This is a genomic window from Acidobacteriota bacterium, assembly GCA_016208495.1.
Taxonomy (GTDB): domain Bacteria; phylum Acidobacteriota; class Blastocatellia; order Chloracidobacteriales; family Chloracidobacteriaceae; genus JACQXX01.
In genome coordinates this window covers 1-54432 of the sequence record JACQXX010000036.1, presented here as the reverse complement: position 1 = coordinate 54432, position 54432 = coordinate 1, and the positions used below count along the sequence as shown (strand labels likewise).

Sequence of the window (54432 nt, the reverse complement as noted above, 5' to 3'; positions counted from 1 at the left end):
GTCCTGCGTTCCGTTTCCGTTCACATCATTAAAGACATGTCCGGTCACGGTTCCCACTGGCTGGTAACCGACATTCGCCGCTGTGGTGGTGGCTCCACCCGTCACCGACACTGTTTGTGGATCCACATTCGTCGTTTCCAGTGTGTTGGCTGGGTCGGCCACATCCACCGTCGTGCTTCCCGCTGGAATATTATTGGCCGTGTAGTTGCCGTTCTCGTCGGTTTGAACCGTCACCGGCGCTCCGTTCACCGAATCAATCACCACATCCACACCCGCCAGGTTTGGTTCGCCGCTGTCCTGCGTTCCATTTCCGTTCGTGTCCGTAAACACGTGACCGCTCACTGTTCCGACCGGCTGGTAACCCACTGTGCTGGCTGTGGTTGTGTTCCCCGCCGTCACGCTCACCGTTTGCGGGTCAACATTTGTCGTTTCAACCGTTCCGGCTGGGTCGGCCACATCCACCCCGACGTTTCCGGCTGGAATGTTCGCCGCTGAGTAGTTCCCGCCGGCATTCGTCGTCACCGTCACTAGCGCTCCGTTCGCTGGCGTCAACGTCACGTTCACACCCGCCAGATCCGGTTCGCCGCTATCCTGCACTCCGTTTCCGTTCGTGTCCGTAAACACGTGACCATTCACTGTTCCCACAAACTGATAACCCACGGCACTTGCCGTTGTGGTTGCGCCGTTGAACACGTGTCCAGACACCGTTCCGACTGGCTGGTAACCCACGGCACTGGCCGTGGTCGTGTTGCCTGCGGTCACTGTTACCGTTTGTGGGTCCACATTCGTCGTTTCATTGTTATTCGCCGGGTCGGCCACATCCACTCCAACGTTTCCGGCTGGAATGTTCGACGCCGTGTAGTTCCCGTTCGCATCCGTCGTCACCGTCACCGGCGCTCCGTTCGCTGGCGTCAACGTGACATTCACTCCCGCCAGATCCGGTTCGCCGCTGTCCTGCGTTCCGTTTCCGTTCGTGTCCGTAAACACGTGCCCGGTCACGCTTCCCACAAACTGGTAGCCCACATTCGCTGCCGTGGTTGTGTTGCCACCCGTCACGCTCACCGTTTGTGGATCAACGTTCGTCGTTTCGTTTGAATTGGCTGGATCGGCCACATCCACCGTCGTGCTTCCGGCGGGGATATTCGTCGCCGTGTAGTTGCCGTTGGCATCGGTTTGAACGGTCACTGGCGCTCCGTTCTCGGAATCAATCACCACATCCACATTCGCCAGGTTTGGTTCGCCACTGTCCTGCGTTCCGTTTCCGTTCACGTCGTTGAACACGTGCCCGGAAACTGTTCCGACCGGCTGGTAGCCAACGTTCGCCGCCGTCGTGGTTGCGCCACCCGTGACGGTTACCGTTTGTGGATCAACATTCGTCGTTTCCACCGTGCTGGCCGGGTCAGCCACATCCACCGTCGTGCTTCCCGCTGGAATGTTTGACGCCGTGTAGTTGCCGTTCGCGTCGGTTTGAACCGTCACCGGTGCTCCGTTCTCCGAATCAATCACCACATCCACGCCGACCAGATCTGGTTCGCCGCTGTCCTGCACACCATTTCCGTTCGTGTCCGTAAACACGTGCCCGCTCACGGTTCCCACTGGCTGGTATCCCACATTCGCCGCTGTCGTGGTGTTGCCTGCCGTCACACTCACCGTTTGCGGATCAACGTTGGTCGTTTCAATCGTTCCGGCTGGATCGGCCACGTCCACTGTCGTGCTGCCCGCTGGAATATTATTGGCCGTGTAGTTCCCATTCGCATCCGTCGTCACGGTCACTGGGGCCCCGTTCACCGAATCAATCACCACATCCACGCCAGCCAGGTTTGGTTCGCCGCTATCCTGCGTTCCATTTCCGTTCGTGTCGGTAAAGACATGTCCGGTCACGGTTCCCTGTCCCTGGTAACCCACTGGATTGGTTGCGGTTGTATTGCCTGCCGTCACTGAAACCGTCTGTGGATCCGTGTTCGTCGTTTCCACGGTTCCGGCTGGGTCATCCACATCCACGCTTACACTTCCGGCTGGAATGTTCGGCGCCGTGTAATTGCCATTCGCATCCGTCGCCACCGTCACCGGCGTTCCGTTCGCTGGTGTCAGTGTCACATTCACACCGCTCAGGTCTGGTTCACCTGAATCCTGCGTTCCGTTTCCGTTCACATCTTCAAACACGTGCCCGCTCACGGATCCCACGAACTGGAAACCGACTGGCGCGGTGGTGGCTGTTCCACCGGCTGCCACACTCACCGTTTGTGGATCCGTGTTGGTCGTTTCATTCGTGTTCGCCGGGTCGGTTACATTCACATCCACGTTTCCGGCTGGAACGTTGGTTGCGGTGTAATTCCCGTTCGCGTCGGTCGTCACGGTGATTGGCGCTCCACCTCCCGCTGGCGTCAACGTCACATTGACTCCATTCAGGTCTGGTTCGCCACTGTCCTGGTCTCCATCTCCATTCAGGTCATTAAATACATGACCCGTCACTGTTCCCTGGCCCTGGAAGCCCACGTCGGTTGCATCCGCCGTTCCTCCCTGGGTCACCGTCACCGTTTGCGGATCATTTGCCGTTGTCAGGGTAAATCCACTTGGATCCGTCACATTCACCGTCGTGCTTCCGGCGGCAATGTTTGGCGCGGAGAAATCACCGTTCGCATCGGTTTGCACCGTGACTGGTGCTCCGTTCTCAGAGTCAATCACCACATCCACATTCGCCAGGTTTGGTTCGCCGCTGTCCTGCACTCCGTTTCCGTTCACGTCATTAAAGACATGTCCGGTCACGGTTCCCACTGGCTGGTAGCCCACATTGGCCGCCGTTGTAGTGGCACCAGTTGTCACGTTGACGGTTTGTGGGTCAACGTTCGTGGTTTCGTTGGTATTGGCTGGATCGGCCACATCAACCGACGTGCTGCCCACCGGGATGTTGTTGGCGGTGTAGTTGCCGTTCGCATCCGTCGTGACCGTGACAGGTGCTCCATTGACTGAATCCACCGTCACATTGACGCCACTCAGGTTTGGTTCGCCGCTGTCCTGCGTTCCGTTTCCGTTGGTGTCGGTAAACACGTGACCGGTGACGCTTCCAAAGAACTGATACCCAACATTGGCTGCCGTGGTGGTATTGCCACCAACCACGCTGACTGTTTGCGGATCAACGTTGGTTGTTTCGGTTGAATTGGCCGGGTCGGCGACGTCCACCGACGTGCTTCCGGCTGGAATGTTGTTGGCGGTGTAGTTGCCATTCGCATCGGTCGTCACTGTCACTGGTGGTCCGTTGACTGAATCCACCACCACATTGAGACCACTCAAGTTTGGTTCGCCGCTGTCCTGCGTTCCATTCCCGTTCACATCATTAAATACATGGCCAGTGACTGTTCCGACTGGCTGGTACCCAACCGTTGCCGCCGTTGTGGTTGCTCCCTGGGTTACCGTTACGGTCTGTGGATCAACATTTGTGGTTTCAATCGTGTTCGCCGGGTCAGCCACATCAATGCTCACGCTCCCGGCTGCAATGTTGTTTGCTGTGTAATTCCCGTTCGCATCAGTAGTCACAGTAACTGGTGGGCCGTTGTCTGAATCAATCACCACGTCAACACCACTCAGGTTTGGCTCACCGCTGTCCTGGATTCCATTTCCGTTCGTGTCGGTAAAAACATGTCCGCTCACGGTTCCAACTGGCTGGAAGCCCACAGTGGCGGCGGTGGTGGTTGCCCCCACGCTCACCGTTACGGTTTGTGGGTCAACGTTTGTGGTTTCAGTGGTGTTGGCTGGGTCAGCCACATCCACGGTTGTACTGCCGGTTGGGATGTTACTGGCCGTGTAGTTCCCGTTCGCATCGGTCGTCACGGTCACCGGTGGGCCATTGACTGAGTCAACCGTCACACTGACACCGCCCAGGTTTGGTTCGCCGCTGTCCTGAGTACCGTTCCCGTTCGTGTCGGTAAACACATGCCCGGTCACCGTTCCAACTTGTTGGAAACCCACATTCGCGGCTGCCGTGTTCGCTCCAACTGTGACAGTTACGGTTTGTGGATCAACATTTGTTGTTTCGACTGTATTCGCGGGGTCAGCCACATTGATTGTGACGCTGCCCGCTGGGATATTCGAGGCTGAGTAGTTTCCACTTGCATTGGTTGTCACTGTCACCGGTGAGCCGTTGGCCGGGGTGATTGTAACTGAAACTCCATTCAGGTCCGGTTCACCGGAGTCCTGGATACCGTTGCCATTGGTGTCGGTAAATACATGGCCGGAAACTGATCCAATTGGTTGGAAGCCCACAGTGGCGGCGGTGGTTGTGGCACCCACATTCACGGTTACGGTTTGTGGATCAACGTTTGTGGTTTCAGTGGTGTTGGCTGGGTCAGCCACATCAACGGACGTACTGCCAGTTGGGATGTTATTGGCTGTGTAGTTCCCATTTGCGTCGGTCGTCACTGTCACTGGGGCTCCGTTGACCGAATCAACTGTTACATTGACACCGCTCAGGTCTGGTTCGCCGCTGTCCTGGATTCCATTTCCGTTCGTGTCGGTAAACACGTGGCCCGTCACCGTCCCAACTTGTTGGAAACCCACGTTGGCGGCGGCTGTATTTGCTCCCGCTGTCACGGTTACCGTTTGTGGATCAACATTTGTGGTTTCAATTGTATTCGCGGGGTCAGCCACGTTAATCGTGACGTTTCCGACTGGAATGTTCGACGCGGAGTAATTCCCACTCGCATTTGTCGTCACTGTCACTGGCGATCCGTTCGCCGGAGTAATCGTGACGGATACTCCATTCAAGTCCGGCTCACCGGAATCCTGGATACCGTTACCGTTGGTGTCGGTAAACACGTGGCCGGAAACACTCCCAAAGCCCTGGAACCCAACAGTTGCTGCCGTTGCAGTTGCTCCCTGGGTGACGGTCACGTTTTGTGGATCAACATTCGTCGTTTCAATCGTGTTGGCCGGGTCGGCCACGTTCACACTCGTGAGGCCGGCTGCCACGTTGGTTGCGGTGTAGTTCCCGTTCGCATCAGTCGTCACCGTGATGGGCGGCCCATTGGCGGAATCAACCGTTACGCTGACACCGCTCAGGTCCGGTTCGCCACTGTCCTGGACTCCGTTTCCGTTGGTATCGGTAAACACGTGCCCAGTCACTGTTCCAACTGGCTGGAAGCCCACAGTGGTGGCGGTGGTTGTGCTATTGCCGGTTACCGTCACGGTTTGCGGGTCAACATTCGTCGTTTCATTGGTGTTGGCGGGATCGGCCACGTCCACAGTTGCACTTCCTGCCGCAACGCCGCTCGCCGTGTAATTTCCACTCGCATCTGTCGTGACGGTGATTGGTGATCCTGTTGCAGGGGTAATCGTTACACTGACTCCCACCAGATCCGGTTCACCACCATTCTGAATACCATCACCATTGGTGTCGGTAAAGACATGCCCGGTTACGGTTCCAGTTGGAAAACAAAATGGGAAACTGGCATCAGCGGGTGCCGTGGCAGTTTCACCAGTCGCACCACGGGTGGCACCGTTGGGGATAAATTCAGTGACAGCGCTTGAGTTTGAAGTTCCATGCAGACCACCGTTCACATTCTGAGTAACGGTGCCTCCAGAAGTAGCAATAAAGCCACCACCACCACCGCCGCCTGGTCCTTCAGCTTCATCCCCGCTGATGGTTTGGGTTCCGCCGACACCACCATTGGCATTAATGGTTATCCCACTCAAGGTCGTGGCTTTCACCACAACACTTCCACCACCACCACCACCACCTGGGGCGTCATTTCCGGTACCGGTTGTATTACCGCCAGTGTTGCCATTCGCCAGAATTGTTCCGGTACCGGAAACCGTAGCCGCTAGCAAAAAGACAATACCACCCCCATTTCCACCGGCACCACCGACTGGGCCGTTGTTGGCATCACCGGCACCGCCGCCGCCGCCCATAAAGATGCGGGAATTGGTGGTTGACGGGTCGTTATCAAGGGGCTTTCCACCCCAGCCTCCAGTATTATCACGACCATCTCCCCCCCAATCTGCATCGCCAGGGCCTTCGACTGTGGCATTCCGATTCGCCGAGGAAAACGAGTATCCCCCACGACCACCACCGCTGGAAGTATGGGTGGAAAATCCAGCACTTTCCAAATTCCAGGCGGTTGCCCAGCTTGCTGTTGAGAGACTTGGATTGCCTAATCCATCATAGGTGACCCCATTATCTCCATTTGAACCACCGCCGCCGCCGGCGTTATGCGAGTTTCCGCCACCGCCACCATTGGCCGGCGCGCCACGACCGTATCTTCCTATAGCATTATAGTCGGTTTGATTGCCGGCAATTCCTTCGCCTTTTTCAGCACCCTGATTTGAATCCGTGTTTCGAAAGATGAGTACCGCTGAACTTGTTGTTTGACCGGCTGTGTTGTTTTCAAGTGCACCACCACGGAAACCCAGGCCCGAAACTTGAATTGACCCGTTTGTGCCGCTGTTATTCAAAGTTGCTGTGTTTTGGACATGCGCCGCCACGATACCGCCAAAACTGCCATTCCAGGCTGGTGCCGTGATATATCCTGGGCTATTGACTGTTAAATTGGTGTATTGAGGAACTTTGATGACCTGGACTCTGCCAGCCGAAGTGTAACTATTGCGCAACCCACCAGTGCAGTTGGCCAGCGAGATTGTGGTTGAGCCCACACTCGACACGCTAAAGAATTCAAATTTCCCAGCATTGTTGTAAGCAGTAATAGTTCCATAAGCAGAACTATCGGTTGTGGTCATTGTCGCGCCCTGCATCTGAATGATCAAAATCAGGTCGCCCGCCGTGAGATGGGTCGTGGGTACCAGGCGATTGGTTGCATTCGTGTTATCAACCGTGATGCTCGTTGCTCCAGCAGCGGCATTGGCGGTGAGAAAAGTATATCGATTAACGATTGTCGCAGCCGTGGTCACAGTCAAGGCACCGTCTTTGCCTGGGGAATAAAGCGGGTTGACTTCGAGTTCCGGGCGCTTTTCGGTTGGAGCAAAAACGGTTGATTCCGAAGGATCCTCGGGTGAGGTCACAACCACGTCTTCTTTTTTCGTCTGCGAAACGAGCGAAACATTTGGGCCAAGCGAGAGCACAACCAGATCCTGTGGCTGGCCGGCGGTAAGCTGGATCGGGGCCACGGCTACCAGCCGGGTACTCACGTCAAATTCAGCCGTAAACGTTCGGTCTTCGCGCGCCATCAAGTCACTGGCGATCAGCAGATAGATTTTTCGTGTTCCGCGATCCATCACCAGCAGGTCATCAAGACCCGTTGCATTTTTTGCAAACCGGCCAGTGGTCAGTCCCGCCAATCCTTTTGGATTTGGAATGCTGCCAAACAGGACGCCTTCCGTTTCGGCACCTGAAAACAATTCGTCCAGCGAAAACACAAAAACGTCGCCGGTGCCAACAAGCACGGCGACTTCTGGTTGTTCAAGCTGGGTAAAGTTCCCGAAGGCAATCCCCTGGACCGGGGATTCAAATGTTCGTTTTATTTTTTCGCGCGCCGAAGCCAGCCCTTTGACCAGCATCAGGGTTTGCCCGGTCGCGACACCGAGATATTGCAACCCCTGCTGAGTGGGCTCAGAGAGCGCCAACTGCGTCGGTTCATCCAGCGGCAGGCGGTGACTGTGCGGCGTCGCCTTCAAACCACCGTTTTGCCCGGCGTAAATCAGCAGGGAGGTTGACTTGTCACCGGCCAGCCCAATCGCCAGATCGGCGGGACCGCCAGTGTCTTTTTTCGCGGAGGTCAGAGATATGATATTTCCTGGCACCGCAATGCTTTCCGCCATCGCGAAGCCACCAAAACCATCGCCACGCAGCCATTGAATTTCACTCTGACCGGTTGTTGCCGCCACAGCATCAGCTTTGCCGTCGCCGTCAAAGTCGCCAACCTGAAGCAGGTAGGGCGCCTGCGGCAATTGGAAAATTGAACCCCGGTCCTGCAACCGCGCCGCGCCGTTTGACAAAGCCGCCGTACCTTTTTGAACCATCAACAGACCGCTCGTACCAGAGGCATATCCACTGATGACATCCTGGGTGCCGTCATTGTCAAGGTCACCAATGGCGATTGACAGTGGGCGGGCTTGCCCGGAAGCCACGGCTTTGACAAAGGCTTCCTGTCCGACATAGTCCAGGCTGGTGGGAGTGGCATCTTGAAAATCAACCCAGGGAGTTCCCCTCCCTTTGGCCGAAACGCTGATCGGAATAATCTGTGAATTTCCAGCCTGGATTCTTCGGTGAGTGGCTGCCAGGGCGGAAATGACGCCGATTGAATCAGCAGCCACGAGGAAAAGACATACGGCCCAAACCATGGTAGTCCGGACGCGGCGATGCAAAGAGCTTTGATTTATCATATTGACTCCGAGTTTTTTCTCTCTAACCTGAGGACAGCTATCTAGTTTTTCTTTTATTTTCAATTATTTACCGCCATGTAATTGGCTTTTTTCTTCAGACACAAAAATCCCCTGTGCAGGAAACCTTCCTGCTGTGCAAGTGATTGAGTTGTGTAGTGACCTTGTTGAGCGAACCGAGGTAACTAAAGGTGTGCGGTATAGGTAGACAGGCTACATTGTGTACAGAGTTCTTGCGAAATTATTGTGATCCGCAAAAACATCGCAATATTCTGTATTTTTATGGGGAAAACGCTGGTAAAGGCTGGAAAACTGGAGGTTGGCAAGAAAGGACAAAAGGGACAAAAGGGACGAAAAGAAATTCACGTCGAAGACCCGGAACCCGGACAAGGTGACAAGGTGACAAGGTGACAAAGTGATAATCTGTAAGGGCGTTGTTGCTTTGAGCCGCGCCCTCCTTCGAAAACCCGGAACCCGGAACGAATGACAAGGTGACACACGGACAGGATGACAGAGTGATTTCTTTCATCCCTCATTCCTCATCCCTCATCCCTTCTGAAAACCCGGAACCCGGAACCCGAATTTCACCCAACACAAATGCCAACGACGGTCAGGTCGTCGCGTTGGACTTCATTTCCTTGATGGGCTTCGAGTTCGGCGACAATCATTTCATACTGGCGGTCGGCGGCGTACCGGGCCAAACGGGTTAAAAATTCCCGGAAGCGTTTGGTGCTAAATTTTTGTCCCTGTTCGCTGGGCTGGTCGGCAAATCCATCGGACGATAAATACAGCATGACCGGCTCGGTGACTCGAAATTCATGATTGGTGAACACCCGTTTATCTTCCTTTTGCATGCCGCCGATTGATTTCCGATCACCTTTGATTTCAATGAGTTCAGGTTGGTCTGGTTGGCGGGGTACAACATAGAGCGGGCGGCGACTTCCGGCAAAGACCACCCGCCCTGGCTCAATTCGGCACAAACAGAGGTCCATCCCATCCTGGGATTCGCTTTCGGCATGTTCCTGGCGGAGCGCTTCCCGGATACCGTTGTGCAGATGCTCCAGAATCAACGCCGGATCCAAAATCCGCTTTTCGTTCACGATCTGATTCAACAGAGTGTTGCCGATCATGGACATTAAGGCGCCAGGAACACCATGCCCGGTACAGTCTGCCACGGCGGCAATCACAACTCCGTCAATTTTATTGACCCAGTAGAAATCACCCGAAACAATATCCTTTGGCCGAAACAGGATGAAATGCTCTGGAAAAAGCTGACTGACGCGCTGGTCGTGCGGAAGAATCGCCTGTTGAATGCGCTCCGCATAGCGGATGCTGTCCATAATATGGTTGTTTTTGTGCTGGATTTCTTCAGCCTGCCGGACAATTTCGGCGGTCCGCTCAGCCACCAGGGCTTCAAGATGACCAACCAGTTGCAGATTTTCAAACACCAGGCCAGCTTCGCGGGCGGTGGCCATCAGAAATTCCAGGTCTTCGCCGTTAAACTGGGCAATGGCTTTGGTGTTATAGAGATAACAAACCCCCCAAACCCGCAGGTTTGAGCTAATCGGGGCACACAAGACTGAGCGCAAATTTTGGATGACAATGCTTTTCTGACTGGCAAACCGTTCGTCACTGGTTGCGTCCCGGCACAAGACCGCCACGTTTTCACGAAACGTCTGCTCGATGATGGTGAAACTGGTATGAATCTGGCCACATTTGCCGGTTTCACGGTCGCGGGCAACCACCTGCTCAAACTCTCCCGTTTCTGAATTGTGAAGCAAAATCGCACCCCGTTCACAGGGAAGGCAGGTAAAAATCGCTTCAAGCCATTTATCCACCAACTCTTGCACGCTTTTGGCAGGTAACAGCGTGTGCGTGATTTCATACAATTTACTGAGCCGCTGGACAATCTGATCAACCTTTGTCCCTTCAGGTCGCTTGAGTTGTTCGCGAAGCAATTCCAGGTTGAGGAATCGGGTTTGCCGGTCATTGATCCGCATCTCAACTGATGGACTGGCTTCCGCAGGCTTATGGGTGGTTTTGGTTTCGAGGGGCAGCGTTCCGCTGAGTGAAATCGCGGCTGGCATCCCTGCGGAGCGAACCTGCTGAATTGGAATGGTGTTGGCCAGTGGATTGATCGGCGCCGCTTCGACGGAGTGGAATCGAATCACGGCAATCGTCGAATCACCCAAAATAATTTCATCCCCGTTGTGGAGTGTATGTTCGACGACCCGTTGTTTATTCACAAAGGTGCCAGACTTGCTCCCCTCGTCACGCAAGACAAATTTTCCATCCGCCTGCCGTTGAATCAGAATGTGCCGCCGAGATACCTGTGGATCCAGGATTTGAAGGTCGCTTCCGTCAGATCGGCCAATCAGAAACGAATCGCCCGTAATCGGCACCTGCCCCTTCGGGTTACCTTTGGTTGAATACATCAAGTATGCAGGTGGGTTACTGGTGGTTGGCATAACAGATTCATTTATGGACAACGGGTCAGGTTTTGGTTCTTGGTTCTTGGTTTTTAGGAGTCGTTAAAAAACAACTTTCCGTTTTTGTTTGCAAGCATCAGTCTTTGGATTGAGCATCCTGAAAGGCTGCCGTTCGGATAGCCGGTGGTGCGAGGCTTTGGGAGCGACCACCGGGAGAGGCACGTTACCTACGTTCTCCCCGCTGCTGCCCGCGCCCTGCAGGGCGCGGGCAGCAGCGGGAAAAGGAGAAGGCTACTGTGTCCGGTGGTAGGCCCAAAGCGGCCAACCGACCGGCTATCCGAACTGCAACGCTTCGCGGTGCAAAACCAAAAACCAAACACTACAAAAACAACGTCATGGCCTCAGCCAGCTCTTTGGCGGTGGGTCGTTCGTTCGGAACTTTCTTGAGGGTCCGCAAGACCAATGTTTCCAGTACTTCAGAAATCTCCGGGACAATTGACCGCAACGGGGGAGGAGGCTGCAGCATGTGCGCCGTGACCAGCGCCCCAAGGTTTCCTTTCCGAATAATGAACGGGACGCGCCCAGTCAGCATTTCAAACCACAACACCCCGAGACTATAAATGTCAGCCCGGCCATCATACGGCAGATTGCTGAGTCGTTCGGGCGGCATATAGAGCGGGGTGCCGACAATCACCCCCTGGGTGATGTCAGAAAGGTCAGCCCGATGCTCTTCTCCCATCAGCTTGGCTAGCCCAAAATCCAGTACTTTGACCACTTCTTCGGTGGGTGTTTTGTGGAGAAAGATATTGTCGGGTTTGATGTCGCGATGAACCAGACCGGCGGAGTGGGCTTCGGCCAGGGCCTGGCAGACCGGAATCAAAATCTCAACTGACCGATGAGGAGAGAGCCGGCCAAATTCTTTCAATTCGTCAGACAGCGTATGCCCCTGGAGCAATTCCATTGCCAGGTAGGCAATCCCGCTGGTTGAAATCCCAAAATCAGACACCGCCACCGCATTCGGATGGGTAATTCGACAGGCGGAAATGCCTTCCCGCCGGAAACGCTCTAAATCATTCGGCGTTATCAGCCCCGAACGCGGCTGCAGGACTTTGACGGCCAGCGGGCGGCTCAGGCCCAGGTGGGTGGCTTCAAACACCGCACCATAGCCCCCCGTGCCGATCTTCTTTTCCAGCCGGTACTTGTTATCCAGCACCGTTCCCGGCAACGCTTCAGTCAGCGCCGAGAAAATGCTTTCCTGGCGTTGCTTGGCTTGCAGCAGCGCCTCGTGGGCCCGAATCAGCGCCTCGTTCTTTTCCTGCAGGGCTCGATTTTTGCTGCCCAGTTCTTCGTTCTGGCGGTCGAGTTCCTTCTGGGTTCGGATCAACTTGCTCTGGGTTGAATCTCCGATTTTGGTGATTTTCATGGCTTGCTTGAGTAAGCCGCGATACTTTTTCACCAAAAATTTGTATTCATCAACCAGACCTTTCGGGTCGAGCGACTCCTGTTTCAGCACCGTTTCCGCCTGTTGAACGACATCCAGTTCATCGGCGAAAACTTCGTTGATATTGCTGCTCCGTTCGGATTCACGCCCAACTTCCTTTTCCATGCCAATCCTCATCTTTAGTAATTATGAATTATGAAATGGCTAAGTATCTGTAATTGAGGGAGATAACTCTTTCAAAACTCACAATTCATTTCTCATAATTGACCTGAGCCCGCCCACGACTGATTGTTAATAGGAGATAAATTGAAAGGGGAGGGTCATGTCCTCACAAAACTCTTGACCACTTTCCAGCATATCGTCATCGTCTTCGCGGTAATACCAGTTCAACTCGATGGTATGGCCTTCTCCGTGTGCATCTTCCAGAATCTCAAGGATGTTGAGGATGCACTTTGACGAACTGGTGTTGAAATATTCGAGCTTAAAATTAAAGGTCGCCGCCCCTGGTTCCGAACTGAAATACTCCTGCAGCCATTTAAAAACCGGCTGGTAAAATTGCATCGAGTTTTCAGGATACGACTCACCCGCAATTTCCATCACGCCGGTCGTTGCATCAAATGACACCTGGGGTGTGACTTTGGTTTTATCTACGATTAGGTTTTCCATCACTCGCCTACTCACCTTTCTCGATACTAATGTTCAAAATAAAAAAAACATATTCTTCGTCAATCGGGCTGATTGTGAAATCAAGCGGACGTTTCGATTTTCGCGCCATATCAATCAACCCCAGGCCAGCGCCTTTACTCCCTTCGTGAGGTGTTGATTTTCGGCGTTCGGCATGATGTCGTTTTAATTCTTCTTCGGTGGCCGAATTAATGAATTCACACTGGGCTTTGAGGTCTTCAGCCCGGTCCTTGAGAGTTTTATTGCCACTGCTCACGATATAAAATTTCGAAGTTTCGGTGATCACGATGATCCCAACCCCAACTTCTTCCCCGGTTTCATCAATGCGTTCCTTTTCCGCCGAGTAATGGAGGATATTCTGGGTTAACTCGATAAAGACCGAGAACACCTTCTTGACATTTCGATCCAGCACCAGCTTGCTTTTGAGAACTCCGCCGAGTTCAACAAGTACCCCTTGTGAAACAGCCCCCTTGAAAGCAAGAAAGACTTTTTGATCACAGAGTTTGTGGTAGAGCGAAAAGAGGTCCTGTGTCACGGAATTCCTCCTGGCGGCCAGTCAGGCCATGAATTGAAAGGACGTCATCTGTGGTTAACCTGCGCACCCTGTGTTGGATCACCTGACCGCAAGCCGGGGCTTTTTTCAACGATCACATTCTGAGACGGCACCCGCCTGGCCCCTCATAAGCGCCAGGATACGGAGAGATGAACCTGATCTGGACTAACGAGACCGGAAGACCGGGGCATCAAACCAGTTCTTGTGGGCCTGAACAACCTGCGATAAGGAGGCGGGAATCAGGTCATCCGTTTATGTCCCCTTGTCTCCCTGTCTCTTTGTCTCCTTGTCTCACAAGCGGTCAGAACTCCTTCCCCAAAACACCAAATTCAGGTGCGGCACAATCCAGTACTCGAAAAAACTCAAAGAATTGTGCCTGACCTGAGCCGGGAACCGTTCAGGAAAAGGGATTGAACTGGCAAACGGGTTGAATTAAATCGAACGAAGCTTTTAGTGCCGCAACCATTGAATGCTCACCTGGGTCAGCCCTGAGAGGGATGGATTGCACGGGGCCAATCCAGAATCCGCAAGCGATTCCCTGACGGGAATTCCCAGCGTTCACGTTTCGATGGGCCTCTGAAGAGTCGCCCTTCACGTGCTGCAACGGTTAGAGTGAACCGCCGTGACCCGAAAGTCATTGCTTGACTTTATACACATATTGCTTTGGGGAAGCAACTCTCCAATTTCAAACCGGGCGGTGTTTAACCGGCCAATCAACCTCCAGGCAAGTGAAGGACGGTGTTGGGTCTGGCTTTGATAAAATATCAATCGGCTTAACAGGTTACCCCATTTGTCCTCTGCGAGCGATTGAATGAGGGTTGACTAGCGTTCAGGTTCGCCGGACCAAAAAATGACCCATCACCAGGGTGGAGTTTTCAGCTTTGTCGGACGAGGAGGTTTTCAACTGGCGGGATTTATGGTAAACGATATCCTTTTTGATAACTCTTCATCTTGAAGGAGATAGATTCACTATGAGCAGCAAGCCGGAACTTTCGACCAAAGAAACCTTGAGTTTCCAAACGGAAGTCAAGCAGGTTCTCAATCTCATTACCCACTTTCTTTACAGCAACAAAGAAATCTTTTTGCGCGAATTGCTTTCCAATGCGTCAGATGCCGCCGACAAAATCCGCTTTTTGGCCTTGTCTGACAGCACGCTCCTGGAAGGCGATGGCGAATTCAAAATCCGGGTTTCCTTTGACAAGACCAACCGAACGGTCACCATTTCCGACAATGGAATTGGGATGTCCCGAGCCGAAGTCATTGAAAATATTGGTACTATCGCCCAATCTGGAACCCGCCGTTTTCTGGAATCGCTGACCGGCGACCAGGCCAAGGACGCCAACCTGATTGGCCAGTTTGGGGTTGGGTTCTATTCGGCCTTTATTGTGGCCGACAAAGTGACCCTGCGCACCCGGCGGGCCGGGACCCCTGCCGATCAAGGCGTATGCTGGGAATCTTCAGGTGAAGGCGACTACACGCTTGAAGCCATCGAAAAACCAACTCGCGGCACCGAGGTCACACTTCACCTGCGGGAAGGCGAAGATGAATTTCTCAACGACTATCGGCTGCATTCCATCATTCGCAAATACTCTGACCACATTTCCTTCCCCGTCGTGATGAAACCAACCGGCGACAAAGACGCCGAGGAAGAAACCATCAATCAGGCGTCGGCCCTGTGGTTGCGCGCCAGGTCAGAGATTTCCGAAGACGACTACAACGAATTTTACAAACACGTCGCCCACGACTTCAGCAATCCGCTGACCTACCTTCACATCCATGTTGAAGGCCGTCAGGAGTACACGTTGTTGCTCTATATTCCCAATCGGGCACCGTTTGACCTCTGGGACCGGGATCCAAAACACGGAGTGAAACTCTATGTTCGCCGCGTGTTTATTATGGATGATGCTGAAAAAATGATGCCGCGCTACCTGCGGTTTGTGCGTGGCGTGATTGATTCCAATGACCTGCCGCTCAACGTTTCCCGCGAATTGCTCCAGCAAAACAAAGTTCTCGAAGCCATCCGCGCCAATGCCGTCAAAAAAGTCCTGGGACTGATTGAAGACCTGGCCAAAACCAACGACGAAAAATTCACCACGTTTTGGAAGGAATTTGGTCGAGTGCTGAAGGAAGGCGTTGGCGAAGATTTTGGCAATCAGGAACGGATTGCCAAATTGTTGCGCTTCTCAACCACCCATACCGACTCAGAAGAACAAACCGTGACGCTGCCTGAATATGTTTCGCGGATGAAACCCAATCAGGACAAAATTTACTATGTCACGGCTGAAAGCTTTGCTGCCGCCAAAAACAGCCCACACCTCGAAGTCTTCCGCAAAAACGGCATTGAAGTGCTGCTTCTGACCGACCGGGTTGACGAATGGCTGGTATCTTCCTTAACTCAGTTTGACAACAAGCAATTGCAGTCAGTCGCCAAAGGTGAACTCGATCTGGGTAAATTGGAAGCCCCCGAAGAAAAGGCAAAGATCGAAAAAGCCTCCGGTGACTATAAAGATGTGATCCAGAAGATCAAAGACACGCTGGGCGAAAAAATCAAAGATGTCCGGCTAACCGGGCGGTTGACGTCATCTCCGGCCTGCCTGGTCTCAGACGACCACGACATCAGCAGCAATCTGGAACGATTGTTGAAAGCTTCGGGTCAAAAAGTAATGGGCTTTAAACCGATTATGGAAATCAATCCGGATCTCTCCATCGTGCAAAAGCTCAAGAGTGAAATTTCCAGCGACCGATTTGCCGACTGGTCACACATTCTGTTTGATCAGGCACTCCTGGCCGAAGGCGGTCAACTCGACGACCCGGCTTCGTTTGTCCACCGGCTTAATCAGTTGTTTCTGGAGATGAATAAATAACTTTGAAGCGAGTAGCGAGTAGCGAGTAGCGAGTAGCGAGTAGCGAGTAGCGAGTAGTTTTCAACCCTGAATCCAGGGATTCACTCCTTTCAAGCAATGGAAGTGAAAAACAATCACTGAAATTGTGTCCGGGTTTTACTACTCGCTACTCGCTACTCGCTACTCGCTACTCACGCATCTCATTCCTTCGGTATCAATTTGATCTCAAACAGCTTGGGCCAGAATTTCCCCGTCACAAACAGCCGCTTTTTCCTGGTATCGTAAGCAATTCCGTTGAGCACATCCGAGCTTGCCCGTTCCTGCGGGGTCAACAAATTCTTCAAATCAATCATTCCTAAGATCTTACCGGTTTCCGGGTCAATTCTCACGATTTGATCGGTCAGCCAGATATTGGCAAAGATTTCCCCTTCGATATATTCGAGTTCGTTCAGATTTCGAAGCGGCGCCCCTGGAGTGTTGTTGGCAAAAACATGAATGGTTCGTTTGACTTCAAATGTTTCCGGGTCAAGAAACCGGATGGCATTGGTCCCATCGCTCAAAATCAGACTGGTTCCATCAAAGGTCAATCCCCACCCTTCCCCGGTATAGGAAAATTCCTTGATCAACTTCATCGTCTTCCGCTCATAGACAAACCCTTTTTCTGAAAGCCAGGTCAGTTGGAAAATCTGATTTCCGATCACGGTCATGCCTTCGGCAAAATACTGGGGTTCGACGTCTATTTTTTTTCGAATCGTTCCAGTTTTGAGTTCGACAAACCGCAGGCTGGAGCGTCCGTTGAGTCCGGTGCTCTCATACATTTTGTTGCGGAAGAAAAATAGGCCCTGGGTAAAGGCTTGTGTGTCATGGGGATATGTATTGACAACTTCATATCCGTAGGTTGGTATCGTCGAGGATTGAATGGCTTTGGCAACAACCGTTCTTTGGGTGGAAACCGGCAGAGCCAGGACACTGAGCATTAAACAGCAGACAAAAACAGCGGTACGCATAAGTATTTCCCAACTTGAAAAACTGGCTGAATAAAAATCAGGGTTCAGAATGAATTGTAAGCGCGCTGGTTTCAGCGGACCAATCAAGAAAAAGTGTTTTGGATCGAAGTTTCGGATGGTGCAACAGGTATCGAGCCAGCGGGGCCACCACGGTTGCTTCCAGGGTTCGCTGGAGAGGGCGTGCTCCGTAGCGTACATCGTACCCGTCACGAGCACACTGTGCCACCAATCCGGCAGACCATGCAAGCTGGAGCCTGGCTTTGGTAAATCCTTCTCGACGCCCAATTTCGCCCAATTCCTTGCGTGTTATATCGAGCACCATCGGCGGAGTCAGGGCATTGAACCGCACCACCGCGTCCAGGCGGTTAAAAAATTCCGGTCGGAAAAATGACATGGCGACTTTTTCATAGGGTGGTGCCGTTGGTGCTCCATAGCCAATGGCCGGTGAGAGATCCGCGCCCAGATTTGAGGTCATGACAATGACGGCATTGCGAAAACTGGTCGTTCGGCCAAATCGGTCGGTCAATCGGCCTTCGTCAAAGACACCCAACAAGGCGTCAAACACCTCTTCGTCGGCTTTTTCGATTTCATCAAACAGGACAACTGAAAATGGTTGACGGCGAATGCGTTCAATGAGTTGGCCAGGTTTGCCATTGGGTGCGGTAAACAATCGGTCGAGGGCGCCATACCCGCTATATTCACTCATATCAAGCCGAATCATTCGCTGTTCGGCGGCCTGACCGCTGCCAAACAGGAAGCGTGAAATCGCTTTGGCCAGTTCGGTTTTGCCAACTCCGGTTGGTCCACAAAATAACAACACGGCAATCGGGCGGTTCGGGTCATTGAGCCCGGCTTTGAAAGTGGTAATCACCTGGGCCGCCAGTCGGCAAGCATCCGGCTGGCCAATCACCTGGGTTTGCAGGGCTTCATGCACAACCGAAAGCTCCAGCAGAATCTCATCCCGCAAAAAGCTTTCCGGCAATCCGGTTTGGCGGACATATTGAGTAATCACGTGGTCGGGTGTCACTTGTTGGACTTTGGCCCGACTTTGACGATCAAAGACATCATGCAAAAAACGAGTTGCCAGCCCTGGAAATCCATCCGTGGGCTGAAACCGGGCAAATAACCGATGGGTTGCTTCAGCCACACCAGCCTCAGCCGACAATTCAAAGGTCTTTTCCAACGATTTCTGGTACAGCTCCAGAACCGACAGGGCTTTTTCGCGAGTGAAGGAATCAATGCGAACAATCTGGAAAAGCTCCACCAGTCCGGGAAGCAACCGCCGACAGGCATCCAGTTCGGCTGGGGTTGCCTCCACCACCATTCGCAATTCATTGCGTTGCAAAAATGGCATCAAAAATGTGGCAAGGCTGTCGAGTGGGCCAGAGCCTCCCATTTCCACCAGTTCAAGCAAATTCCCAACACAGAGCACGCCACCAATGGAGTTTATTTCATCAATGACGGTTTCACAGCGTTCCTGCCACTGCCCCAGGTACATCATGCCGGCAATCAATCGTGAACCACTGGTCAACCAGTACCGACGCGAAGGCCGCGAGCCATCGGTTTCGGCTTCCGCTTTTTTGAGATGGTGTTCGGCCTGCCGAACGGCCTCGACCAGCACCGTGGATTTCCCACTGCCTGTCTCCCCAAGCAAAATCAGATTGGGTGTTTCTTCCGTCAGTTTTTTGACCAGCAGGTGAATTTCGGTTTCACGTTCAAAGGCGCGGCCAAACTGACGGCGCAATTTTGGGTCTCCGAGTGGTTCGGCCACCATCTCCAACGTTTGGGTTGGACTTCCGGCCTTTGGTTGAGCAAACTTCACCTTGCCGACATTCACTGATAACTCAAGCAACTGCACTGATTTCGGATCCAACAGCGATACGATTTGCCGGGTTGAGGCCCCTTTAAAGGATTCCTGAACATAGGCCAGCACCAGGTTTTTCAACTCACCTGGCTGATAGTAATAAAACTGGATCCCAAGCATCGGCAACGCCGCCACCAGCAACCCGCTCCGTTGCTCGCCATAAACACAGGTCGCCCGAATCGCCACCGTCTCAGATGCCGGGAAGCGCCGGTTGTTGAATTGACGTTCGGGCCTGACTTCAACCCGGAACGTAATGAGCTGGGCCGATTCAAAATTCGGATAAATACTGTGATGCCATTCGGATGCCTGCCACTGGATGAGTTCTTTTAATTCAACCAGTACTGATTCTATAGTAAGTCCAGTTGCCGCAATCATTTGCGATCCGATTTCCTGATCAACAAACCGGCCAGTGTACATGCCTTGATAATCTTGCCAGATTAAAACCGGGTATTTGTAGTAAGTCATACCAATTAGGGTTCAGGGTTCAGGGTTGCGGGGAAAAACAATTTTTTCAATAGTTTAGCCATACTGGACGGTGCTGGTCTTGTGGAAAGGTGGTGATATTTTGGGCGAAATTTAGGCAATTCGCATTTCTAACCACTAACCACTAACCACTAATCACTAACCACTTTTTTTCATTCTTCATTCTTCATTCTTCATTCACTCACAGCCGGAATCACGACGGCAAAACAGGTGCCGACGCCAAGCCGGCTTCGGACGGCAATGTTTCCACCGTGGGCAGCCACGATTCGTTTCACAATCGCCAATCCTAATCCCACGCCAAGTTTGGCTTTATTGGATTTTGCCTGGCGATATGGATCAAACAAAAATGGAATTTCCTCGGCTGGGATACCTTCGCCGGTATCAGTAATTTCGACGGTCAGGAACTTTGATCCAGCTTCAATACCGGTACCGATGGTGGTGCGCGCTTCAATGATAATGTGACCGCCTTGGGGCGTAAATTTCACGGCATTGGAAAGCAGATTTGAAAAGACCCGTCCCAATTTCCCGGCGTCCATCAAAATCGTCGGCAAGCCGTCTACAATATTGGGCACAACGGTCAAGCCAGCCGCTCGTCCCGAAACTTCGGCTTCCACAATACATTCCCGAAGCAGCGCCTGAGGATTTTGAGGTATGAGCACCAGTTTCATGTCCTGAGCTTCGCTTTTGTAGACTTCAAGCACTTCGTTGATCAGATTCAGGATTTTTTGAACGCTGCCCTCCGAGGCTCGAATGAGTTCGCCATACCCGGTTTCTTCCAGCGATTCATCCATGCTCAGGAATTCGAGCGTGCCTTTGACCACACTGAGCGGCGATTTCAAATCGTGAACCAGCATGGCGGTAAAGTTTTGCTTGATTTGATCCAGCTCGCGCAATTTCAGATTGGCGGCTTCAAGCTGGCTGTTTTGCTGGTCCAACTGGTTTTGAATTTTGATCAATTTGCTCTGGGTTGAATCCCCAATCCGGGTGATTTTGACTGTTTGCGAAAGCAGACTTTTGTACTTTTTCGCCAGTGTTTTGAAGGCTTTGCGCAAATCATCACGCGACAGTTCTTCATTTTTCAATGCCGATTCGGCTTCATCCAGAACCTGGTATTCAGTCTCAAAAATCTCGCGTTCGTTGAGTCTTCCTTCGAGGTCGCGTGCCATGGCCAAAAGTTCTCCCGGATCAAACAGGCATGCGCACAGACGGTGCGCACGCGAAATAAAAATGAACCACAGTGAGGTTGGAGAGCGGTGAAACGGTTGAATCAATCAAAAGGCGTGGGTATTGTAGGGCGCTCAAGAAAAATTGCCAGTCCATGCCGACAAATTCCCTGAGGAAATACATGTATGAAACACTGTTTGCTCTTTTTAGGGCTGGTGGTTGCCCTGTCGTTGAATGTCGTGGCTGTGCCGCGCCAATCGGAAAAACCATCATCGGTTCAGGAACTGGTCGCGGCTGAAAAAGCTTTTGCCAAATATTCAGTTGAAAATGGGATGCGCGAAGCTTTCATTGAATTTTTTACCGATGAAGGAATTAACTTTGTCCCTCAACCGGTGTTAACCCGTAAATTTCTCAAGAAAAGACCTCCGACCCCCAAACCGCTTCCATTTATTCTGGATTGGACGCCGATGACGGGTGACATCGCACGTTCGGGAGATTTGGGCTATAACACCGGGCCATTTATGGTCACCGTTCCCAGCCAGAAAGATCAAAAACCGTCATTCGGCTATTTTTTCTCAATCTGGAAAAAACAGGCGGATGGCACCTGGAAAGTTGTGGTTGATGCCGGAGTTCAGTCTGCGGAGGCTGGAAAACGCCCGTTGTCTGAGGTTGTTTATCAGCAAACGCCGATCAAAACCGTTGAACTCCCGGTCAAATCCATCAATCCTGAGAAGGAAAAAGAAGGACTCCTCGCAACGGACACAGCCTTGACGCAAACCACCCAAACCAAAGGTCGGGCAGAAAGCTATAAAGCCGTGCTGCTTCCAAAATCGCGGCTTCACCTCAATGACCTGGCACCGCTGGTAAGCAATGATCAAATTCTCGCGTACCTGAAGGGCCATCCGGGGTCAATGACCGGGACGATTACGCATTCCGACATGTCAAAAGCGGCTGATTTTGGTTACACCGTCGGCAGTTATGAATTCAAACCGCAAGCCGGAGATAAAACCGAAAAAGGGTACTATGTTCGGATCTGGCGGCGCGCAACCAGGAAAGACTGGAAGCTGGCGTTTGAAACCTTCCTGCCGCTTCCGCCTGAAAAGTGAAAATTGTCCGCTTTGAGTGATGCAACCGCAGTGTAAAAAATCGAGTTGGCGTGACGACGTCCGCCCAGTGGACAATAAGAAAAGAGCCGGTGGTTTTCCCTTTTTGGGACACCACCGGCTTTTGGTTTCAATATATTTGCGTCTGATTTTCTAAGGTCACTCAATCACCACGACCGGGAATCTACTTTAAATTAAAGTTCAAACCGGACTCGTGGCCGAACCGACTATGCCTTCCTTGGTTCTGGTGACCCTTTCTTGGGTTTGTCTTTTTTCGGTTTCTTTGTCTCTTTCCGTTGGCTGTTGTTACCTTTGGCCATGGGATCCTCCAGGAGTTATTCATTTCGACGTTAACAGGCACGCACCTCGTGGAGCGCGTGGATTCAACCGGGTTCATTGATGAACCAGAAAGTTCATCCCAAGAGTAGCGCACCCTTGGCGCTTCGGCGAGAAAGAACTCCCCAAGTATTTCAAAATGGTGCGATCTGAGTCCATTGATTGAAGAATTGAGCCGTTCCGGCTGGTTTAAAAGAGTGGAACCTTCTTTTTAGGCAAATCCGCTCTGAATTCACGATAAACAAACATATCAATGGTTGAGTTATTGCGAAAAACCAGGCTGGTTAATTATCGGAATGCGGTAAACCCCACGGATTCCATCACCTTCTGCGAAGATTCAACCGGCTGTTTTTCTGACTCCTCGCTCCTCGCCACTCACTCTCATAAGCGCCAGGATAATAAAAACCGTGTCCTTTCCGTTGGTATTGAACGCCGTTTTGGTAGGGCCTGTATCCCGTCCTGGCCATAACCGTGGGCTTTGCACCACGGCTATTACACAACGACCCTGCGGGCCTGAAATCCTTATCCTGGCGCTTATGCCACTTGCTCCTCACTCAGTCTGACTCCTCGCTCCTCGCTCCTCGCTCTTCATTGGCCAGCCTTCACCGCAAACACTTCTGATTTCATTCCAATCAGGGTCAGGTCTTCAACACAGACCACATTCTCCAGATCATAGTTGAGAATGTGCCAGAGCTTTTTTCCAGATTTCAGGTCATAGGCCGCCAACCTGATATTGAGGGTCACCGGAGAATTAAATCGTGTCCCAGCCTGAGTTGATTCCAGATAGGCCACGCCACGATGCGTGTAAAGCCAGAACGTTCGGTTGAGGTCATCTGTCTTTTGCTCCCAGAGCTTTTCCCCAGTGGTGGCATTGTATGCCAGAAACCATTCGCTGGATTCACCAGGTCGGGCAAGGAGCGTGTTTTCGGCGACGTCATCCATCGTAACGTGCTGGACGCTGCCGGTAAAAATCGGCTTTGGCCAGAGGTCCTTCCCGGTGGCAACATCATAGGCCATCAAGTCGCCTTCCCAATCCTGAACCAGCACCACGCCCGGCTTCCCTTTCGCCAGATCATAAAATTTGGCGGATTTCTTTTTGGCCCAGAGCGTTTTTCCGGTTTCAATATCAAATGCTTGCAAATACAGGTCCCGGTATTTGGCGCTAAAGTCCTTGTACTTGTTCTTGATCCAGGTGAAGCTGATGACAATCAATGTGTTTCCAATCGTGCAGTACTTTTCAGGTATTTCACCCGCATAGTCAAAGGTGCGCGTTTCAATTTTTTGTCTGGCAAAATCAATCACCGGAACATTCTTGGTTGAATTCACCATCAACATTTGTCCATTCTCGCCGACGATATGGGCATCAAGCCGTTCCTGCGGATGGTTTTTTTCCCATTCGCCACGATTAAATTCCGTGCGATAGAGTTCCTTTCCCGTTTTGGCATCCAGCCCGACACACACCGAAATCCGCTCGGCAAACTCTTGATTTGGAAGGTGTTTCTCTTTTTCAGCGAGCTGACCAACGATCATGCCGTTGCGCAGAAGTGGGAAATAGGTCTCCCACTGGTCAAAATGCCAGAGTTCTTTTCCTGTTTCGGCCTCAACACATTGCGTTTTATATTTTGACCCGGCACTGACTCCGCCGCCGTCATATGACGTGATAAAGATCAATCCCTCCCAGAAATCGGGTGACAGTGCGGCTTTGTCGAGGGTTTTGATCTTCCACTGTTCCTTTCCCGTTCGGGCATCGAGCGCGGTTGCCGTTCCCAGGCTGTTAAAAACAAGTACCAGCGGTCCCTTTCCAATCAAATAAGGCCCGGAACCATTGCTGATGGGGTATCGCCAAACTTTTTGAAGTGATTCAGGAAACTCTGATGGCGGTGGTTCAAACGATTTGCAGCCGCTACAGCTCCAGACCAGTGAAAAAAAGAGCAGGATGAAGGTTTTTTTATACAGGTTCATGGATGTTCTCCAAATGATGAGGCGCTCTAGGAATAGCAATTGAGCGCAAAGAAGTGCTATAAACCGGTCCAGTCAATAAATTCCAGTCAGTGATGAAGGATGAATTTTGCAACACATAACCATCTGAGATTCAATTGGATGGCCTCTTCATAATTCATAATTCATAATTCATAATTCACCCAAACCCCAGACTACCATACACGGATTCTCCACAAGCAGAAAAAGCCATCGCCTTATGCACCAACCACGAATTATTTGTATTGCCAGCCAGAAAGGTGGCGTTGGCAAAACCACGATTGCCTCAAATCTGGGCGCCGTACTGGCAACGACCCACCGGGTATTGCTCATTGATGCTGATCCACAGGGAAACCTGACCCAGGGGCTCAGCCTCACGCCTGACACGCTTGAAACGACGCTCTATCACGTACTGGTCAAAAACTGGCCAATGGAAAAGGCCATGTTGACTCCACTTGAAGTCCTGCCAAATCTCAAGCTCATTGGTGCCAACCTGGATCTGGCCGCGGCTGAGATTGAGTTGCTGGGAAAAGTCGGTGCCGATACTCGACTCCGCAAAGCCCTGCAAACTCTGGCCACCCCAGTTGATTTCATTATTATTGACACGCCACCATCACTCGCCACCTTGACCCTCAATGCCCTGGTGGCAGCCCACGAAGTCTTGATCCCGGTTGATCCAGGGGTTTATGGCCTCTATGGTCTGTCCAAACTGGTTGAATTGATTGATGATGTGCGGAGCTATAACTCCGAACTGGGTCGGGTGCGGGCGGTTCGCTGCCGGGTAGATCACACCAATTTGTCGGAAAGTGTGCGGCTCAATCTTGAAAATGCTTTTGGGGAAGACCTTTTCAAATCAACTATTCGCAAATCAGTGCGCATTGGCGAATCACAGGCGGCGAGCTTGCCCGTGATTTTGTACCGCCCAAATGATGCCGTAGCCGAAGATTTCAAAGTGTTTGCAGACGAGGTACGCCATGCCGGTTAAATCTCCACTCAATCCTGAACTGCTTAAAACCGTGATTGCCAACAACCGGGCTGCCCATCGCCCCCCGATGCGCGTGGTGACAATCCCAGTTGAAGACGTCAAAATTGGTGACCGCTTTCGCAAAGACATGGGCGACCTGACCGATCTCAAACAAAGCATTGAGGATATTGGCCTGCTCAATCCGATCACTGTTTTACCTGACCACACACTGGTTGCTGGTGAACGACGACTGGCAGCCTTTAAAGCGCTCAACCGGGAAACCATTCCGGCACGCATTATTGAAACGCTCGAAGACGCCCGAGCCATTCTGCGAGCTGAACGCGATGAAAATGTGGCCCGAAAAAGCTTTACCCCGCTTGAAATGGCGGCCATTACTGAAGCCTTGCTCCCCGAAGCCGAGCGTGCTGCCCGTGAACGCAAAGCCGCCGCTTTGAAAAAAGGCGCTGAAAATCCCCGTTCCGGAAATTTTCCGGAACGGGAAAAAGGCGAAGCAATTGATGAAATTGCTTCGATGGTGGGCGTCTCTGGAAAAACCCTGCGTAAGATCAGGCAGGTGGTCACCAGCGGATCGCCTGAACTGATTCGGGCAATGGATCAGGGTGAAATTTCGGTCAATTCCGCGGCCAAACAGGTAGCAGTGCACCCAGCACCCGAACCAAAAGAAGCCACGACCTCGAAACAATCTTTTGCCGGAGAACTGGCCTTTAACCTGACAGCATCCCTCAAAGATGGAACCGCTGTTCAAGTTGTGATATTGACCCAATCGAAACAACCGATTTCATCGAAACAATTGAAAGAAGCACTGAAACTGGCGAAAACATCACTGGTGGAAAACGAATAGGGTTCGGGGTTCAGGGTTCAGGGTTCGGGGTTCGGGGTTCGGGGTTCGGGGTTCGGGGTTCGGGGTTCGGGGTTCGGGGTTCGGGGTTCGGGGTTCGGGGTTTTCGAAAGGATAAGGGATCTAAAGAAATCACTTTGTCACTTTGTCATTTTGTCATTCTGTTACCTGTCATCCTGTTCCCTTATCCTGACGCTCATGTCTTCATCCTTCACTTTGAAATTGGATAGCGCTCTAATCTTCCGGCCTGATCGTCTGGAGCCAGCAGCAGATCGGTTGCCACCTGCGCGAGTACTTCTTTAAATTCCACGCGTCGTACCCATGGTTCCGGAATGCTATCAATCCCTAAAAATGCCCCAAGCAGGTTCCCGGTTACGGCACCAGTGCTATCACTGTCTCCGTCGTGGTTCACAGCAAAAATCAACGCTTTTTCAAAACTATCTGGAAATGAAAGGGCGGCGTACACGGCAATCGCCAGGCATTCTTCGGCAACCCAGCCTTCACCCAAAACCTGCAACCGACTCAGGTCTCCAGGAAGCTCTTGAGCAAAGCGAACAGCTCGTTCGAGGAGTTGAGCACATTCTGAACTGACCAGCATCGGGTCACGATAGAGTTGCTCAATTCCACGACCAATAGCAGATTCAAGTGATGCACCATCAATGAGTTCAGCAATCATCAACGCAAATGCGCCGGCGGTGACATATCCCAATGGATGACTATGCGTAATGGCGGCTGCCCGGCACCCAAGCTCGTATGCCTGAACTCCACGTACATACAGACCACAAGGCGCAACCCGCATCACTCCGCCGCATCCTTTGCTGTTATTTAATAGACGATTGACGGTGCCACATTTTCCACTCGCCAGGGCCGAAAGGCAGGTCATCCCTGGGGCGCGCCGGTGATACAGATCAGGAATGGAAAACAACCATCCATCCCGAACAATTGATTTATCAGCCGATCCACTGACCAGGCTTCCCTGGGTGACCAGCCATCGGAGGTAAGCAACATACAGTTCCTGAACCAGATCAGTCGGGTACTCAGCCTGTTCAGCATTGACGTAGCGCAAAATCCCTTCCGCCGTAAACAGGGTCATCTGCGTGTCATCGGTCACCTGGCCAATTTCTTCAGGAAAATCGGTGATGCCTTCCGGTCCAAACCGCTCGTGAATCTGATGGAGTTTGTGAAATTCGACTGGCCAGCCCAGGGCATCTCCGACCGCACCGCCGATAAGACATCCGGAAAAATGGCTAAAATCCTGTTTCAATCGGTTCATCACGCCTCCTTTTGAAAATACCAGGGCTCAGGGCTGAAGACTTCGGGCTTAGGGCTTGGGGCTGAAGACTCGCAAGCTCGGGGCTGAAGAAATTGTCACCTTGTCACTTGTCATCCTGTCACTCTGTCACTTGTCATCCTGTCACTTGTCACTTGTCACTTGTCACTTGTCACCTTGTCACCCTGTCACCTTGTCACCCTGTCACCTTGTCACCTGGTCACCTGGTCACCTGGTCACCTTGTCACCTTGTCCCCCTGTCCCTTGTCACCTGTTCAGCATCCACTTTCGCCGCCGGTGTAGACATTGACCCATTTCCCACTTTTATTTTTGATGATGCTATAGGACAGGCTTTCATAATAGGACGTTTGAGTAATGACTTCGCTGATGCCATCTCCATCAAGATCCAGATGGTCAATAAAAATTGATCGTTGAAACAGGTCGCCACCGCCTTTTTGATAATCAGAGTAGGCAATTTGGAACTCAACTCCGACCGGGTTGAGAATCAAGAAAAGTGAGCGTGCCTCAAGAGTCGCGTCTGATTGGTCAATTTCGAAGTTCCCCACCAACTCATCTTTTCCATCGCCGTTCAAATCAACTGCGGTGAGATTTCCCACCTGCATCAATTTCATCAGTGCGGCGGGCACTTTTTTAACCCGCAAAAAGTCTTTGGCAACGGCAATGGCGGCAGATCGTTCATCAGGGGTGGGTGCCCGCCGTGAACGTTTTTTTCCGACGCCGAGTGTCGGGTGATCAGTCGCCAACGCATAGACTCGACCGCCGAGCTTCACGCTGCTGGCAACTGAAACCTGGGCGGATAAGGATACACACCCTGATTCCTGAGGCTTGATCACGGCTACAGTTCCATCTTCGGCAGTCCCAAATACCACCCGGTAGGTCTGGCCTTTTCGATAGTAATTCTTGAGAAATTTGACGCTTTCGGCATCCTGGGCGGCCAGGTCTTCCGTGCTTTCGATACCGGTTGGAGGAGCCAGGAATTTTCCACCCGAAAGAACAACTATCGGTTCCATCGCCGTGTTTCCATCTTCATATCTCTGGACGCAGAACAAAACCGATTTCTGGCCTTTTGTCTGGACAGCCAGGGAACTAACCGAGAACGATCCAGTCAAAATCAACATCAAGGTCAAAAGACCGAGCTTTCGGGAAAATACCATACCAACCTCAGTCGAAAAGAGATGAAATGAAGCTCCCCCAACTATCCTGCCTTTCAACTGGAATTGCAATATTGAAAATGGCTCACCTTCGTAGCAATTCGTCGTCAACAAATTGATTTATAAGCAAATACGGCTTTGATTCCTGGTATTGCCGCTTTCAATTTTCCCGTTCCGGAAAATTTCCGGAACGGGAAAACCACATCAACCAGCAATGAAAAAGCCTTCGCTGAAATAACCGCGAAGGCTTGAACAAAAATCCAGGTTCATATCAGTGGATCAATATTTTGCCACATCATCCAGGGCCGTTCCCGCATTGAAGGTGGCTTCGGTAATCGTGTTTTGTTCGTTGGAATCGTAATCCACCAGGATTTTCCAGGTGCCGCTTTCCTTGCGCAGAAAGACATGAAACTTGCCGTATGCCTTGCGCGTCTCGCCTTTGGCATTTGTAAAGCTGAACTCAAAGAACCCTCGCTCAGATCCAAATTCAGCATTGGCAATCCGCTCCTGAAACCGGAAACTGATTCCCAGTTTTCCACCGTCAGTTTTGACCTTCTTGAAAAAATTGCGAATACCGGTGCCATATTGCGTCAAATTCAACACTTCCCGGCTGTTTCCCTGGCCTCGAATCAAATCCTTGGAATGTAAATTCAGGTAGGCTTCCGCATCACCTGTGGCGTACGCTTTTGAAAATGGAATCCAGACATCACGATTGATTTCTTTTAAAAACTCAGCACCGGAAGGTTTCGGGGACGGGTTTTGAGCCAGAATCGGCGAGGTGGCGATCCAGAATCCACCCAGAACTAGCATTCCAAGCAAAATTCGGCCAATGATTGGGGATATCCAACCTGCCAATCCACACCTTGAGATACAATGAGCCATAGTTTCTTAATTCTCCTGTTGATGAATGTCAGAGATTGAACTACAAATTCACTGAAAAGAAAACTTCAAAACGAAAAGAATTGAATTTCTTTGAAAGCTAAATTTTTCAATAACTTAGACTGAAATTGATTTCAAAAATCCCCGTTCCGGAAATTTTCCGGAACGGGGATTTTAGCCAGCAACGCTCCTCTGAACCGGCGCTTTAAAGCGTTTCTTTCGAAGGCGGCACAATGTCTGTGGTCATATTGCTGAGACTGTCTTCAATCGTGACGTCCAACCCAATGTTCCAGGGTTGCACCAGGTGGACTGGTCCAGATTCCAGTATGGTGTCAGAAAGCCCTTCAATCGCCGCCAAAAATGACTCTTCCAGTTCGGTAATGGAGGGGCGAAGCTCAGGATTTTTTTCGAGTGCCCGTAAAATGACCTGCTCCACACTTTCTGGTAAATCAGGATTGATCTGGCGTGGCGGCGAGGGCAATTCTTTGATTTGGCGCAAAATAACATCAATCACACCCCGCGATGAAGGTTGAAACGGCAGACACCCACTCACCATTTCATACAGCATGACCCCGACGCTATACACATCTGACCGGCCATCGTAGTCAAGCCCTTCCAACCGTTCGGGCGACATATAGGTTGGGGTTCCGATGATGATGCCAGCCGCCGTCAACCCCGTGTTGAGTCGGTCGCCGGCTTCCTCTTCTCGAAATTTGGCCAACCCAAAATCCACGACTTTCACGACTTCGCCGTCGCGGGTTCGATGAATAAAAATGTTTTCAGGCTTAATGTCCCGATGGATAATTCCCACTGAGTGTGCTTCAGCCAGTGCGGAGCAAATTGGCTGGAGTATTTCCTTGATTCGGTTTAAGGACAGGCGTTTTTTGAATTTCAGTTCCGTCGCCAGGGTATAGCCTTGCAACAGTTCCATCACCAGAAAGGCAATTCCTTCGGTTGAAATTCCCCAGTCGAGCACCTGGATGGCATTTGGGTGGTTGACCCGTGTGGCCGAAACGCCTTCGCGGCGAAACCGTTCGACGGCCTCGGGCGTGTCGTTTCCGGGTCGTGGCCGAAACACCTTGACGGCAACCGGACGGTCAAGTGCCAGATGGATGCCCCGAAAAACTGTTCCAAACCCGCCAGACCCAATTTTTTCTTCCAACCGATATTTTCCGTCGAGCACGGTTCCCGGCAGGGCTTCAGCCAGGGCTGAAAAGATTCGGTCAGCCTGCTGCTGCGAAGCCATCAATTCCGCGACTTTTCGATCAAGCTCCTGGTTTTTGCGTTCGACCTGATCTTTGGCGGCGGCGAGGAGTTCGTTTTTCCGTTCGGTTTCTTTGACCGCCTGAGCCAGGTCAGCGGTTCGCTCGGCAATTTTGGATTCGAGCACCAGGTTGCGTTGTTCGAGGGCACGCATTCGCCAGCGCGCACCAAACCAGATTCCGCTCCCGCCAACCAGTCCATACCCGAGAAACGCCCACCATGTCAGCCAGGGTGCCGGTTTGACCCTGAAAGACACCACCAGCGGTCCAGAGAGGTTGCCACCAGCATCCCGCCCCCACACGCTCAGCGTGAAGGTTCCAGCCGGGAGATTGGTGTATTCCTTTTTAAAATCTGTCATCCATTGGGGTTTGGTGTGATCAAACCCATCGAGCCGGATCTGGTACGTCGTGTTTTTTTCCCGAAAAAAACTCAACAGCGAAAATTCCACCAGCACATTGTTTTCATCATAGCGGAGTGCCCGCTCCAAGGTGAAATAGGCGGCATCTCCAGTCGCTTTGAGTTCGATAGGTTCACCGTTGATCAGAAATCGTTCCAGTTTCAATGGTTTTGTGGTGACTTCGGGAACTTCGCGGTCCGGGTCATACACCACGGCGCCGCCAATCGAGCCACCCCAAATTCGGCCTCTGGTGTCAGTGCACGAAGCTCCACCGTTAAACTCATTATTTGGAAGCCCATCCTCAATTGAAAACGTGTAGACGTCAAATTCGGCTGGATTATCAAGGGTTGGGGTTCGAGGCGATAACCGGGCCACACCTTTATTGGTAAACAGGTACATCCGGCCCTTTGCGTCAGATTGAACCTGGTAAATCGTGTTGTTTGGCAGGGCGGGCTGTGACTGCTCTGAAAAGACTGAAAACATTTGATTTCCCGGCGTCAAGGGGAATCGGACAACCCCACCGCCTTCTGTTCCCGCCCAGAGCGTCGGCGTTCCATCAGGTCCTTTACCAACCAAAAGCGACAGAATGCTGTTGTTTGGCAAGCCGGAAGCCTGGTTCCACACCTTCCAGGATCCATCTTTGGCCCGGCAAGCCAGTCCGCCACCTTCAGTGCCAACCCAGAGCTGGCGTTCACCAGCGGAGTTGACGGCTTCCACCACGGTGAACAACCGGTTGGTCGGCAGCCCATCATGGGTGGTAATGGCGGTCCATTTCCCATTTCGGTACCGAACCAGACCATGCGATCCCGTCGCCGCCCAAATTTCAGGCGTGCCGTCTTCGTCAACGGTTTCGATCATCCGCCGAACGGTCGCGGTTTCCAGGCCGAAATCCGATGATTCCGGCTGCCAGCGGTCATTCACCAGTCGGGCAATACCACCGCCACGCATGCCAGCCCAGATGATTCGTTTGTTTTCAATCCGGGTGGTTTCCAGCAGGGCAAAAGCGGTTGCGTTTGGTAGGCCGGAGGTTTCGTCATAAATTGTCACTTTTCCCGGTTGGACACAGGCAATGCCTTTGCCATTGGTGCCAGCCCAGAGCGTTTCAACGCCATTCAGATTTTTGGTCACCATCAGGCTGAACACCATATTGACCGGCAACCCGGCAGCGGTATTGAAGGTGACCCACTGATTGAGTTCGAGCCGGGCAAGACCGGCGCCGTCAGTCCCAATCCACAACCGGCGGGTTCCAGTCGGGCTTTCCTCGGGTAAAAGCGACTTGATCGTATTTCCAGGGAGCCCATCTCCGATGTCAAACCCGGTCCAGCGTCCATCCTGCAGCCGAAATAACCCGGCATCTCCAACACCCACCCACAGCGACAGCCTTCCATCAGGAGATTTTGTTTGGGCAATGGTTGAAATCGGAAGCGTCGCAAATTGAGGAGGAACACCAACTCTGGTCAGACGGCCAACTTGAATCACCCCAAGTTCACCTGAATCAGACCCGACCCAAACCGCAGGCTTCCCATCAAAACCAACCCCGGAATACAAACTGGAGATATTGGGTGTTGAAAAAACACCCGTCAAATCAATCGTCGTCCAGTGCCCGGCAGTCAGTTGTGATAAACCGCTCCCCGTCCCCACCCAAAGTGATTCGCCTTCAGGTGACTTCAAAACAGTGAGACAGGTGATGGTTTTTTGCGAGAGGTGATGGGGTTGGTCAACCGAAGCCCACCTTCCAGCGGTGAATACAGCCAGTCCACCGCCGCCTGTATCAGCCCAGATGGTCGGGGTTCCATCATTGGAACGGGTTTCAGCCAGACAGTTCACACGATTGGCCGGCAAGCCATTTTGAATGGTAAAACTGGTCCATTTCCCATGGGCCAGTTGGGCAAGCCCTCCGTCCTGGCGACCAAACCAGAGGCTGCCATCACTGGCAACCAGCAGAGAACGGATAAAATTTGACGTCGTGCGTTCAGGCAGATTGACCACCGTCCAGTCACGTCCATTGTAGCGAGCAGCACCATCCTGGGTTCCCACCCACAGGTATCCATTCTGGTCAAAGCCCATCCCCTCAATGGCATTTTGTGGGAGTCCATCCTTTTCATTATAGGCCCGAAAAGTCAGCCTCCCCGCTGTCACCACGTCAGTTTCGCTGGTTTGGTCAACAAGCGGAACCGCTGTCTGTCCCACCACCAGCCCATTCATACCCAGCCAAAACAACACCAACGCGCAGGCGCACATAACGCGCAGCCAGAACAGACGAAGGTGACGGCTTCCAGGGCAGATAAGCATAGAACTCGATTCTTATGAAAAAGGAGAAATGGTTCTGCGGAATCGAAGTGAAGGTCAGTCTACGCGGAAAACGCCGCTTCCGCCAAGAAAGCTTGGAGTGCGGCCCACTTGACGCCGCTTTTCAGCGTGCGCTAGCTTGACTCGGTTTTCTTTACAGCTTATGCCCCAGGTCGCTTGCATGCCAGGTTCAATTCAAGTTCAAGCCCAAGCCGAGAGCAATATGCACCGATTACGTCGCGAGGAATTCTTTCTTAAAGCTGCTCAATCAGATATTGGTTTGAATGAACAGTTTCCCAACTCTCAATCGATTCATTTTCGATCTGTCTCTAGCGTTTGGAAACCCTGGCCACGTCCAGCTAACCCAGGTCGGGTTTTGTCATTTTTGGATTGTTTGCTCCAGGCCGTTGGCCCCTGGGAAACCTGCTGGCTTTATAAAGGACACGGATACTGGTTCACTGAACTTTCGCCTCAAATGGACCTTGAAGACAAAATCAGGTCGCTTCATCACGCATGGCTTGGCCTACCGGCAAAGTGTGATGATGTTCTTGAAGCCGATTCAACGGAAACGGCCCATATTATTTCGATATGCTATGATTCGCTGATGTTTGGGCACACGGTCTGGGAAGACGTGATAGTTATTCCACAAGGCGGGGATGCCTTCTTTGAAGTGTCCCATCACAATGAAGTTATGGTTTCAGCCCGGAATACCAAAAAGCTCAGAGAGATTCGAAAAGCACTGCTCTTCAAAGGATTTCGGCCATACTAATGCCAGTTAAGTACCTTACCGAAAATTCCAAGACATTTTTAACCACGAAAAACACGAAAAAAATCAAACACTAAGGGAGCGTTAAAAAATAAGTTCCTGGGGCGTGTTCTGCCACATCCAGGTTTTGGTCTTGCACCGCGAAGCGGGGGAGCACTGGAGAGAACGAACCTGTTCCCGGTGGTAGCTCACAAAGCCTCGCAACCACCGGCTATCCGAACTGCAGCCTTTCAGGATGCTCAATCCAAATGCCTGATTCCCAAACGAAAACGGGAAGTTGATTTTTTACAGTCCCTTACCAAATCCCAATCTTTCAGTAAACTTATGACAAGGTACTTAAGAGTTGAAAAAGAGCGGTTTTGAATCCGCGAAGCGGGTGACAGTCTTCAAGCCTCGGGTGGAATGAGCATCAGCGAATGGAATCCGTGGCGTCCATCACCGGTCAGCGTGGCCTGGGCGGCGGCGGAATTTATCGCCACCGATTCTGTTTTCCACGGATTCCGCTACGCTCCACCCGAGGCTTTAACTCTTTCGCCCAGTTCCTGGGCTGAGACCCAAAAACTGCTTAAACTCTTAACTGGCATTACCAATATCCTATCGCATGAGCAAAAGGCTAAATTGTTGATAAACTTGTGTTTCCCCCAGCCCTAAATGGTATTACCAGTGTTCACCCTTGAAGACATTGGCAAAGATGACCTGTTCCAGCGTTGGTTTTGGAGATGGCCCCTCTTTCCCTTTCTGGCCTTTGGCCGCCGCCGAGGAGGGGAATAACTGGAAGCCCTTTGAAAGAATGTAGTCATTGACTTTGGGCCAGAGGGCATAGCTGACCGCCGCCGCCGTTCCCATCGGCGTCGCAATGCTCTTGGGACGGTCCACAATGGCCTTGATGACTGTGTTGGCCGCGTCTTCCGGTGACCAGGTGGGCACGTAGCTGTAAATTTTTGTCGGTGCGATCATTGGCGTCCGAACCAGCGGCATATAAATGGCGGTGATATGGATATTGTAATCCCTGACCTCCGCTGAAAGACACCGACTGAAGGCATCAAGCGCGGCTTTACTTGCCACATAGGCCGAAAAACGAGCCGCGTTGAGTTGCACGCCGATTGAACTGATGTTGATGATCTGGCCGCTTCGGTTCTGTTGCATGCTGGGAAGCAACGCCATAATCAACCGCACGGCACCAAAGTAGTTAAGCTGCATCGTGCGTTGAAAGTCGTGGAAGCGATCATAGGATTCATCCACCGCCCGTCGGATCGAACGTCCGGCATTATTGATCAAGACATCCACGGCGCCGAAATCACTCAACACATCCGCCGCCATTTTGTCAATCGCTTCTAAATCATTGAGATCACAGGGGTAGACATAGGCTTCGCCGCCAGCATTCTCAATAATGCGTTGGGTTTCCTCAAGTTTTTCACGCGTGCGGGCCACCAGCAGCACTTTGGCGCCAGTCGCCGCCAGTTTTTTGGCGGTGGAAAAACCGATTCCACTCGACGCTCCAGTAATGAGCACCACTTTCCCGGTCAGTTTACGGACCAGTTTCACTGGAACAGTGTAGTCATAATCAAGGTATTGCTCCCAAAACTGCCAGATGACCGGGGCATAATCAACCAGATTTGGACATCGAATGCCGGTGCCTTTGAGCGCCGCCCGAGTGTTGCGGTCACTAAAAACCGTGGTCACAAACGAAAAACTCAGAGTTGAAACCGGTGCCCCAATGGCTTTCGCAATTTGTTTCTTGATTCGGTCTGGCATCACACGATCAATGGATTCTGTCGCAGTTCGCAACGGAGCATTCAACCAGGGCAATTCAAGTTTGTGGGCAAAGCCTGGACCGTGAGCCGCCGCCAGAATGGTTTCAATCAGTTCACCCACTGACGGTGAATTGGCCTGTAACAGGAAAAAGGCTTTTCCGTCCAGATTTGGTTTATGGGCAATTGCATCCATTGCATTGGCGACATAATCAACCGGGACAATCGGAACTTTTCCGCCGTGAATTCCAAGCAACGGCAGCCATTTCGGAATCTTGTAGCTGATTTTCTGGAGCGTCTTGAAGAAATAATACGGCCCGTCAATTTTATCAATCTCGCCCGTCACACTTGACCCAATGACCACGCCGGGTCGGTAGATGCGAAACGGAACGGTTGATTCCTCGCGCACAATTTGTTCGGATTCAAACTTGGTCCGGTGATAGGGATGCGTCAACGTCTGGCCTTCGTCAAACATGTCTTCCGTAAATTGCCCGGCAAAGTCGGAACCGGCAATCGCCACCGAACTGGTATGGTGCAACCGAACATCCCCACCCAGTTTATTGACCAGTTTCACGACGTTGCGTGTTCCTTCGACATTGAAGGCTTCGGCGGTTTCTTCGTCTAAATCCATGTCATAAATAGCCGCCAGATGGAACACGTGATCAATCTTTCCCTTGAGCTTCTTTAAATTTGCCGGGGAGATCACACCCGGTTTGGTGATATCACCGAAAATCGGAACCAGTTTTTTGCCGTTTTCACCAATGCGTTCCTGCAGAAATTCAAACTTATCCTGCGACGACTCGCGCACCAGGACATAAATGGTGGCGTCCTTGCGCCGTGCAAGACGTTCGACCAGAAATTTACCGATGAACCCCGTGCCGCCGGTGACGAAGTAGTTCATAAAATTTGATCCATCCAGATGTTGAGATGAGTGCCAGATAAGGACTTTTGTGGGGCAACCCAGGACTCCAGGGGAAGGAGGGCAGGTTGTGTTTGATTCTTTCAATAGCCTACCATCGCCACCGCACCTTTGACCAGTTTTTAGAAATTATGAATGATGAATTATGAATTATGAACAGACTATCTCCTTAATTTCTAAAGGGTTGTCTTTTAAACAAGCAAGTTTTCAACCATTCTTCTGTTTCACTTTACCAGCAAATAACCCGGCAAAGGCTTAAACTCAGTCCTTTTTTCCTTAACAGAAACTTCCGACTTGTTGCCTGAAAGCTCTTTTTCAGTGTACTTTTTGGGGCTTTGGTCGGCACCCGGCAGTAAAAGTAAGGGAGCGTTAAAAAATAAGTTCCTGAGGGCGTGGGTGTTCTGTCACGCCCAGGCTTTGGTTTTGCACCGCGAAGCGTTGCAGTTCGGATAGCCGGTCGGTTGGCCGCTTTGGGCCTACCACCGGATCCAATGGCCATTCCTCTTGTTTCTCCCCGCTTCGCCCGCGCCCCTGCGGGGCGCGGGCGAAGCGGGGAGAGGTAGACTGGGGAAACAAATCGGTCCCGGTGGTAGCTCCCAAAGCCTCGCAACCACCGGCTATCCGAACGGCAGCCTTTCAGGATGCTCAATCCAAATGCCTGATTCCCAAACGAAAACAAGAAGTTGTTTTTTTACGCTCCCTAAGCGCGGCTGAGTCTGCTGGTTTACGTAGTTGGGTTGGCTACTCGCTACCTCGCTACTCACTATCTCGCTTTTTTGCTCTTCACTCACTCATGAAATTCACCATCCCCGTTTACGTGAACGAACAAAAGCAGACTGGAAAAGCCAGAGGCTTTCTCTATCAAGTTCAACCACTATTTTTCAGCGAGCCAGTGATTTCACATGCCAGTCTGCAATCGGCGCTGGATAAATTTTCCTTTGCACTAGGGCAAAAACTCCGCGAACTGGCACGCACACCTGATCGGGATGAACTCGCCCAACTGACGTTTCATCCACCATTGGAAGAATACGTCTGGAAATTTTCCTTTGAACTGGCCAAGAAAACCCACACCTGCCGGCTACTCATCGTGGTCTTTGAAGCCTTTGATCGCCGGATTGCCTTTTCGCCGAAATTGCCTGACGTTTGGTTTGATATTGAACGGGGTGAATCACTTTTTGACCGCGCCAAAGACACACTTGCCGCCTACTTTCGCAAGCAATTCAAGGATGAGAGCGACAGCTTTACCGAACCGGCCAGCTATAGCCTTGAAGGAAAAGTCTGGGTGACCTCGGTCGAAGTCTTTGTCAACGTCCCAGATGTGGTGAAACCAGAGCCAGTCTCATTGTTTGCGATGCTCGGCGCCCAGCGGGTAACGAGCGGATATCGGGAACTCCACAAAGTCGGACGGCTGCTCAATCGGCTCTATCCCGACGAACTTGATCGGGCAATCAGGCGCGAACGCGAAGTAACTGAACTTTCAAAACTTCTGGCCGAAGAAGACCAGCGCCCTGTGGTGGTGGTCGGTCCACGCATGGTTGGAAAAACCACCATCATCCAGGAACTGGTGTATCGAAGCGAACTCCAACGCACGCAACGTCCGCTGGCCACAACTGAAGAAGAACAATTTCGCGGTCAGGTCTGGCTCCTGTCTCCACAGCGATTGATTTCGGGCATGGCATATGTTGGCCAATGGGAAGACCGCTTGATTGCTATTCTGAAAGAAGCCAGGCGGCTCAAACTGGTCCTCTATTTTGACGATCTGCTCGGTTTGTTTATGGCTGGTCAATCAAGCAGTTCCAGCCTGTCGGTGGCCGATGTCCTCAAGCCCTATATCGAACGCCGGGACGTGCGAATCCTGGGTGAAATCACGCCCGAATCCCTTCGAGTGTTGCGTGAAAAAGATCGGTCGTTCGCCGACCTCTTTCACCCACTGTTTGTTGAACCAACCAATGCGGACGAAACACTCGAAGTTCTGATTGATTGCAAGCGTCAGTTTGAACTCCGCCACCAGTGCACCTTTTCACTTGATTCACTGCCAGTTGTGATTGACCTCCAGCGCCGGTTTGTCAAAGAAGCCGTCTTTCCTGGCAAAGCTGCCGGTTTTTTGCGCCAACTGGCGGTCAAACATACCGGCCACTTTATCAACCGTCAGGCGGTATTGCGTGAATTCCAGGCCAGCAGCGGATTGTCGCTGGCGTACCTGGACGATGAAGTCAAACTGGACCGCAAAGACATTTTTGACACCTTGCGGCAACTCGTGATTGGTCAGGAAGTGGCGATCACGGCGGTGGCGGATGTGGTTTCAGTTGCCAAAGCCAGATTGAGCGACCCCACCCGACCACTGGCGGCCATGTTGTTCCTCGGTCCAACCGGGGTAGGGAAGACCCATTGTGCCAAAACAATTGCCCGGTATTTGTTTGGTCACGAAGACAAACTGCTGCGCTTTGACATGAACGAATATCTCACCCCAGCAGCGGTATCCCGACTGATTGGAACATTTGACCAGCCTGAAGGGCTCCTGACCAGCGCCATTCGCCGCCAGCCATTTGCGGTCGTGCTACTGGATGAAATCGAAAAAGCCCATCCGGATATGTTCAATTTGTTGCTCCAGGTCATGGGGGATGGACGATTGACCGATGCCCTCGGGCGAACCGCCGATTTTTCAAACGCCATTCTGGTTTTAACCTCGAACCTGGGCGTGAGGGAGGCCCAGACGACCCTTGGATTTCACACCGATGGCAGTCACGAAACAGCCGCCTACCTCACCGCCGCTCAGAAATTCTTCAAACCTGAATTCTTCAACCGGTTGGACCGGATTATCCCGTTTGAACGCCTCTCCCGACCCGAAATCGAGCGGATTGCCCAGGGATTATTTGGGGAAATTCTTCATCGTGAAGGACTTCTACGCCGAAAAGCCACGTTGTATGTTGATCCACGGGCGATGGAAGCCATTATTTCGCTTGGATACCATCCCCAGCTCGGCGCCCGCGCACTCAAGCGGTCACTCGAACGCAATCTCATTCAACCTGTGGCGGCTCGGCTGGCGGCACTCCCGCTTGAATCGCTGACCTTGATCAGCGTGCTGCCCCAGCCTGAAGGTTTTGGTGTCATTGTTCAGGCGATTGAACCAGTCAAACAGAGTTCATCCCTGTCACTGGTGCTGGCTGTCAGCCCAGCCAAAGACATTCTGAAACAAACAGAGCGGATAGTTCATCGGATTGAACAAGAAATCAGTGTGTTGCGCCCAACTGGCCAGGTTTCACTGGATGCACTGGATCCAGCGCACGAACGGTATTTTCTGGTTCGCGAGCACCTGCAACGGGTTCAGCGCATGATTGAACGGGGAAGTACGCGGTTAGAGGCGAAAAAGACATCACCTCACGCAACCCAATGGACAAAGGTTTCGCGGGTTTCCAAACGACACCTGGTCCAGCGCCATCTCAGCCATCGCTCGGCAGGGTTAAGTCAGCTCGCACAAGAGTTTGTTGCCGCCAGTGATGTTCACCTCTATCTCCAGGAATTTGCAACCGAAGGTGTAAGCATCGGTCAGTCTCCAACCGATTATGTCGCCGACATTGTGCGGGAAACAGCCTTGCTTGAAACCCTGGCCCACTCACTCAAAAACAAGGAGACAACCGGGGCTCTCGCTTTGTTTTACACACTCAATGAATACCCAGGCATTGCAGATTGGAAGGGAAGGCTGGCTAATCTCTACCGCCAGTGGGCTGCTGACGATCAGGGGCTGACAGTTTCGACCGTCACGTTGCCACGGACGCTTGGATTTTCAGCCGTGTGCCTCGAAATGTCTGGTGCTCTGGCCTACCAGCTTCTTCAGAATGAAGCCGGAACCCATCTGGTTTATGCTACTTCCAGTCTATTTATCCCAATCCAACTGAGAGTCCTCCCAGTTGGTCCAACCCAATCGGGACTGTCAGTATTGCTTGAGTTTGCCAGCAACTGGAATGAAGCACTCAGCCGCCTTGCCAGCCACCAGTCAGATGACCTGCCAGAATCATCACCGCTCAAGCTCCTGCCAATCGTGCGGGTCTATGAACACACTGGCCGTACACTCGATTTGCGGTCTGAATTGCTTTCAGTTGAGTTTCCCTCATCGGCAGATCTCAATACCTTTGTGCTGTCGTCGCTGCCGCTCCCAGTCGAGCTTGAGAACTGATGAGGCAGAATGAAGAATTGAGAATGATCATCCTGTCCCTCGGTCTCCCCGTCTCCTTGCCTCACACAGGCTCAAAGTTCCTTCTCCTGGTGCTTATGCCTGTCACCCTCTCATCTTGTCATGTTGTCACTTTGCCCCAGCCTGGGGTATTTGCTGTACGAACAAACCAGCAAGAGACAAATCAGAACTTGAGATTTTACTTCAGGAAAAAGCAACGAACTAACAGTAAAATATCGTAGTTCCATTTACTTTTCACCGTCGGTAATAATTTTCAATCAGCCTCACACGTGGGGTATTTGGTGTACTGAGGGCCTTTCTTTTTGAAGCTTGCGTGGCCCAAAGCTCGGAGCTTTTGTGAAAAAATGGCTGGATCAAATTGGCCGAGATTTTCTTTAAAAAACATCTCAATACTTTTATTTTCAACAGTTACCAGGTTTAGAACACTTACTCGCAACACCTCGAATGTCAGAACTGTTTGAGGGTGGGGTATTTGCTGGACCCAGGCGGGTATTTTTTGAACCTGCTTTCGTCTAAATCAGGTAAAGTCAGAAGCAGAACTAAATATAACCAGTTGATTTAAAATAACTTATAGATAAGACCTTCAAGGTTTTATCAAGTTCCCGCAACTTCAGCCCTGCTTCCCTATCCAGCGGTCATAAGCTCGTTGATTTGGCCCATAATCACTTCAAAAGGTGCCGGGATTGAAGGTATTCACCGCCCTGAGCATCTGATTGAAAAGAAGTACAGGCTCAAAATATATCTTTATTTTCAATAGTTTACCTGCAGACTCATTTTCGTTGTTGCCTGGTTGAAAAGGAATTTTCCGGACTGGAGAGCTCAAGAGTGGGGTATTTACTGGACCCAAATCTGAACGAATACCAGTTTGTAGTCAGTAGATCGTAGTCAGTAGTCCACTAACTTCATTTGATTGAACTACTTGGCTATTTTCTCATGCGGGGACTTCATTCCAAAATGGTATAACAAGTTCTAAAGTGGGGTATTTGCTGGACCCAGATTGAATTGAAGCAAAAAACCGCATCGGCAATGAACAAGTTCAGATGACACAACCTGATCTCATTGATGATAAAGCAGTTATTCTATTCATAATTCATAATACCAACTTGCAATGGAGTCTTCGGATTAGAAAACAGTCAAGTAATTCAATCAAATAAACTTAGTACAAGTCCCCATAAATGGGGGATGGAATTTTGGTTCCTCCGAATTGGCTTTCGCCCGGATGGGCGCCGGACAATAGCCAGTGGTTTGCCGCTTTGGGCACACCACCGGAGCGTCGGTCCGCCGTGGTTCGCGCCCGGATGGGCGCTGGAAGCTGGTTCGGGTCTCGTTTTTCGTCGAATTTTCGGCTTCTGGCTCACGACTCCTGTTCCAGCGCCCATCCGGGCGCGAACCCGTGATGGCGGCTCTGTCCGGTGGCCGCGTGTCCAAAGCGACACTTGCCACCGGCTATTTTCCAGCGCCCATCCGGGCGAAAACCAATGTTTCTGCCAGCGAGTGGTCGAATTTCATCCCCCTTTTATGGGGACTTGTACTTAGCGAACGACTGACGACTGACGACTGACTACAAACTGGTATAACTCATAATCTGACGTCAGGTGGGGTATTTGCTGGACCCCATTTCTCTCAATTCGTCAAAAACAGGCGTGAAGGCTCAACAGATCAGCCATATTTAGCTCGATTGAGGGTGGGGTATTTGCTGGACCCAGATGGTTCAATGGCTTTTAAAAGGTGGGGTATTTGCTGGACCCACGTGGCGCATCCGTGTTTTATCAGTCTCAAAAAGGTGGGGTATTTGCTGGACCCAGGCGCTGTACCTGTGTTTTATCAGCCTCAGAGAACCGGGGTATTTGCTGGACCCAGATGGCTTATCAGTGCTTTATCAGCCTCAAAAAAGTGGGGTATTTGCTGGACCCAGGCTTTATTTTTATTTTCTAAAAAACAGTATTTATTTCAAAATAAATCGGCGTTTGAAGGGCCAAAAAGGTGGGGTATTTGCTGGACCCACAAATCTGACAATACCTCACTCAACTGGGGTATTTGCTGGACCCATGTGGGGTATTTGCTGGACCCATGTGGGGTATTTGCTGGACCCAAATCGCCAAAAGTGGGGTATTTGCTGGACCCATGTGGGGTATTTGCTGGACCCATGTGGGGTATTTGCTGTACCGAAGGCCCATTTTTTGGCCAAAAGTGGGGTATTTGCTGGACCCACTGGGGTATTTGCTGGACCCAAGTGGGGTATTTGCTGGACCCAAGTGGGGTATTTGCTGGACCCACGATTTTTGTAAACTATTGAAAATAAATAAGTTATCCTGTGGAAAAAAACCTCTAACTATATAAGACTATTTTAAAGACTATAAACACACACAACGCGCATGCGCGCGAGCACGCGCGCGAAGCGCTTTTGTGTGTGTTAGTGTGTGTGTGTTTTTATTCTTTTTTCTTTTTCTTTTTTTGTTTTTATTTCCGAAACAAGTTCTTATCCTGGCTTGATTCAACAAAACCCATGGTGGTTCAATAGCCGGGTCATTCCACACAACACATTTTTCGTTTCGGGCAGCGCAGACCCCGGTTGGGTCTTTCGGAGGAGGAATCGGTTGATGACGGACTCAATCCAGGAGGTCTTGTTTGAAGACCCCAAAAACACCAAAAAACAAAACCTGACCAATGAAACGTTGATTCGTTCGGAACTCAACCTCGAACGCTGGCCCTCAATCTGGCAGCTTTCCAAGGGAACTCCCGTCCTCGACGACCGCACGCTGGTCAAACAAATTTCAGTCCCAAATGGCAGCCAGCTTGTGGCCCGGGTCGAACTCAGCGCCGACAAAGTGCTTGGCAATCTCACGACCGAGGACCAGAAAACCCTGTACGGGTTGATTTACCTGTGGGAGTCGCAGGGCAAGCCCAGGGTTTTGACCTTTGCCATCCGCCAGTTGCTCAAGGTGCTGGGCAAGCCCTACGGGTCAAATTCGCGCAAGGCCATTCGCGAATCCCTCGCCCGGCTCAAGAAGGTCAACATCACCTGGGAAAACTCGTTTTACGACAAAAATCAGCGCAATACACTGTCTAAGATCAGTCTTTTCAATATTTTATCAACCTTGGAGTTCATCAGCCGGGGCGAAGGAAAAAATGTTCGCGAGACCGTCCGGGTCGTGTTTGACGAACGAATCGAAATGAATCTCAGGCTGAATTACTCGCTCCCGACGCGGGCCAAAGTGCTGCTGGGGTTTCGCAGTGGCATTTCGCAACTGGTCTACAAACTCATCGAACCCAAGCTGTTTCGAATTGACCAGTACGAGCGCCGAACCAAAGAGCTGTTCGAGGAAATGGGCGTGTTGTCAGAACGCTACCAGAAACTTTCGCTTCGAGTGACGGCCCTCAAAAACGTGATCAGCGAACTCGAAGGGCTTCCGATCCAGGACGGCGTGCTTTCGGTGCAACTGATCGAGGCCGACGAGGCTGACTACAAGCTCATCGCCCGCAAAAAGCGCCTTCAAGCCCAACCTGAAGCTTCCGAAATCACGATCAACCTCGACGATCTCGAATTATTCGGCAGCCAGGCCGGGTTGCTGGTGGGCAATGCCGGACTGGACGTGCCGGAATTCACGGCGGAGCGGCATCTGACGCTGGCCGAACCCGAGCGCTTCGTCAAACACTTCCTGAAAATTTTTGACCTCAAACGCAAACCGACCGCAAAGGAAATCTCGCTGGCGTCGGGGTGGATCAGCAAATACAACCTGTCGGTGGACGACGGCAAACGCGTGGTCGAATTTGCTCAAACTGCTGCCCAAAAAACCGGTTTTGAAGTCCAAAACCTGGCCGGCATCAGCCAGTACATCGAACTTGCCATCACAACCGGTGGGAAATCAGGGAAACCAACCTCATCGGGCAAATCCAGCCTGCTGCCCTTTGACGAACCCGCGCCGGTTGCGGTCCTGACCAAGGAGGAAACCGCCAAGGAAACCGCTTATCAGGTCCTGGAGCGCCTTTCCACCGAGGATCAGGAGCAGTGGTGCCGACGGGCGCGCGAAGTTCTGGAAAAATCCGATAAACGAACTCTGCTCAGGCAAATTGACAAGTATGACCCAACCACCCGGCGTGAAACTTTGCTCAGCAATGCGGCAAAATTCTTCGCAGATGAAATCCTGGCTCAACCAGGGAAGCGATCCCGCTCGCGAAATGACCGTTAATCGCGTTTATTGCCGATTTAAGCGATTTTTATGAGCTACATGGTCTCTCAGGGTGCTCTGGCTCTTTTTCGTCGCTTAAAAGGCAAATAAACCGAAAGCAGGGTTCAGGGTTCAGGGTTTGAAAACCAGGGTTCGGGGTTCAGGGTTCAGGGTTTGAAAACCAGGGTTCGGGGTTCGGGGTTTAAAGATTTTTGGGTTTGTTGTTTTGGAGTTTTGATCCTGAGAAAGCGTATCGCACGGTCAAGGTCACTGGTGGCAAAAACAAAATTTTAGGGCCTCCTGGTTTCGAAAACCCTGAACCCTGAACCCTGAACCCTGAGTCCTTTATGTCCTTTTGATCTTTTTTGTCTTTTCCCTGAACCCTGAACCCTGAACCCTGAACCCTGGTTTTCAAACCCCAAACCCTGAACCCTAAAACCATGCCAACCCTCGACTGGAAATTTTTCGGAATTATTCTCAAGCTCGGCGATGACACCTATCTCTCGAAAGCGCTGTTGTTTCCAGAATTTTCGTGCCTGACAAATCAGCCTGTAAAAGCCCACGGCGCATTGTCGGCAAACATCGCTCAGGTGTTGGAAAATTTGCCACTGGGAACGGTTCATCGGCGCCAGCTCTCCGATCCAATTGAATTGCGTCAATGGAATCTCGACCTGAATCCACCAAAAGGCGTGTTTTGGCGGGAGCCGATCAACCTGGAATTTTCTGGCGTAACCTGGCAGCACGGTGACGCGCAACTGGCTTATTTACCAGAACTTGAAGAGATGGTCATTGTCAGCGGAACCGGAGATTTAAACGAAGAAGTCCTCAAACAGATTCGTCAGCATATTTTGCGAACGGAATCTAACCTCTCGTTGTATAAATTATTGCTTCTGCAGCAGGCTGAAGAAATCCAGACCTGTTACCTGACTCAACAAATCACGTTACTGCGTCCAAAGCAGGTGATGTCCAAAAAGGACGACGATCCTGAAAAAAAGAAATCTGTCCTTGAGCAGGTCGCAACCAACCTCAACAGTGGTTTTCTTTCGGTTGCCTACGAGGTGGATGAGCTGGTTGAATCGCTTGCCGCCGCATTAACTGGACGTGTTCAACGCAGTGTCCTCCTGGTTGGGGCCTCGGGTACAGGAAAGACAGCCATTTTTCACGAACTGGTTCGCACTCGAAATAAATATAATCTTGGACATACTCCGTTTTGGGCAACTTCGGGCTCCAGGCTCGTAGCTGGGATGACCGGGTTTGGGATGTGGCAGGAGCGCTGTCTTGATGTCTGGAGAGAAGCTACACACACCAAAGCACTGCTTCATTTGGGAAACCTGGTTGAACTCATGGAGGTCGGAAAATCCGTCAGCAACGAACAGGGAATTGCCAGTTTCTTCCGCTCGTATCTCGCTCGGGGTGATATGCTTGTGGTGGCGGAATGCACTCCGGAGCAAATTACTGTGATCGAACGCGAAGATCCGCATTTGCTTCAGGTGTTTCATCGAATTGACATTTCAGAGCCATCCCTTGAGGTTGGTCAAAAAATCCTGCGCCGGGTGGCTTCGGATTTGGTCCCGGGTCGCGAAGTGGTGCTTGACGACCTGGGGATTGAGACTCTTGATCGGCTGCATCGCCGATATGCGACGTATTCGGCCTACCCTGGGCGCCCGCTCCGTTTTTTGAAGAATTTGATCCAGGATGCGGTTGAAGGTTCGACCCTCACCACGACGGAGGTCACCCAGACGTTTTCACGTGAAACGGGTCTGCCGCTCTTTTTGCTGGACGAATCAATTCCGCTGGATTTAGAGAGCGTTCACTCCTGGTTCAGTCAACAGGTCATCGGGCAACCCCAGGCCGTGGATCTGGTGGTTGACCTGCTGGCAGCCATTAAGGCTGGTGTAACCCGTCCCAATCGCCCCCTTTCATCATTTCTGTTTGTTGGTCCGACAGGTGTTGGAAAGACTGAGATGGCCAAGGCGCTGGCGGAATTCCTGTTTCGTGATCGAACCCGGATGACCCGCTTTGATATGAGTGAATTTGCCACCCCGGCAGGAATCCTGCGCTTAATCGGCGGTTTGGGGCTGGCTGAAGGACTGCTGACCGCCAAAGTGCGCGAACAGCCTTTTTCGGTGATTTTGTTTGACGAAGTTGAAAAAGCCCACCCGATGTTTTTCGATTTGCTGCTGCAGGTGATCGGGGAAGGCCGCCTGACCGATGCCAGCGGAAGGTTGGCCGATTTTCGCAATGCCGTGGTGATTATGACTTCGAATTTAGGCGCTGAATCCTATCGTCGAAATACCATCGGGTTTGGCGATGATCGCCAGCCGGAAGCCGTGGTCCGGCACTTTGTCGAAGCGGTGCGCAGCTACCTTCGGCCAGAGATGTTTAACCGCATTGATCGCATCGTTCCGTTTGGGCCGCTTTCACCCGAAACTATCGTGGCCGTGGCCCGGCGTGAAATTGATTTAATGCAGCGTCGTGAAGGGATCAAGTTTCGCAATCTGCATCTGGATGTCAGCCCGGAAGTTCCCGACTTTCTGGCAGCCAGAGGGTATGATGTCGTGTATGGCGCCCGCCCGCTCAAGCGGTGTCTGGAACGTGAACTGTTGGTGCCGCTCAGTGCCGCCCTCAACCGGTATGCCCAGTCGCTTCCGCTCCGGGCAGCCGTTTCGGTTGCGGGAGAAACGCTTTCAGTGATGGTTCAGCCACGGGAAGATGGGTCAACCAAAGCCAGCGCCGTTCGACTGGCTGAAAGCCGTTTGCGGGACCTGGCCGAACGCAGCTCCGAATTTGTGCGCAACGTCCTGAAACTTACTCATAGCATTGCCTTTACCAACCTCAGGAATGAAAAATACCGGGTTGAACGCAGTATCCAGCAGCAACAAAAGAAAAAACATGCCCCAGCGCTTGGGGCGTTGCTGGCCAGACTTCCAATTTTAAAACAATTGACCATCCGGGGAGGGGAACTGGAGGAAAAATCACGGACACTTGAAAATCAGATCCTGCTTGATTTTTACCAGCACAATTTGAAGGAACTGAAACCATATCAGCTTGAACTGGAACAACTTGCCGAAATGCGGTCCAGGCTGCTGATTGATATGTTCGCACTGACATTCGAAGAACCCGACCACGTGATTGTCGCAGTCTATGGAAAAAACCCGGAGTTCATCTGCGAACTCGTTTCGTGGTATCTGGCTGTTGCTGCCCGCCATCAATGGGCGGTGAAATTGATTCAATATTCCCAGCCCAAGGAAAAAAGCAAAGAACCGCTTTCACTTGAAAGCACAGTGGTTGAAAAGCCGGACGAGTTTTTCAAAGATCCTCCGAAGGTTTTACCTGGAATGGTGATCCAACTCGATGGCTCACAGGCCGGGCTTTTGATGTTGGCTGAAAGTGGTTTGCATGTTTTTGAAAAAAATACCAAAACGATTGGCTGTCTGGTTGAAACCAGTTCGGCCAGCCTGGCAGCCTATGAACCGATTGTCTGGGCTGAATTACCTGAAAAACTGGATGCGGCTGAAAAACGGCGGATCTATTCGGTTGACGAGGGGAAGGTCACGGATCCACTTTTATCGCGTGTTTTTCCAAAAGCGTTCCTTCTTGGCCAAAGTCAGTCTGAACCTGCCCGACCCTTTGCCGAAGCCATCCGACTGGCCACCGAACAGTATTTGTACAAATGCGCCGAAGAACATTTAGAATAGGGCGGAAGGCAGCGGGCTTGGAGCAATTCAAGGGATGAGGGATGAAGGATGAGTGATGAAATAAAACCAAGTCTTCAGCCCTAAGCTTTCATGTGTCGGTTTTTGGTTTTGCACCACGAAGAGTTGCAGTTCGGATAGCCGGTCGGTTGGCCGCTTTGGGCCTACCACCGGATCCGGTGGCCGATTCTTTTTTCCGCGCGAGCCGCGCCCTGCGGGCGCGGCTCGCGCGGAGGTGGAGAAGCAACTTTTCCCGGTGGTAGCTCCCAAAACCTCGCAACCAACCGGCTATCCGAACTGCAACCCTTCGGGATGCTCAATCCAATTCACACAAGATCTCGTCCCACTGCAGCGCTATCAAAAATCTATATGTGAAAGCTGAAGACGATGGGTTGAAGAATTGGTTTTATTTCATCCCTCATCCTTCATCCCTCATCCCTTCGATTGCTCCGAGCTTGCGAGTCTTCCGCCCCAAGCCCTGAGCCCTGGTTTTCTCAGCCCTCACCCTGAAAGGAGTTTAAACATGCCAGTACATTTGACCAAAGGTGGTCGCGTCAATCTCTCGAAAGAAGCGCCGCAATTAAAGCGGGTGCTGGTTGGGCTTGGTTGGAAGACAAGCCAGTCTGGTACACCCTATGATATTGATGCATCAGTATTTATGCTGGGAAGCAATGGAAAAATCCCGCACGAGGAATATTTTGTTTTTTATAACAATCTCCGGTCACGGGATGGATCTGTCATTCACTCAGGTGACAACCGACAGGGAGGCGTTTCAGAAGACGCCGAAGTGATCCGGGTTGAGCTTCCTAAAGTTGACCCGGCGATTACCGAACTGGTTTTTGTCGTCACGATTGATGGAGCGCTTGAAAAGAACCAGAGTTTCGGACAGGTCCGCGATGCCTTCATTCGTGTGGTGGATGAAGACACAAACCGCGAGCTGGCCCGTTTTTCGCTCAGTGACGATTCGAGCACGGAAACCGCGCTGGAGTTTGGCAAACTGTACCGCAAAGACGGAGACTGGCGATTTCAGGCCGTCGGCCAGGGCTATCGGTCTGGATTACAAGGCTTTGTAGATCGCTATTACCAGGAACACTCGACCTCATCGGCAGGCGCTCCGCCACCATCAGCACCGGTTGTCGTTGCTCCACCACCGCCAGTTGTTTCATTGACGCCGCACGTGCCGCTTCCTCCAAAAGTGAGTCTTCTCAAGCAGAAAGTCGAGGTGACACTGGCCAGGAAAAACCTGACGGGTGTGAAAGCCAGAGTTGGGCTTTCGATGGATATCACTGGCTCCATGACCCAGTTGTATAAAAACGGGACGGTGCAAAACGTCGTGGAGCGCATCCTGGCCGTAGCGCTTTCCTTTGATGATGACGGCAGCCTCGATGTCTGGCGTTTTGACCATCGGTTCAAACGGCTGGCACCGGCCACGGTCCACAATTTCGAAGGCTACGTCAACCGCGAAGCCCTCTCCGACCGGGATATTTACGGCCACAATGATGAACCGCTGGTGATGCGTGACATCGTTCACAAATATGTCGTCGAAGAACCGGGCCCGATCCCAGCCTTTATCGTCTTTGTCAGTGACGGAGGCGTCAAAAAGAACCAGGAAATCCAGGAAATCATTACAAACGCGGCACAATATCCGATCTTCTGGCAATTTGTCGGAATTGGAAACGCCAAATTCGGCGCTTTGGAACGCATTGATACGCTGCCGGGCCGGATTGTGGATAACGCTTCGTTTTTTGCCCTCAACGACATTGCCAGGATTTCAGATGAAGAACTCTATGACCGATTGCTCAACGAATTCCCGCTCTGGCTGGCCGCTGTCCGAAGCAAAGGGATTGTGAGGAACTGATTGGTTCCTAAAGAGGGGAAAAACAGCCAGGAAGACACCTGTCTTCCTGGCTGTTTTCATTGAGGATTAGACTTGAGAAGGCTCTCACTCTTTTGAAGGTAATTTCACTTGTAAAATATTGATAAAAAATGAATTGTTGACTTTAAGCAAGCGGATTTAGAACGCGAAAAAGCTTGCCTGCCAGTTGGAAAAATATTCAGTGGCAGGTGGGAAACTTAGTCCAGTTGAAGTGAAAAAAAGTTGTTGATTTCGATGAGAAGACCGTCTTATGATCCGTACCAATACGCATTCAAGTTCACGTCTTCTCTGAGTTCCTTTCACGTTTTTCAAAAAATTGTTCACCGTTGTCTTCTAAAGCGAAAAAAACCGATTCTTCAGGCCAAAAAATGTTCAGAGTTCCGCTTTCAGGCGGTAAAACTTTGAACAGAAATGCTTTCGATCTACGGCACCGCCTGAAGGCGGAACTCTAAACGTCACTCACTCTGGGAGACCTCCGATGCCGAAAGTCACGATTCCTGAAACGGATATTCTCTATCATCTGGTGTGTTTTGATGAAAATGGTCAGGAGCGCACCGATGATGAACACGGGAAATTGAGCGAAGTTGTGCTCAGTACCCTGGCTGAAAAACCAGTCACCGATGTTTTTGTCATCAGTCATGGCTGGAAAGGCGATATCCCGGCGGCGATTGATCAATACAACCGCTGGATCAAGGCGATGGCGGATTGTGAAATTGACATTGATCGGGTGCGGACGGCCTGTCCAGAATTCAACCCCCTGCTGGTAGGGCTCCATTGGCCAAGTTTGCCCTGGGGCAACGAGCAGCTTGCTGGACAACCTGAAACGACTGATTCGGTTGAATTTGGCCACGGAACAACCGACGAGCACACGGCTGACTATTACCCCTGCCTGACGCCGACGGAACTGGCCAACGAAGCGCTCGAAATCATCCTGGACTATGAGCGAACCCACGGTGACTCAAGGGAAAAGCCTCCACGTGAGATATTGTTTGCCTGCAAGGTGCTGTATCAGGAATCCGGGTTGATTGGCGGAGGCTTGAGTTCAGCTCCTGGAAGCGACCACATGCCGTTTGACCCGCTTTCCTTCTTTGAATTGCTCGAAGCCCAGGTCCCAGCTTCGGATATTCCAGAACTGGACTCACAGGTTCCAAGTTATGGCGCCGATACCAGTTTTGCTTCACGGGCGCCGGGATGGATTGTGAGTTTGCTCCAGCAACTGTCATTCTGGAAAATGAAAGACCGGGCCCGGAGGTTTGGGCAATCCGGAGGATTTACCTTTCTGAACCAGTTGTTGACGACAGCGCCGGAAGCCCGTTGTCACGTGATGGGGCATAGTTTTGGGTGTATCGTTGCTTCGTCAGTGTTATCTGGTCCAAATGGCACCGGACATCTGGTCAGGCCGGTAGACAGCCTGTTTCTGGTTCAAGGCGCGTTGTCGCACTGGTCTTTTGCCGAAGACATTCCCTACTCAAACAGTCCGGGGTATTTTCATCCAGTGGTGCGCGAACAAAAAATCAAAGGACCGATGATTACAACGCGTTCAAAATATGATTCGGCAGTTGGGACGCTCTACCCGATGGCGTCAAAGGTGAAAGGCGACGTTTGTTTTGCACCGGCTGACCAGTCGAATTTACCTGAAATCGGAGCGCTGGGGTCGTGGGGCGCCAACGGCATTGATTCAGCTACGGTTAACAGCCCTATGTTGCCGGCGACGCGACTGTACCGGTTTGAACCTGGGAGAATCTACAACCTGGAAGCCAGCCAGTACATTTCGAAGATCGAGAATGCAACTTCCGGCGCCCACAACATGATTGCCGAACCCGAAGTCGCCCACGCTTTTTGGGAAGCAGTTCTGTCGGTGATTCCAGGCAAAACGAGCCGTCCACAGTCAGTGCAGGTTGAGCCATAATCTTTCAGGCGATGAATTATGTTCAGAGTTCAGGCTTCAGCTTGCAAAAATATTTCGGAAGCATTTTTTTCATATTTTTGTTCCACTGAAACTGATTGCGGGGTAAGGTGAAGAACAAGCTAAAACTTGAACTCTGAACTTCAACTCCCAAATCCAATTCCGGTGATTTCCATGACTCGTACTCAATTCACTTCGCGCCGACAAACCCGGTTTGAATTGTCCATCCGTCACCTGCTCATCTGGTCGTTGATGGTGGGAATGGGCCTGCAAACCCTTTTCCCGGTGGTGGTTCTGGCGGCGGAAACCCGGCGGAGCACAAAACCGACCAGCAAGAAACAGGAAGAGAAACCAGGAGCGACGATTGTTGGGATTGAACCAGGACGAGTCACCCAGGGACAGGCGGTGACGGTGACGGTTCGCGGGAAGAAAACCAAATGGGCGAAAGGTAAAACGCAAGTTTCACTGGGCAACGAAATTTCAGTGGGTGGTGCTCCAGCGGGAATGCCCGGACCGGCGCAGGTAGTGTCCAAGAAATTAATGCAAGTGCAGATCCAGATTGAGGGAAAAGCGAGTCTGGGGACGCGGACCATGCGGATCGTGACCGGAAATGACGTCCAGGAAGTGGAAATCGGCCTCACGGTGGTTCCGACCCAGTTGCCAGGTACGGTCAGCACGACGGTCAGCACCTTTGCCGGAATGGCCGGAGAATCCGGTTTTGCGGATGGCGAAGCCAGCGAAGCGCGGTTCAACCGTCCGACGGGAATGGCGGTCGGGCCGGATGAAGCGGTGTATGTCGCCGACACTGGAAACCATCGAATTCGGAGAGTGGATGCGTTTGGGAGGGTGACAACGATGGCGGGGAGCGGAACACCGGGGTTTGCAGATGGAACCGGCCCGGAAGCCCAATTCAATGAACCACAAGGCGTGACGGTGGACGCCGGAGGATATGTCTACGTTGCGGACACCAGCAACCATCGGATTCGGAAAATTGACCCGTTTGGGGCCGTGACGACGATTGCCGGAACCGGTGTTGCCGGATTGAAAGACGGGCCATCAAACGAAGCGCAGTTTGACCGTCCGGTGGGAATTGCGATTGATCCGAGCGGACAACTCTATATTGCGGATGCCGGAAACGAATCCATCCGGCGAATTGGATTGGATGGGGTGGTGACGACCGTCGCTGGAAATGGTGTCGGAGAAAACCCGGTTCAGCTCCGGGGACTGGCGGGAATTGTCATCGAACGCGAGACAGTGCTGGTGTATCTGGCGGACCAGGGACGGATTCTGCGGCTGGATGCGGAAGGCAACCTGTTGACGGTGGCGGGGAGCGGGCGTGGATTCTCCGATGGAAACGGAGCTGAAGCCCGGTTTGCCGAACCAGCGGGTCTGGCACTGGATACCACTGGAACGTTGATCGTGGCGGATACGGCCAACTCGTTGATTCGGGAAGTGTTACCAGAAGCCGCCGTTCGTGGGGACAGCCTGGCGGTGACGACCCTGGCTGGAACGGGAGAGCGTGGAACCACGGATGGCCCCGGCCAAACAGCGCAATTTTCCCAACCGCGGGGCGTTGCGGTCCTGTCATCAAGCGCTATTCTGGTGGCCGATAGTGGAAATCACGTGTTACGGAAACTGGTGCGACCACCCGTCGTGGAGGACTTCACCCCGGACCGGGCTGCCCAGGCGGAAACGATCAAGCTCAAAGGCCGGCAGTTTGACGGACGCGGACCGGGCTACAACGCGGTGGATTTTGCGCGTGAAACCGGGGGACGGACTCCGGCGACAGTGACGGCAGCGACGGCAACGGAATTGACGGTGGTGGTGCCGGATGATGCGGCGACGGGGAAAGT

26 protein-coding genes are annotated in these 54432 nt (G+C 51.8%); 12 read left to right on the top strand and 14 right to left on the bottom strand.

Translation table 11 applies throughout. From position 1 onward, the window contains the following. The 5 genes from HY774_06305 to HY774_06285 all read right to left on the bottom strand — a co-directional run. Positions 1–8331: hypothetical protein (locus tag HY774_06305; GenBank protein ID MBI4748082.1), on the bottom strand; the 8331-nt coding region annotated here is incomplete at its 3' end. 581 nt (positions 8332–8912) lie between these two features. Further along, the gene (locus HY774_06300) at positions 8913–10796 is read right to left on the bottom strand and encodes an FHA domain-containing protein (protein ID MBI4748081.1); all 1884 of its coding nucleotides are present in this window, start codon (positions 10794–10796) and stop codon (positions 8913–8915) included. Positions 10797–11136: 340 nt separating this feature from the next. Beyond that, positions 11137–12363 carry a protein kinase gene (locus tag HY774_06295; GenBank protein ID MBI4748080.1) on the bottom strand — a complete coding sequence of 409 codons (1227 nt, stop codon included), beginning with the start codon at positions 12361–12363 and terminating at the stop codon, positions 11137–11139. Between the two features lie 126 nt (positions 12364–12489). Beyond that, positions 12490–12864: a DUF1987 domain-containing protein gene (locus tag HY774_06290; protein ID MBI4748079.1), complete on the bottom strand. Its 375-nt coding sequence runs from the start codon at positions 12862–12864 to the stop codon at positions 12490–12492. 7 nt (positions 12865–12871) lie between these two features. Then, positions 12872–13297, bottom strand: a complete 426-nt coding sequence (locus HY774_06285) for a hypothetical protein (GenBank protein ID MBI4748078.1) — start codon at positions 13295–13297, stop codon at positions 12872–12874. Positions 13298–14406: 1109 nt separating this feature from the next. Here HY774_06285 and htpG point away from each other — a divergent pair. Further along, positions 14407–16299 carry a molecular chaperone HtpG gene (gene htpG / locus HY774_06280; GenBank protein MBI4748077.1) on the top strand — a complete coding sequence of 631 codons (1893 nt, stop codon included), beginning with the start codon at positions 14407–14409 and terminating at the stop codon, positions 16297–16299. A 179-nt stretch (positions 16300–16478) separates the two neighbouring features. Here the strand turns inward: htpG and HY774_06275 are convergent, their stop codons facing one another. From HY774_06275 to HY774_06265, 3 genes are all read right to left on the bottom strand, one after another. Continuing rightward, on the bottom strand, positions 16479–17285 hold the full coding sequence (locus tag HY774_06275) for a glutaminyl-peptide cyclotransferase (protein MBI4748076.1): 807 nt from the start codon (positions 17283–17285) through the stop codon (positions 16479–16481). Between the two features lie 37 nt (positions 17286–17322). After that, a complete protein-coding gene (locus HY774_06270) occupies positions 17323–19614 on the bottom strand; it encodes an ATP-dependent Clp protease ATP-binding subunit (GenBank protein ID MBI4748075.1) in 2292 nt (763 codons plus the stop codon). 191 nt (positions 19615–19805) lie between these two features. Then, positions 19806–20798, bottom strand: coding sequence for a HAMP domain-containing histidine kinase (locus HY774_06265; GenBank protein MBI4748074.1), 993 nt, complete (start codon positions 20796–20798; stop codon positions 19806–19808). 183 nt (positions 20799–20981) lie between these two features. Between HY774_06265 and HY774_06260 the strand changes: the two genes are divergently transcribed. Beyond that, a complete protein-coding gene (locus HY774_06260; GenBank protein MBI4748073.1) occupies positions 20982–21902 on the top strand; it encodes a nuclear transport factor 2 family protein in 921 nt (306 codons plus the stop codon). Positions 21903–22823: 921 nt separating this feature from the next. Here HY774_06260 and HY774_06255 read toward each other — a convergent pair. After that, entirely contained in the window at positions 22824–24197 is a 1374-nt protein-coding gene (locus HY774_06255) for a PQQ-binding-like beta-propeller repeat protein (GenBank protein ID MBI4748072.1), read from the bottom strand. Positions 24198–24432: 235 nt separating this feature from the next. Here HY774_06255 and HY774_06250 point away from each other — a divergent pair, with 235 nt between their 5' ends. Then, the gene (locus HY774_06250; protein MBI4748071.1) at positions 24433–25197 is read left to right on the top strand and encodes a ParA family protein; all 765 of its coding nucleotides are present in this window, start codon (positions 24433–24435) and stop codon (positions 25195–25197) included. Beyond that, positions 25187–26038, top strand: a complete 852-nt coding sequence (locus HY774_06245; GenBank protein ID MBI4748070.1) for a ParB N-terminal domain-containing protein — start codon at positions 25187–25189, stop codon at positions 26036–26038. The genes HY774_06250 and HY774_06245 overlap by 11 nt, the downstream gene beginning before the upstream one ends. Positions 26039–26246: 208 nt before the next feature. Here the strand turns inward: HY774_06245 and HY774_06240 are convergent, their stop codons facing one another. The 4 genes from HY774_06240 to HY774_06225 form a co-directional block, all read right to left on the bottom strand. Then, entirely contained in the window at positions 26247–27308 is a 1062-nt protein-coding gene (locus tag HY774_06240; GenBank protein ID MBI4748069.1) for an ADP-ribosylglycohydrolase family protein, read from the bottom strand. A 272-nt stretch (positions 27309–27580) separates the two neighbouring features. After that, positions 27581–28480 (bottom strand): hypothetical protein, encoded by a 900-nt coding sequence (locus tag HY774_06235; protein ID MBI4748068.1) that lies wholly within the window; start codon positions 28478–28480, stop codon positions 27581–27583. A 276-nt stretch (positions 28481–28756) separates the two neighbouring features. Further along, on the bottom strand, positions 28757–29359 hold the full coding sequence (locus HY774_06230; protein MBI4748067.1) for a hypothetical protein: 603 nt from the start codon (positions 29357–29359) through the stop codon (positions 28757–28759). Positions 29360–29561: 202 nt separating this feature from the next. Beyond that, positions 29562–33308: a protein kinase gene (locus HY774_06225; GenBank protein ID MBI4748066.1), complete on the bottom strand. Its 3747-nt coding sequence runs from the start codon at positions 33306–33308 to the stop codon at positions 29562–29564. Between the two features lie 220 nt (positions 33309–33528). Between HY774_06225 and HY774_06220 the strand changes: the two genes are divergently transcribed. Further along, positions 33529–34074, top strand: coding sequence for a hypothetical protein (locus tag HY774_06220; GenBank protein ID MBI4748065.1), 546 nt, complete (start codon positions 33529–33531; stop codon positions 34072–34074). Between the two features lie 654 nt (positions 34075–34728). Here HY774_06220 and HY774_06215 read toward each other — a convergent pair. Continuing rightward, positions 34729–36723: an SDR family oxidoreductase gene (locus HY774_06215; protein ID MBI4748064.1), complete on the bottom strand. Its 1995-nt coding sequence runs from the start codon at positions 36721–36723 to the stop codon at positions 34729–34731. 811 nt (positions 36724–37534) lie between these two features. On the opposite strand from HY774_06215, the gene HY774_06210 reads away from it, so the two are divergent. From HY774_06210 to HY774_06180, 7 genes are all read left to right on the top strand, one after another. Beyond that, positions 37535–40915 (top strand): AAA family ATPase, encoded by a 3381-nt coding sequence (locus HY774_06210; GenBank protein ID MBI4748063.1) that lies wholly within the window; start codon positions 37535–37537, stop codon positions 40913–40915. A 1258-nt stretch (positions 40916–42173) separates the two neighbouring features. Continuing rightward, entirely contained in the window at positions 42174–42494 is a 321-nt protein-coding gene (locus tag HY774_06205) for a hypothetical protein (GenBank protein ID MBI4748062.1), read from the top strand. 1039 nt (positions 42495–43533) lie between these two features. After that, entirely contained in the window at positions 43534–45123 is a 1590-nt protein-coding gene (locus HY774_06200; GenBank protein ID MBI4748061.1) for a replication initiator protein A, read from the top strand. Between the two features lie 419 nt (positions 45124–45542). Beyond that, positions 45543–48800: an AAA family ATPase gene (locus HY774_06195; protein ID MBI4748060.1), complete on the top strand. Its 3258-nt coding sequence runs from the start codon at positions 45543–45545 to the stop codon at positions 48798–48800. Positions 48801–49320: 520 nt separating this feature from the next. Continuing rightward, complete coding sequence (locus tag HY774_06190) at positions 49321–50655, top strand: VWA domain-containing protein (protein ID MBI4748059.1); 1335 nt, start codon at positions 49321–49323, stop codon at positions 50653–50655. 496 nt (positions 50656–51151) lie between these two features. Continuing rightward, on the top strand, positions 51152–52582 hold the full coding sequence (locus tag HY774_06185) for a hypothetical protein (protein MBI4748058.1): 1431 nt from the start codon (positions 51152–51154) through the stop codon (positions 52580–52582). A gap of 171 nt (positions 52583–52753) precedes the next feature. Beyond that, on the top strand, positions 52754–54432 hold a 1679-nt coding region (locus tag HY774_06180; protein MBI4748057.1), incomplete at its 3' end, for an SMP-30/gluconolactonase/LRE family protein.

Bases quoted from the DNA above. Each gene is read 5' to 3' on its own strand.
- HY774_06195 (MBI4748060.1), top strand. From the start codon at position 45,543: ATGCCAACCCTCGACTGGAAATTTTTCGGAATTATTCTCAAGCTCGGC.
- HY774_06300 (MBI4748081.1), bottom strand. From the start codon at position 10,796: ATGCCAACCACCAGTAACCCACCTGCATACTTGATGTATTCAACCAAA.
- HY774_06245 (MBI4748070.1), top strand. From the start codon at position 25,187: ATGCCGGTTAAATCTCCACTCAATCCTGAACTGCTTAAAACCGTGATT.
- HY774_06250 (MBI4748071.1), top strand. From the start codon at position 24,433: ATGCACCAACCACGAATTATTTGTATTGCCAGCCAGAAAGGTGGCGTT.
- htpG (MBI4748077.1), top strand. From the start codon at position 14,407: ATGAGCAGCAAGCCGGAACTTTCGACCAAAGAAACCTTGAGTTTCCAA.
- HY774_06215 (MBI4748064.1), bottom strand. From the start codon at position 36,723: ATGAACTACTTCGTCACCGGCGGCACGGGGTTCATCGGTAAATTTCTG.
- HY774_06260 (MBI4748073.1), top strand. From the start codon at position 20,982: ATGAAACACTGTTTGCTCTTTTTAGGGCTGGTGGTTGCCCTGTCGTTG.
- HY774_06255 (MBI4748072.1), bottom strand. From the start codon at position 24,197: ATGAACCTGTATAAAAAAACCTTCATCCTGCTCTTTTTTTCACTGGTC.
- HY774_06185 (MBI4748058.1), top strand. From the start codon at position 51,152: ATGCCGAAAGTCACGATTCCTGAAACGGATATTCTCTATCATCTGGTG.
- HY774_06190 (MBI4748059.1), top strand. From the start codon at position 49,321: ATGCCAGTACATTTGACCAAAGGTGGTCGCGTCAATCTCTCGAAAGAA.
- HY774_06240 (MBI4748069.1), bottom strand. From the start codon at position 27,308: ATGAACCGATTGAAACAGGATTTTAGCCATTTTTCCGGATGTCTTATC.
- HY774_06270 (MBI4748075.1), bottom strand. From the start codon at position 19,614: ATGACTTACTACAAATACCCGGTTTTAATCTGGCAAGATTATCAAGGC.
- HY774_06220 (MBI4748065.1), top strand. From the start codon at position 33,529: ATGCACCGATTACGTCGCGAGGAATTCTTTCTTAAAGCTGCTCAATCA.
- HY774_06230 (MBI4748067.1), bottom strand. From the start codon at position 29,359: ATGGCTCATTGTATCTCAAGGTGTGGATTGGCAGGTTGGATATCCCCA.
- HY774_06235 (MBI4748068.1), bottom strand. From the start codon at position 28,480: ATGGTATTTTCCCGAAAGCTCGGTCTTTTGACCTTGATGTTGATTTTG.
- HY774_06225 (MBI4748066.1), bottom strand. From the start codon at position 33,308: ATGCTTATCTGCCCTGGAAGCCGTCACCTTCGTCTGTTCTGGCTGCGC.
- HY774_06275 (MBI4748076.1), bottom strand. From the start codon at position 17,285: ATGCGTACCGCTGTTTTTGTCTGCTGTTTAATGCTCAGTGTCCTGGCT.
- HY774_06200 (MBI4748061.1), top strand. From the start codon at position 43,534: ATGACGGACTCAATCCAGGAGGTCTTGTTTGAAGACCCCAAAAACACC.
- HY774_06290 (MBI4748079.1), bottom strand. From the start codon at position 12,864: ATGGAAAACCTAATCGTAGATAAAACCAAAGTCACACCCCAGGTGTCA.
- HY774_06295 (MBI4748080.1), bottom strand. From the start codon at position 12,363: ATGGAAAAGGAAGTTGGGCGTGAATCCGAACGGAGCAGCAATATCAAC.
- HY774_06210 (MBI4748063.1), top strand. From the start codon at position 37,535: ATGAAATTCACCATCCCCGTTTACGTGAACGAACAAAAGCAGACTGGA.
- HY774_06265 (MBI4748074.1), bottom strand. From the start codon at position 20,798: ATGGCACGCGACCTCGAAGGAAGACTCAACGAACGCGAGATTTTTGAG.